The following is a 57671-nucleotide window of genomic DNA, read 5'->3' as shown; positions in this document are numbered from 1 at the left end:
CCTGGCTTTACAGGAGATGCTATGTTTAAAGCGAGTGAGGTGCTATCCAAACAGCATCAGGCGGAGGACCTAAGGTCCTTACAGCAGGCAATCACCGACAACTATATTGTCGATGAAGACGCGTATATGCGTGAACTCTTGCCGCTGGTTCCTGCTGATGACGAAACGATTAGCGCAGTAACCGAACGCGCAGCTAAATTAGTTGAGCAAGTCAGAGAGAACGCAGCCAACGGCGTTGTTGATGCGTTTTTGCAAGAATACAGTCTGGACACCAAGGAAGGCATTATTCTGATGTGTCTAGCGGAAGCGTTACTCCGTATTCCGGACGCTTACACGGCTGACGCCTTGATCCAGGACAAATTATCCGGCGGTGACTGGCAAAAGCACATGGGCCAAAGTGCCTCATGGCTGGTCAATTCCGGTACCTGGGCTTTAGCCCTGACCAACAGTGTGACCAATCCAACGGGTAAAGCCATGGAGACCCCGCGGGGCGCTTTCCGTCGACTGGTACGTAAGTTAGGTAAACCGGTGATTCGCAAAGCCACCTACGCGGCGATGCAGATCATGGGTAAGCAGTTCGTGCTTGGCCGAACCATTGAGGAAGCCCTGAAAGAAAGTCGCGATAACCGCGACAAGGGTTATACCCATGCCTATGACATGCTGGGTGAAGCCGCGCTTACGATGAAGGACGCGGAGTACTATAAGCAACAGTACGTCAACTCCATCAAAACCATCACCAAAGAAGAGTTCAATAACCCGGATGCGCCGCGGCCGACCATTTCGATCAAATTGTCGGCTCTGCACCCTCGCTATGAGGCGGCAAACCACGAGCGGGTTTTGACCGAACTGGCAACCACCTTGACGGAACTGGTTAAATTGGCGAAAGAGGCGGACGTAGGTGTCACCATCGACGCCGAAGAAGCCGACCGCCATGAACTGTCTCTTGAACTGTTCGAAAAAGTCTATCGCAGTGGCGTGTGTAAAGGCTGGCCACGTTTTGGTCTGGTGGTACAGGCCTACTCAAAACGAGCGTTGCCAACGTTATGTTGGATTTCTGCGTTAGCCAAAGAATGCGGTGATGAAATTCCGGTGCGACTGGTTAAAGGTGCTTACTGGGATAACGAGATCAAATGGAGCCAGGAAAATGGCTTAACCGGCTACCCGGTGTTTACGCGCAAATCCCACAGTGACATCTCGTATTTGGCCTGCGCCCGGTACTTGTTAAGTGATGATACCGACGGTGCCATCTACCCGCAGTTTGCCACACATAACGCGCAAACCATCGTCTCGATTCAGCACATGAACGAGGCGGCACAACGACGCATCGAGTTCCAGCGCCTGCATGGTATGGGCGATAACCTTTACGACACCTTGATGGAGCAGGACAGTAAACTGGTCGTGCGCATTTATGCGCCTGTCGGTCCGCACCGCGATCTACTGCCCTACCTGGTTCGCCGCCTGCTGGAAAATGGCGCAAACTCGTCGTTTGTGCACAAATTACTGGATGCAGACACGCCGGTGATGGAGCTGGTTAAACACCCTATGGCTACCGCCTCGGGTTACGAAAAGTTCGCCAACAGCAAAATTCCTCTTCCCACTGAGATTTATGGGGATCGCACAAATTCGTTAGGATTGAATATGAATATTCACTCACAAGCAGATGATTTTATTGCTGCAGTGCAGCAGTACCGTGACAAGCAATGGCAGGGTGGCCCGATCGTTGATGGTAAAACCATTGAAACGGATCACCATGTTAGTATCACCAGCCCACAGGAAACCTCGAAACAAATCGGCAGCATTTACTGGGGTGATAAACAGTTGGCAGACAAGGCGCTGACCAGTGCGAATAAGGCCTACCGCGCCTGGCGTGAGGTTGCGGTCGAAGATCGTGCCAAATGCCTGGAAAAATTTGCCGATCTGATGGAAGCAAACCGCAACGAGCTGATCGCGATTTGCTCGCTAGAGGCCGGTAAAGGTCTGCAGGACGGTATCGACGAAGTGCGTGAAGCCGTTGATTTTTGTCGCTATTACGCCAATCAGGCGCGCAAGCTGATGGGCAATCCGATCAAACTGCCGGGGCCAACGGGTGAAGACAACGAACTGTTTGTTGAAGGCCGCGGAACCTTTATTTGTATCAGTCCGTGGAACTTCCCGCTGGCGATTTTTGTCGGTCAGGTTGCCGCGGCACTGGTTACCGGTAACTCCGTTATCGCTAAGCCCGCCGAGCAAACCGGCCTGATCGCCTACCGCGCGGTACAACTGGCACTGGAAGCTGGCATTCCGGGTAACGTCCTGCACTTTATGCCCGGCAGTGGTGCTGAAGTCGGTAGCTTCCTGACCTCACAGGAAGACATCGGTGGTGTTTGTTTTACCGGTTCAACCTATACCGCGCAAGCCATCAACCGCGCGTTGGCTGCCCGCACCGGTCCTATCGTCCCATTAGTGGCCGAAACCGGTGGTCAAAATGCCATGATGGTGGATTCCACCGCGTTACCTGAGCAAGTTGTCACTGACGTTGTTGCCAGTGCCTTCCAGAGCGCCGGTCAACGTTGTTCGGCATTGCGTGTGTTGTTCGTGCAAGAAGACATCGCCGACCGCGTCATCGATCTGCTGCGCGGCGCCATGGAAGAATTAACCGTTGGTGACCCGCTGTTGCACGAAACCGATGTCGGCCCGGTGATCGATGGTATTGCCAAAACCAACCTGGAACAGCACATTTCCGATATCCAGCAAGCTGGCCGTCTGATTGCTCGTGCACCGATGCCGGACTACACCATGGGTGGAACCTTTGTTGCGCCAACGGCCATCGAAATTGACAGCATCAGCCAACTGGTGAAAGAAAACTTCGGCCCTATCCTGCACGTCATTCGCTACAGCACGGATAACATCGACGAAGTGATCGACAGCATCAACGGCACCGGTTTCGGCTTAACCTTTGGTATTCATAGCCGTAACGAAACCTTTGCGCATGATGTTGCCAGTAAAATCGATGTCGGTAACGTTTACATCAACCGTAACCAGATTGGCGCTGTGGTTGGTGTACAACCGTTCGGTGGCCGTGGCATGTCCGGTACCGGTCCTAAAGCCGGTGGTCCACACTACCTTACGCGCTTTATTACCGAAAAAACACGCACCGACAACATTACTGCCGTTGGTGGTAATGCAACCTTGTTGTCACTGGACGATTAATCGCAATAAAGCCAAAAGCCGGGGCCCCTGCCACGGCTTTTTTGTGCCTAACGGTCACGCCTATCAATCACCGGGATGTCGCTGCCCTGTAATTGCTGTTCGAGCTCCTGATCGTGTATTACAGCGATCTCATAAAGTCGTCCCTGATCGGTAAATTGCAAAGCCGACAAGTCCTCCTCGTAACGCACCAGCTTCGGCGGTTGCGGTAACGAATGGTGCTTAGGCGGCAGAATAAACCGTTTTTCCAGCAATTGATTATCCGCCCAACGTGCTGCCAGCTGTTTCGGTCTGAAGCGAATGATAATGGCCGCAACCAGCGCCATTGTGGTCAGCGCGCCGATGGCAATAATCCACAATGGCACCACCCCACCAATATAGATTGCCATCCAAATGGCCAAAAAAAAGCCGCCCCAACCCTGGGGACGGCGACTGTCTCGATAAAACTCAACGTGGTCAGAATTCGTTGTCGTCATGCAGATATAAACTCTCACTTCCGTCTTTAATGGATGCGACCAGCGCATGTACGCGTGGTAAAATCCGGGCAAAATAAAACTTGGCGGTCTTTATCTTGGCGGCCAGATACGGCTTTTCGGCTTGTCGTTGCTCGGCAACGACTGCCATCCGTAGCCACAGATACGCGTAAGAAACATACCCGACTAAATGCAAATACTCAACGGCAACACTGCTGATGATGTTTTCATCGGTTCCGGCTTTTTGCAGTACCTCGGCGCTGACACCCTGCAATGCATCCATCGCTTGCTGCAATTGTGCGCGTTCCGTATTCCAACGATTATGCTGCGCAATTTCTGCAACAAACCCACTCAGTTCTTCCATGAACGGCTGTAACAGTTGCCCCTGCGACCCACAGACTTTACGTCCAAGCAGATCCAACGCTTGAATGCCGTTGGTGCCTTCGTAAATCTGCGCAATACGGGTATCACGAACTAACTGCTCCTGTCCCCACTCTCGCACATAGCCATGACCGCCAAACACTTGTTGCCCGTGAATGGTCGATTCCAGCCCGGTATCGGTCAGAAACGCTTTTGCAACCGGGGTCAATAGCGCCACCATCGCATCCGCCTTCTCACGAACCTTCGCATCAGAGGCGTATTTGGCTCGATCCAGTTGTTGTCCCACCCAGGTCGAAAATGCCCGGCCACCCTCGGTCAACGCCTTCATGGTCAGTAACATACGACGGACGTCGCCGTGGACTAAGATCGAGTCAGCCTCGGCTGCATCATTACGGGTGGCTTTTGCCCCGCGTCCCTGAATACGGTCTTTGGCGTATTCCAGCGCATTTTGATAAGAGCGTTCGGCAGCACCTAACCCCTGAATGCCAACCCCTAAACGTTCATAGTTCATCATCGTGAACATCGCCGGTAAGCCACGGTGAGGCTCTCCCACCAGCCAACCTTTAGCACCGTCGAAGTTCATTACGCAGGTGGCGGAGGCGTGAATCCCCATTTTGTGCTCGACCGAACCGCAGCTCAGGGCATTACGTTCGCCCAGCGAACCGTCTTCATTGGGAAGAATTTTAGGCACTACAAACAGCGAGATGCCTTTAGTTCCGGCCGGTGCATCCGGTAGCTTCGCCAGCACCAAATGAACGATGTTATCCGCCAGGTCATGCTCGCCACCAGTAATAAAAATCTTGGTGCCGCTGATGGCGTAGCTACCATCATCATTCGGCACGGCTTTTGATTTGATGATGCCCAGATCGGTACCGGCGTGTGGCTCGGTCAGGCACATTGTGCCCGTCCATTCGCCGGCTGCCATTTTCGGCAGGTACTGCTGTTTTAGTTCTTCGCTGGCATGCAAATCCAGTGTCATGATGGCACCGGAGGTAAGCCCCGGATACAGCGAAAACGCGATGTCCGCACTGCAGAGCATTTCCTCATACTGAGCTGACAATGCCTTGGGTAAACCCATACCGCCAAACTCCGGATTGGCAGTGACACCGACCCAGCCACCTTCAGCGAGTTGTTTAAAGTTTTCTTTAAAACCATCAGGCGTCGTTACGTCACCATTATCAAAACGGATGCCCTGCTCGTCGGCCTGACGTGATAACGGAGCGACCAGGTTTTCAGCCACTTTTGCCGCTTCATCAAGGATTGCGGTTGCGGTATCCACGTCCATCATTTCTGCTAACTCGGCTGCTTGCTGCCAGTCAGCGGCTACATTAAAGACATCGTGCAAGACGAAGTCCATATCATCACGTGGAGCTCGGTAATCTGCCATGGGGAAACCTCTTAACTAAACGGTTATTTCAAACAGTTGTTTGATTTATCCGGTTAGATTAAGAAGTTCCCGAGCTAATGTCAATCAGCTATTCTTTAAGCCCGTTCCAGTCACTGAGCGCGTCAATACTGAAAGCCTGTCCATCGCGCGACAGCACCAGCCGTTGCGGTTCAATCTGTTCAATACGCAGCCCGTTAAAACGTTCGCCAACGTAATAGCGTTGTTGATTTAACTCCACCCATCGCTGCTCGGGATCGGATAGGTACATGTGCCCGTCATAGCTGAACGGTGCCACTTGCTGTTTAAAGCTGTCGCTCAGTTCCGCCAACGGCGGCACCACGGAAGAACGGTTATCGTCCTGGTTAGCATTGCCGGCACTACTCTGCTGTACGGCCTGCTCAAACTTCGCTAATAATTCCGGCGATACCTGATTAAGATCCAGAGGCTCGCGTTGGTTGTTTCGTGATTCCGGTTCCGGCCTTACCACAATCGGCTCGGCGTCAACTCGGGGGCTTTCTTCAGGTTGCTGTGCCGGCCAGCTCACTGAGCTCACCTCGTAGCTTTCTCCCAGTTGGTAATCGGATAAGGCGCTATTGGATTGCGACGGCTGCTTGTTATCCTTGTCATCAGCGGCCAGCAGTTGCCAGCCAATAAACGCCAACAGCATAATGATCACGAGGCCTAAGGCGACCAACCACACTGTCGCCCTGCCACCCCGCTCGGGCGCATCAACAAGTGATGGATCCAAATCGCTACCACGGTTTACCAACGGCGATTGTTGTTGTTTCAGCGCTTTTAATAAGGATGACATGAGTTACTCCTGCGCCTCGCTCAATCGCGGCACGTTGGCATAATAACGGGCGCTCAACCACGCCAGTGTGGGGGCATCTAACTGACCGGTTACCGGCAGCCCCTGCTGTCGTTGTAACCGAGTAAACTGTTCGCTTGCGGATAGGTTGGCATCAGCGGCCGGCAAGTGCCGCTTAAGCTCCTGTTGCAGCCACTGCTGTTGCTGTTCTTCATCCATCGCCGCGGCCATAAAAGGATGTCGATACAACAACAAGATGTCGCCGTTCCAGCCCTGTGTGTCAACGGCTTGTTGCTGGCTCACCAAGGTTGCCTCACGCTGTTGTCGAAACAGAACTACCGGATAATCAATCGCACGCAACTCACGCATACTGAGCGGTTGCCGTAAACAAGCAAGCTGATACTGCTTAACCCAGTCACAAAACCTTTGTTGTTGCGGTGGTTGTGGTAACTCCCAGGCGCGGGCAAGTGCTGTTGCTGCCTGATAGTCCGTGTTGCGCGACTCACTCTGTGACTCGGCCGCGGCAGATCCTGCCGATGCCGGCAATTCCTTTTGCCATTGCCAACCGGCTACAGCCAGCAACGCCATGACCACAATGATCAGTAACCACAGCAAAAATGAACGTCCCGATGCGCGCTCTGGCCGAGCCGGCCCTTCCAGCTCTGCCACGGCAGTTTTAATGTGTTTCGGTTGTACCGCGGCAGCGCTATCGGTGTAGGCGGCCAGTAAAGCGCGATCACACACCAGGTTGAGTAGCCTGGGGACGCCCTGAGTCGCCTTATGGGCAGCAATACAAGCGGCATGGCTAAACAATGGCTTTACCGCGCCGGCAATTTGCAAGCGATAAGCGATGTAACGCTCAGTGTCTTTTTCGGTCAGCGGCAGGATGTGATAACGCGCGGTGATGCGTTGCGCAAGCTGTCGTAATTCACGCCGCCTCAGTAAGTCCTGTAACTCCGGCTGCCCGATCAAAATCACCCGCAGTAGTTTTGCCTGGTGCGTTTCCAGATTGGTTAACAGCCGCAACTGCTCGAGCACCTGGGGTTTTAAGTGTTGCGCTTCGTCAATCAGAACAACGCACTGTTCACCCCGTTCATGGGCTGCCAGCAAAAACTGGCTGAGCTTGTCGGTTAAGGTTTTACGCGTGGCACTGCGTTTCTGATAACGGATGCCAAACTCATCGCACAAACTCGCCAGTAATTCGTCTTCGTTGAGCATTGGGTTTAGAATAAACGCGGTATTGGTGGTTTCCGGTAACTGCTCTAACAACGCTCGTGATACAGTGGTTTTGCCGGTTCCCACTTCGCCGGTTAATAAAATAAAGCCGCCGCTGCCATTTAAGCCTTGAGTTAAGTGCGCAAGGGCTTCCTGATGGCGCTCGCTCAGATACAGGTAATGCGGATCCGGTGCGATCGAAAAAGGCGCTTCTTGTAAGCCGAAAAAATTTTGATACATAACCTGGTCGCGTCATTTTTTGTTGTCAGTGTAACGACTCACTTGCAGTTGGGCTAGTGATTCGACAAGATCAGGAAAAAAACACAGGAGTTAGCGTGAAAACCTATTTAGTCGGTGGCGCGGTGCGCGATAAATTACTCGGTATTGAACCGCTCGAACACGACTGGGTCGTTGTCGGCGCCAGCGCCGAAGAAATGGAACGACAAGGTTTCCAACAAGTAGGGAAAGACTTTCCCGTGTTTTTGCACCCACAAACTCAGGAAGAGTATGCCCTAGCCAGAACCGAACGCAAAGCCGGAAAAGGCTATAAAGGTTTTACGGTAAACGCTGACCGCTCCGTCACACTGGAGCAGGATCTCAGTCGCCGCGATCTCACCATTAACGCCATTGCCGAGGATCCTGACGGCAACCTGATTGATCCGTTCGGCGGCCAACGTGATATCCGGCAGCGGTTGCTGCGACACGTTTCCGATGCCTTTGTCGAAGATCCATTAAGGGTGTTGCGCATTGCACGTTTCTGGGCTCGGTTTGCTCACCTGGGTTTTCAGGTTGCCGACGAGACGCTTGCGCTGCTTGCGCAGATGGTTGCCTCCGGAGAGCTCCAACACCTAACTCCGGAACGGGTATGGAAAGAATGGGAGAAAGCACTGGCAACGCAGGCGCCGGACAAATTTCTGCAATTGTTGGTAACGCTCAACGCAGAAAAGCAGGTGTTTCCCGAGTTGCAGATTACTCAGCAGGTACTGCAACATCAACGCCAAGTTTCTGCGCTAACCAAGGATACTATTTTGCGCTTTGCCAGCCTATTTATCAGCCAGCCACAACGCTTCGATGTTGCTGCTTTTTGCCGCCGGCTGGCCGTACCCAACCGCTACAAAGAGGCCGCGCAACTGGCTCAGGCGCAGCAAGTGCTGTTACTGCAAACCGATACCATCAGCAGTGAGCAGTATTTTAATCTGCTCGGTGAGTTGGACTACTGGCGCCGACCAGAGCGACTCAATCAATGGTTGATGTTAAAAACCGCGTTACAGCCGGGCATACCCCAACAACGAGTACGGCAAGCGGCCGCTACTGCGGCAACCGTGACGGCACAGGAATTGTTGCAACAGGGGTTTACGGGCAAAGCGCTCGGTGAAGCGCTGACCCGACGTCGCCGGCAAGTTTTTCTCGAACAGCTAGAACGGTAGCCAGCGCTCGTCGGTCAACGGCGCTAATTGTTGTTGTCCCTGATATTCACGCCATAGCTGAGCATAGGTTTTATGCACCAACGGATGTTTACGATTCGGAGCGATGTCGGCGAGCGGCCAGAGTACGAATGCGTTTTCAAGAATTTCCGCACGCGGTAGCTGCGGATGCTCAGCGTTCAGCTCATCATCATAAAGCAGCATATCAATGTCGAGAGAGCGCGGGCTGTACTTAGGACTGTTCGGTGAACGTCCATTGCGCTCTTCGATGTCTTTGCAGCACTGCCAGACCTGCTGTATGGAACAGTCGGTACGGACTTCAACCACCAAATTATAGAAATCGGAGCCGGCAAAACCCACCGCGCGACTCTCGAACACCCGCGAACGCTGACGCCACTCAAATTGCTCTGCTAATGCGATAACGCCACTGAGAATGTGTTGTTCGCGGTCGATATTGGAACCTACCCCTAAAAATACGGTTGCCATAAACGACTCAGAACCTCAACCAAAGGGGCTGTCAAATTGACGCCGGCTAATGCTCACGGCAACATTGGCCGCGCTTGGGACAGCGCCGGGCTTACTGACTTTGACCTCAACTTCGCGCACGCCAAATTGCTGTAGCACCAGTTGAGCGATCCCTTCAGCTACGGTCTCGATCAGTTGCCGCGGTTTTTGCTGGACCCACGCAGTAACGGCTTCTGTCACTTTGGCATAGTCCAGCGCCTGCTCAATATCGTCTTTTTGCGCTGCAGCCTGGATATCCCATGCCATTGCCAAATCAATCAGCAGACGCTGAGTCTGTTGTTGTTCCCACTCATAGACACCAATAACTGTATCTATTTGCAATCCTTCAATATGAACCCAATCAAGATCGGATGCTGACATGCTAATCCACCATTGGTATTTCAATGTAAAAGCGCTTATTCTAAAAGTCGCTGAATTCATTGCAGTCTACACCAAACATTTAGAGAATCGTACCCTATGACCGCACTGACCCTGCTGATGATCTTGGTTGCCTACTTACTGGGCTCAATCAGTAGCGCCGTTCTCATTTGCAAACTCTGGGGCTTACCAGACCCGCGCAAGCAAGGCTCGGGCAATCCCGGAGCAACCAACGTCTACCGCATTGGTGGCAAGGTGCCCGCCTTTCTGACGCTCTGGTTTGATGTGTTAAAGGGGATGGTACCGGTGTGGGGTTCGTACTTTCTCGGCATTGAACCTTTCTTTCTGGGGATTATTGCGGTGGCCGCCTGCCTAGGCCATATTTTCCCGCTGTATTTCAATTTTCGCGGCGGAAAAGCCGTTGCCACCGCATTAGGAGCGATGTTTCCGGTCGCCTGGGAAATGGCATTGCTGCTGATCGCCACCTGGTTGCTGGTGTTTAAAATTAGCCGGGTATCATCACTCGCGGCGCTGATTACTGTATGCCTGGCGCCATTTTATGCTTATTGGATAAAGCCCCAATACACCATTCCAGTGATAATGATTTCCGTATTGATCGTATGGCGCCATCAGGCCAATATTCTGCGCCTCAGCAGTGGTGCTGAGGCGCCGTTTAAACGGCGCCGGGATTGAGCTAACCAACAGCCTTCATCGGTGACAAATCGGTCATTGGCCAGCGTGGAAAGGTTTTGATCGCCAACGGTTGCCGCTCTCCGGCCTGCAAGCGTAACGCGCCGGCCAGGGCGATCATGGCACCGTTATCAGTACAAAACTCGGTACGCGGATAGAAAACCTCCCCCTTTAGTTTTTTCATTAATGCGGCCAGCTGTTCACGCAAGTGTTTGTTTGCGCTGACACCGCCGGCAATCACCAGTCGTTTATAACCGGTTTGCTCAAGTGCACGGCGACACTTTATCACCAAGGTATCAACAACCGCATCCTCGAAAGCCCGGGCAATATCAGCCAGTGTCTGTTGTTCATGATCACTGGCAGCCAGCGTGTTCGCCGTAAACGTCTTTAAGCCACTAAAAGAAAAGTCCAGCCCCGGGCGATCCGTCATCGGCCGTGGGAAACGATACAGACCACTGCGCCCCTGCTCGGCCAATTTTGCCAATCGTGGTCCGCCCGGATAATCAAGCCCCATCAGTTTGGCCGTTTTGTCAAAAGCTTCACCGGCGGCATCATCAATGGATTCACCCAGCAAGGCATAGTCGCCTATGCCTTTCACCTGCACCAACTGTGTGTGTCCGCCGGACACCAACAAGGCGACAAACGGAAACTGCGGCTGGTTATCTTCCAGCATCGGCGCCAGCAAATGGCCTTCCATATGATGCACACCGACGGCCGGTAATTGCCATCCATAGGCCAGACTGCGACCAATACAGCTCCCCACCAACAACGCGCCCACCAAGCCGGGTCCCATGGTATAGGCAACCCCATCCAGTTGCGCAGGGGTTAATTGTGCTTGTTCCAACGCCGCATTAATCAATGGCAGCGTTTTTCGCACATGATCTCGTGAGGCCAGTTCCGGCACCACGCCGCCATAGTCTGCGTGCAGTTTTACTTGAGAATACAGCTGATGAGCCAGCAGGCCCTGCTCGGTGTCGTAAATCGCAATACCGGTTTCATCGCAGGAAGTTTCAATGCCTAATACTCGCATAGGGTTCGCGCTCTGTTGCAGTTAACGTAATCAGGCGACAGTTTACCGTATTTTTTATCGTCAATCTGCCCAAACTGTGTCAGTTTATGGCAAACAAAAATAACCAGAAGGACATTTCCATGAAGACAACGACGTCAACGCTCAAATCCCTGTTTCTGGCCAGTGCCATTGCACTCTCGCTGAGTGCCTGCCAGACAACCGACTCGACGCAGCCGGAACCCTTTGCCTATCAGCAGGCTTCGGTTGCCGATCTGCAACGCGCGATGCAAGACGGCGAACTCAGTGCCGAGCAGCTCGTACACTACTATTTGGACCGTATTGCACGACATAATACCAAGGGTTTTGAGTTGCGCGCTGTCATCAGCGTCAATGAACAGGCGCTGGCAGATGCCCGTCGTCTTGATGCCGAACGCGAAGCGGGTAAACTGCGTGGGCCTCTGCATGGTATCCCGGTATTACTGAAAGATAACATCGACACAGCTGACGGCATGCCCAATACCGCAGGTTCCGTTCTGTTCGCCAATAACTTTCCGGCCGATGATGCTTTCCTAGTTGAGGAGCTGCGCGCCGAGGGCGCTATTATTCTTGGCAAAGCGAACCTCAGCGAATGGGCCAACTTCCGCTCAACGCGTTCCAGCTCCGGCTGGAGTGGCGCTGGCGGCCAGGCCGTGAACCCCTATGATGCAACTCGCTCTACCTGCGGTTCGAGTGCCGGTTCGGCCAGCGCCGTGGCGGCCGACTTTACCGCATTAGCGGTAGGCACCGAAACGGACGGTTCGTTAGTGTGCCCCGCAGCGGTCAACGGTATCGTTACCATCAAACCGACGCTTGGTCTGATCAGCCGTGACGGCATTATCCCTATTGCCCACAGTCAGGACACGGCAGGGCCGATGGCGCGCACCGTAACCGGAGCTACCCTGATGCTGCAGGCAATGGCTGAGTATGATGCCAATGACACTGCTGGTTATGCGGCCAACAGCGACTTTACCAGCCACTTAAAAGCCGATGGCTTAACCGGCAAACGCATCGGTGTGGTGCGTAACCTGATGGGCTATAACGAGTTGCTCGATCAGCAGTTCGAGCAACAACTGGACGTTTTACGGGCGCAGGGAGCCGAACTGGTGGATGTTCGCATGCCAACCTATGGTCAATATGGTGGCGATGAATTTACGGTTCTGTTACACGAGTTTAAGTACGACCTGGAAAGCTACCTCGCCAGTAGCGACCTGCCCTACAAAACGCTGGATGATCTGATAGCAGCCAATCAACAGGCCGCCGATCAGGAGCTGATTTATTTCGGCCAGGAACTGTTTGAAATGGCAGCGGCCAAGTCGGAAGCGGATCAGGAGGAGTACGAAAAGGCGTTAGCCAACAGCAAACGCCTGGCCGGTAAAGAAGGCATCGATGCGATGTTGACCGAGCACAACCTCGACCTGTTAGTGGCACCGACCACGTCACCGGCCTGGAAGATTGATCGTGTCAATGGCGATAACTACTCCGGCTCGGCAAGTTCTCCCGCGGCGGTAGCCGGTTATCCACACATCACCGTACCGATGGGCTTTGTACAAATTGGTGAAGAACCCGCGTTACCCGTGGGAATGAGCTTTTTCAGCACGGCACGTGCCGAACCGGTGTTGATCGAGGCGGCCTTTGCTTATGAACAAGCCAGTCAACAACGGCGCGCTCCGCAACTGGACTAATTAGGAAGCGTTAGCGTTTGTTCAAGCAGCGCCCGGCCATCGACGTCGCGTAGCGACAAAATGAGTTCGGGCGTTTGCTGCCAACGCACTTCAATTTGACCATAACGGGCGTTTTCCTGCGCCTTCCCCTGTCGTTCGTTGTAAGCATAGGGCGGGTTACTTTCCGCTGACAAGTAACCGGACGTTACCTGCCATAACGGATACTCCAGTATCCCGTCAACTTTTACCAGTTCACCGAAGCCCCTGTCGCCGACCGCCAGCACCAAACCGTTTGGCTGTACCTCTTGTAACAACTGCTGCAGACGCTGCTGTTCCTGTGCGTACATGGCCCAACTGTCGTAGCCATTGAGCGGAGCAAAAAAAGGCGTTGCACTCATCAATACCCGCACTTCCGCGGGTTTTTGCAATTGTTCGCGCAGCCACTGCCATTGCTCATCTCCCAGCAAACGACCGCCGGGGCTGGCCTGATAAGGCCCGAGGTTATCGTCAAAAGAACGCTTAAGCCGTTCAAACCAGCCAACCCTGCTCAGCGCATCCCGGTTCCAGCGACCATCCAATAGAATCACCTGCACCCGTTGTGGCGCGTCGCCAAAAATGACCGCCTTGGCGATACCATGCTGTTGAAACATTCGCGGCGAACTGATGGGTTCGCGCCAAAAGGTCAGAAAGTGGTTGCGTACGGCGTACTTGAGCGGATTATTTGCGCCACTATAACCGTCAATTTGGTAATCCATACGATTCCACACGGCCATCACGGCCGACTGTCGACGCAGTAAACGAGGCCCGCGAAAGCGGTTTAGCACCTCATAGGCTTCCAGCATGTCATCCATGTCACCCGCGTCAACATCGACCGTATCTCCTAAAAAAACAAACACTTCAGGATCAGCCAGATTCAGGGCATCAAAGACCTCTTGGCGCTCGCTATGATCCATACAACAACCAAAGGCCACCCGGGTTGACTGTTGGGCGGCAACATTCGACGCAACCGTTACCGTCAATAGAACGCCCAGCAGTAGTCGCAATACCATCAAAACTCCTCTTTATTGACCGCGCAGCGACGCGCTTCCTGTGCTTCTATATCGCCCCGGGCAAGCAATTTCTTTAATGCTTGATCGAGGGTTTGCATACCACGTTCCCCACCGGTCTGAATGGCCGAGTACATCTGCGCGACTTTGTCTTCCCGGATTAGGTTTTTAATGGCGGAGTTGCTGAGCATGATTTCATGCGCCGCTACCCGGCCGCCCCCAACACGTTTCAGCAGCGTCTGCGAAATGACCGCGCGCAAAGATTCCGACAGCATCGAACGCACCATCGGTTTGTCGTCCCCCGGGAACACATCAATGATACGATCGATGGTCTTTGGGGCTGAAGTGGTATGCAACGTCCCCAAGACCAGATGCCCGGTTTCTGCGGCCGTCATTGCCAACCGGATGGTTTCCAGATCTCGCATCTCGCCGACCAGGATCACATCCGGGTCTTCCCTCAAGGCTGAGCGCAAAGCGGCTTCAAACGAACGCGTGTCCCGATGAACTTCCCGCTGGCTGACCAAGCTTCGTTGATTCTCGTGCACAAATTCAATGGGGTCTTCAATGGTTAGGATGTGATCCGAACGTGTGCGATTAATATAATCTACCATCGCAGCCAGCGTGGTGGACTTACCCGACCCTGTCGGTCCGGTAACCAATACCAGTCCACGGGGAGCATCGACAATATCTTTGAAAATTGCCGGAGCTTCCAATTCATCCAGCGTTGTCACTTGGTTCGGAATCATCCGAAACGCAGCGGCAATGCCTTTTCGCTGCGTAAACACGTTGACCCGGAAGCGGGCGATATCGTCCAGCGTAAACGAAAAATCGCATTCAAAGCGCTGTTCATACTCTTGCTGCTGTGGCTCGGGCATGATCTTATATAACATGCGTTTTAACTCAGCAGCTTCGTGTACCGGTTGATTCAGCGGGCGCATATCACCATCTACCCGTATCATCGGCACACTGCCCGAGGATAAATGTAAATCCGAAGCGGATTGCTTCATACTAAAGGCTAATAAGTCAGTAACATCCATAACGACTCTCATGTGCTAAAGGACAATCAATGTGACTAAGGTAGCAGAGAATAATAGCCAAACCATAGCAAAAAACCTGGCGACAGTACGTGAACAACTGCACGATTTGGCGGCCGAGTCGAGCTATGTCAATGAGGTGCAACTGGTCGCGGTCAGTAAACGCCACCCTATCGAAGCGGTTCAGGCAGCGGCCGCCGCCGGACAGCGTGATTTTGGTGAAAACTACGTGCAGGAAGGCGTCGCCAAAATTAACGCGCTTGCTGAGCTATCACTGACCTGGCATTTCATCGGCCCGTTACAATCCAATAAGACCCGTGACGTGGCTGAGCACTTTGACTGGGTACAAAGTGTTGAGCGTGAAAAAATTGCGCGCCGGCTGAATGACCAACGTCCCGCGCATAAGCCACCGCTGAATGTGTTATTACAGGTTAATATTGACGACGACGATAATAAGTCCGGTCTGGCACCGGCGCAGGTAATGGCATTAGCCAAGTTTGTCGACGCCTGCGAGCGGCTGCAGTTACGCGGTTTAATGACCATCTTAAAAGCCGGTACCGAGCCGACGCAACAACGCGAGAGTTTTGCCCGCATGCGGTCGTTATTTGAACAGCTCCAGCAAACCTTTGGGGCCTCCGTTGACACGCTTTCCATGGGAATGAGCGGCGATATGCGACAAGCGGTGCTTGAGGGTGCTAACATGGTACGTATTGGAACTGCAATTTTTGGACAACGGGAGTGATAATGAACGATATCCGTAACATCGCCTTTATTGGTGCAGGTAACATGACGCAAAGCATTGTTGGCGGTATGTGTAAAAGTGGCTACCCAGCGAACAACGTGTGGGTCAGTAACCCCAGCGCCGGTAAATTGGAAAAAATGAAATCGGAATTGGGCGTTAACACCAGTCACGACAATCTAGAAGTCGTCAACGCCGCCGATGTCGTGGTGTTGTCGGTAAAACCCCAGTTGATGGCTGACGTTTGTGCTCACCTGAAAGAAAATATTTCAAATCTGGCTGATAAACTGATCATCACCATTGCCGCCGGTATCCGTATGCCCAAGTACCGTCAATACCTCGGCGATGACATTACTATTATTAGAGTGATGCCCAATACCCCATCGTTGGTCGGCCAAGGCATGTCCGGATTGGTCGCAGAAGATAGCGTCAGCGATACCGACAAAAGCTACGTCACTGAGGTGTTTAACGGCGTGGGCGATACGCTTTGGGTAGCTGATGAAGATCAGCTGGATATACTTGGCGCCGTTGCCGGTAGCGGTCCGGCTTACTTTTTCGAATTTATGGACAGCCTCGCCAAAGGCGCGGTCGAACTGGGCTTTGATCCGGAGAAAGCGCGCGCCATGGTGCAACAAACCTGCTTAGGGGCTGCGCAAATGGCAAAAGAAAGCGACTTATCGCTGGAAGACCTGCGTAAACAAGTCACCAGTAAAGGCGGCTCAACCGCGAAAGGGGTTGAAGTTTATCAACAACGTCACTTGCACGAGATTTCTGCTGACGCTGTCAAAGCGGCGGTTAAGCGTAATCAAGAAATGGCTAAGTTGTTTTAGGAGCGGACATGAACGACGCGTTAACGTTTTTAGTTGCCACCCTTATCGATCTGTATTTGATCGTCATTTTACTGCGGGTGTGGATGCAACTGGTCAAGGCGGACTACTACAACCCCGTCAGCCAGTTTGTCGTTAAAGCGACCCAGCCGGTGGTCGGTATTCTGCGCAAGGCGATTCCCTCAGCGGGTCGCCTTGACACAGCGAGCTTGGTGTTTGCGATCATTATCGGTGTGCTAAAAGCGGCGGCATTATTCTCATTGAATGGCTACGGTGTACCGCTGTTACCGGTGATCATTCAGGGGATTCTGTTTACCGTCAGCAGCTTACTGTCGATGTTATTCTGGATCCTCATTATTCGTGCGATCCTAAGCTGGTTCTCGCAGGGCTATAATCCGATGGAAGCCATGCTGCATCAGTTGACAGAGCCCTTGTTAGCACCGGTTAGACGGATTATCCCACCGCTTGGCGGGCTTGACCTGTCGGTGCTGGTGGTGATTATCGTGTTGCAGTTTTTACGAATCTTGATTGGCGTATAAGGAGCAATAGCGATGTCTGGCGTTATCTTAAGAGTGCTTAGTGGTTTGTTATTAGCGGCCGTTTCTGTCGTGGCTGTAGCAGAGCAGAAACAGCAAATCGGTCAATGGGACGTGCATTACAGTGCCTTTAACTCAACCTTTCTGACGCCAGAAATCGCCGCGCAGTACGGTATTACCCGCAGCGATAAACGTGGCTTGGTGAATATTTCGGTGCTGCACAGCGACACTCAAAGCGCGGTTCGTGCCAAGCCCGAAGGCTACGTCAGTAATCCACGCGGCGGTGTGCAGAACCTGGAGTTTCAGGAAATAACCGAAGGTGACGCCATTTATTATCTGGCCAGTTTTCAGTTTGGCGATGAAGAAGTTATGCGCTTTACCCTTCGTTTTCCTGACAGTAAAAACGCCGGTGAAACGCTCACGTTCGAGCAGCAATTTTATCAAGAGTGAGCCGCGGCTCACTCTTTTGCTTTAATCCCCAGCGATTTAACCTCACCCAGTTCATCAATTTCACGCACAGTAAGCACCACATCCCCAACCGTTATCATGTCCCCGATAACCACGCGCCGGTGAAATTTTTCGGTGAAGTAGTCTTTGAGCATTTTTCCCATCAGCGTATCGTCAACATTACCCAGCGGATAAACCGATGACAGCTCGGTAAAGGTTAGATCGCCGCGTAACGAGAAATCGCCGAAGAAGCCTTTGTCATTCACTTTCAGACCGCGCCCGCCAGATGCCAAAATTCGACTGACCTCATCGATATCACGAGCCGTTGCCGCAACCAACAGATCATCCCCTTCCTCTACCACCGGTTTGGTTTCCGGTTGAATCCATTCACCATCCCGCACCAGACCAACAAAGGTCGCCGGAGCGGTTAGCTTCAACTCACTCCAACTGTGATCACAGGCCGGCGAGTCCTTATCAATACGGTACAACCAGACTTCCAGCGCTTCTTTTGACGGTACCGAAGACAATGGCATGCGTTGTTGCGGTTGTGGCCGCTTGGGCACTTCGAGGTTCAACCAGCGAGCCAGCGGCGCAATGGTCCAGCCTTGGATCAGCAACGAAACCATCACCACCACAAAGGCAATGTCGAAATAAAGCTCCTGTTGTTCAACACCGCTTAGCCAGGGGAACAATGCCAGAATAATTGGCACCGCACCGCGCAGCCCAACCCAGCTCATAAATACCTGTTCGCGCCAGGGGAACGAAAACGGTAACAAGCTGATGAGCACCGCTATCGGACGCGCGACAAAGATCAGTGCAAACGCAATACCTAAGGCGACCGGCAAGTACTCCAGCAAATGTGAGGGGGTGACCAGCAGGCCCAGGATCAGGAACATGGTAATTTGCGCCAGCCAGGCCAGCCCGTCTTGCACATGCAGAATGTGCACCAGTTGCGGCAGCCGTGCATTACCGATCACAAAGCCCATCAAATAGACCGCCAGAAATCCACTGCCCTGCAGGGTCGCGGTGGTGGCAAACACCAATACCGCGCTTGCCACCGCCAATAACGGAAAAAAAGTAAAACTTAACGGCAGCTTACGCGCCGCAATAATAAACAGCCGGCCACCCAACCAGCCGAATAATAAGCCACCAACAAGTTGCCATATCACTTCGGCCAACATCAGGTACCAGACGTCAAAGCGACCACTGGCAACCGCTGCGGTCATCGTCAGCGTCAGGATGACCGCCATCGGATCGTTGGTACCGGACTCGATCTCCAGTGTAGCCCCGACCCGTTCCTTAATTTGCAGTCCCTGCGACTGAAAAATACCAAACACCGCGGCAGCATCCGTCGAGCTGAGAATGGCTCCGATCAATAACGCCGCCGGCCACGGCAGACCAAACCAAAATACGGCGGCGCAGGCAACCAAGGTGCAGGTTAGTGCAACCCCTACCGTTGCCAGGCTTATCGCTGGCCACAGTGCCACCCGGAAGCGTTGCGGATTGGTGCGCATCCCCCCATCAAAGAGGATAATCACCAACGCGGTCGAACCGATGAAAAACGCCATATCAGGATCGTCGAAGTCAAGGCCGATAATGCCGTCCGTGCCGGCGAGCATTCCAATGATAAGGAAGGTCAGTAAAATCGGCGCGCCGAGGCGGTTTGACAGAACGCTCGCAAGAATACTGATCACCAACAGCAAGCCACAAATCAATAACAGTGTATTGGCAGTATCCAAACCAGTATCTCCTTGCTCGTTCCGACGAATCCTCGGTCATGTTATCATGCAATTCAAATTGAGTGATGAATTTAACACTATGCAAAATACCCGCAAAGAAATCGTTCTGGCTACCGGAAACCAAGGGAAAGTCAAAGAGTTACAGGCCATGTTGGCGGACCATCCGACCACCAGCAACTGGCGTATCAGAGCGCAGTCCGAATGGCACTTTGAAGAAGCTGAGGAAACCGGCCTGGCGTTTGTCGAAAATGCCATCATAAAAGCGCGCCATGCGTGTGAACATACCGGTCTACCCGCGATTGCTGATGACTCAGGTCTGGCGGTCGCGGCGCTCAACGGCGCTCCCGGGGTATTCTCGGCACGTTTCGCGGGGGCCGGCTGCAGTGACGCCGATAACATCGACAAGCTATTAACCGAATTACGGGATGTTGCCCCCGAACAACGACAGGCGACCTTCCATTGTGTCTTGGTATACCTGCAACACGCCGCCGACCCAACCCCGTTGATTTGTCATGGCCAATGGCATGGTTCAATCCTGGAAAGCCCGCGGGGAGAAGGCGGCTTTGGCTACGATCCCATTTTTTGGGTAGCACAGGAGCAAGCCTCTGCGGCCGAATTGCCGCGCGAGCGCAAACAGCAGTTGAGCCACCGTGGTAAAGCCTTAGCCCAATTATTGGAACAGTTGACCCAACATGCCTAAAGCGTCTCTTGAACTGCCAGAATTATCGCTTTACGTACACATCCCCTGGTGTATACAGAAGTGTCCGTATTGCGATTTTAATTCGCATAAATTAACCGGGAACATTCCGGAACAGGCTTATATTGGCCGCTTACTGGATGACTTGAAAGCGGACAGTGAATGGGTTCAGGGGCGTGACATCCACTCCATTTTTATCGGCGGAGGCACCCCGAGTGTGATGACCGCCAGCGCTATTCAGCGCCTGTTGGACGGCATCCGCGCGCAATTAACCTTGGCCGAAGGCTGTGAAATCACGCTGGAAGCAAACCCGGGCACCTTTGAAACAGAAAAGTTTGATGACTTTGTCCGCGCTGGTGTCACCCGCTTGTCGATTGGCATTCAGAGCCTCCAGCACCACCAGTTGCAGGCTTTAGGTCGCATTCATGACCCGCAGCAGGCGAGAGCCGCCGCCGCACACGCTGGCGTCTTGCCGTTAACCAGTTTTAACCTGGATTTAATGCATGGCCTGCCGGACCAATCGCTGGCGATGGCGCTCGATGACCTTAAACAAGTCATCGAGCTTAACCCGCCGCATATTTCCTGGTACCAACTGACCATTGAGCCAAACACGCTGTTCGCCAGCAAGCCTCCGCAATTGCCGGACGATGACACACTATGGGATATTTATCTGCAGGGTCATCAATTATTGCAAGCCGCCGGCTATCAGCAATACGAAGTCAGTGCCTATGCAAAACCTGGCCATCAGAGCCGCCATAATCGTAATTATTGGCGCTACGGGGACTACTTAGGGATCGGCTGCGGGGCGCACAGTAAGGTGACTCTAGCCGATCGAAATACCATTTTACGCTGCGAGAAAGTCAAACACCCGCAGGGTTACCTCGACTTAACCCGTAACCCACGCTATCAGCTTACAGAAATTACACCGGAAGAACGGTATTTTGAGTTTTTCATGAATCAATTACGACTACTTGAGCCGGTATCCAAGCATCGCTTTGAACAAACCACGGGGCTTAGCGCCGACGCAGCCTCCGCTAAACTCCAACCTGCGATCAGCAATCAATGGCTGGTTGAATCAGACAGTCACTGGCAACTTACTGCCAGCGGTCACCGCTACCTCAACAGCGTGCTGGAGACCCTGCTATAGCCTTATACCTAAAGGTTGGCCGCCACGTGAATACGCGAGGTAGAATTCGAGGGGGCTAAGCCAGGAATGTTGGAGGCCATGGATGGCCGGAAACAAGCCCTCACGGATGTGCTCATGGCGGCTCCTGGCTTAGCCCCCTCGAGTTCTGCCAACAGCGTATTCACTTGGCTGCTATCTCGCGGCGTTAGCTGACGCCCCGGACAATTTTCCTCGCCATAATCAGCGCTGAAACATCAAATCCCAAACGCCGTGACCTTTGCGTTCGCCTCGTTGCTCAAATTTGGTCTTCGGCCGTGTTGTCGGACGGGGCACATAGTCGTTGGTTGCTGACAGGTTCGTCAATTCAGCATTGGCATTCAGTACGTCCAGCATATGTTCGGCATAATTTTGCCAGTCGGTGGCCAGGTGCAGAATTCCGCCAGGCACGAGCTTTTGTACCAACAGTTCGACAAACTCAGGTTGAATGATACGGCGTTTATGATGGCGTTTTTTATGCCAAGGGTCCGGGAAGAAGATCTGTACCCGATCCAATGAGTGGTCTGCGATGCACTGTTTCAGCACCTCGACGGCGTCTTCATTGTAGATACGCAGGTTATTAACACCTTCCTGCTCAGCGGCCATTAAGCAGGCACCAACGCCCGGCTCATGCACTTCTACCCCGATAAAATTGCGATCGGGCTCATTGTGTGCCATTTCGACCAACGAGTGACCCATGCCAAATCCAATTTCCAGAGTCACCGGGTGGTCATTGCCAAACACCGCCTTAAGATCCAGCTGGCCACCGGCAATACTGAGCCCCATGACCGGCCATTGACGCTCAATCGCTGCAGCCTGGCCCTTGGTCAGACGCCCCTCGCGTTTCACAAAACTACGTACGGTACGTACATATTTACCCGCAGCAGCGGCTTCTTCGGCACTTTTGAATTGAGTCATGAATGGCTGTTATCCGATATTCTGAATGATGAGAAATAAAAAAAACGGGCCTACCCATTGGTAGACCCGTTCTATTTTAGCGGTTTATGGTGCTAAATCGCAACGCTTAGCGTTTAACCGGCACGCGGTTTACCACTTTCAATTCCGCTTCGATGCGACGGTTTTCCTGACGGTCAGTTGCACTGTTCTCAACCACTTTAGGCTGTGACTCACCGTGTCCTTTGTAATCAACACGGTTGGCGGCGATACCAAAGCGCTTAATTAACACATCGCCCACTGACTTCGCGCGGCGTTCCGATAGCCACTGGTTATAGTCTGCCTCACCGGTAGAGTCAGTATGACCGTGGATGGTAATGCTTAGCTGCGGGTGTTCCTTCATAAAGTTTGCCATTTCTTCGATGGCACCCATCGCTGACTCACGAACTTTTGATGAATTCAGGTCAAATTCGACCAGTAATTCTTCGCGAATCACTTCATTTTCATACATCACACAACCGGTTTCATCCACTGAATAATTTTTAGGTGTGTTGACACATTTGTCGTTACTATCGACCACACCGTCACCGTCTGAATCGACCGGTTGCTGTGGCTCCGGCTGTGGTTCCGGCTGAGCCTGTTGAGGTTCAACCTGCGGGCGAGTCTTTGGCGCAACTGTTGCAGGCTCGCCAAACCATAATTGCAAACCGAAGTTCACAAAGGACTCCGTGTGATCCAGTTCCCAACCTTGCTGAACACCACCTTCAACTCGCCAAGAAAGTTGATCATTAATAAACTGTCTATGGCCTACGGTTGCGCGCACCATAGCATCAGATAAGTCACCGACCTCGGTGCCATTAATACCTAAACCAGCGTAAACTAGGTCGTTAAAATGGTACAGAAAATCAGAACCAAATGACTGTCCATAAAGATCGCCGGGACTACCCTCAATTGATGCCTCAACATAGTCATAATAAATTCGAGTTTCCCAGTATTGGGTTAACATAAAACCAATTTCAACGCCGGTGTCTAGTGTGTCAAAGCCGGTATCAACGTTATAAAGTTCACCATTCTTATAACCAACGCGATCCGAATCTAGGTTCAATGCGCCAAAACGCGCCCCGACATAAAATTCTCCGGGTTGTTTTTGGGTCTGTTGAGCCATCGCTGCTGAGGTCATTCCAACGCTGACCAACGCAAGTAAAACAGCATTTAATTTCTTCATTGCAAGCTCCTTGTTACTGCAATAAGCATATTACTTCTTGCACCCTTATACGACATTTTACGTATAACGATCACAATATGAATTACGTTAACCGTTATTATAGTACTAACTGGAAAAATGTCAGATGAGTTTGCAAATATTTACAGATACTTCATGGTAGGCTCATCCTACACTAAAGCCATACAAGTTAAGGAGTAGTTAATAAATGGCAAGCCGTCAACTGCAGGCTGATTTCAGCGGTTTGGTACTCGCCTGGTTTGACCAACACGGGCGTAAAAATTTGCCTTGGCAACACAATAAATCCGCTTACCGCGTTTGGGTATCCGAGATCATGTTGCAGCAAACTCAAGTGACTACTGTTATCCCCTATTTCGAACGTTTCATGGCGAGGTTTCCAACCGTCAATGATCTGGCTACCGCCGATATTGATACGGTACTAAGCCTCTGGAGCGGCTTGGGCTATTACGCGCGAGCTCGAAACCTCCACAAAGCCGCACAATATGTTGTCGAGCACTACGACGGTGTATTTCCATGCTCTCAGCAACAATTGGAGTCTTTGCCTGGTGTCGGCCGCTCCACCGCGGGCGCGATTGCATCACTCGGCTGTGGTGAGTATGCGGCCATTCTGGACGGTAATGTCAAACGAGTACTCGCACGTTATTTTTTAGTCGCGGGCTGGCCGGGCCGCACTGCCGTTTTAAAACAACTATGGTTGCTGTCAGAACAAGTCACGCCGAGTCAACGACATGCCGACTTTAACCAGGCAATGATGGATTTAGGCGCATTGGTTTGTACGCGTAGCTCACCACGCTGTAATGATTGCCCTCTTAGCAAAGGCTGTGGTGCTTTTCAGCAAGGTACGCAAACAGACTACCCGGCTAAAAAGCCAAAGCAAGACAAACCGGTGAAAACCGTCGTCTTTGCGATTTATCAACGCGGCAACCAAGTACTCCTGCAACAACGCCCGGCACAGGGCATCTGGGGTGGTCTCTGGAGTTTTCCTGAATTTGAATCTACGGCACAACTTAGCGATACATTATCAGTGAGCGTAAGCAACCTGCATGCCCTGCCCTCGTTTCGACACACGTTCTCCCACTTCCATTTGGACTGTCATCCTGTCTTAATAGATAATTATGACGAAACATCACCGGCTGTGGCAGAGCCGTCGGGCAGTGACAAACAGCGTTGGCTGAGTCTGGATACCTCCCCCGACGTGGGTGTTTCCGCAGCAACTCAAAAAATTCTTCAACAATTAAAGGAATCATTATGAGCCGTACGGTTTTTTGCGAATATTTACAACGAGACGCAGAAGGTCTGGATTTTCAATTATACCCAGGCGAGCTCGGCGAGCGTATTTTTAACCACATCTCCAAACAGGCGTGGGCAGAGTGGCAGAAAAAACAAACCATGCTCATTAACGAGAAGCATCTGAACATGATGTCTGAAGACGATCGCAAATTTTTGGAAGAGCAGATGGTAGCGTTTCTGTTCGAACGGAAAACTATTGAAATTGAAGGCTACACACCGCCGGAAAACTAAACACGCGAAAAAAGATTGCAAAATCTCTGATTAGGCTAAATTATTGACTAAAATATTGACAATAGTTTCAGGTTATGAGCGTTACTGGAGCTTAAGCATCGATTCTGTTAGACTACTAACGAATTCAACAAAAGGGAGTCTTTATGAAAGCGCCATCCTGGCGAAGAGCCGTGCTTAAAGTTGGTAGTGCGCTCATCGCGCCAGATGAAACCGGAGTTAGTACCAAATACTTACTGCCCATTGCTCGTTTTATCAACGAGTGCCGTGAACGAGGCCAGGAAGTTGTATTAGTATCTTCAGGCAGTGTTGCCGCAGGTCGTAAGCATATTCACTTCGAACACAAGAAAGTTCCGGTCGCTGTTCGCAAAGCGATGTCAGCGGTAGGCCAGAACGAAATGATGGGGTATTGGTCGCGCTTTTTCGATTTTCCTTGCGCCCAGCTATTAATGACTCACAGCGACTTACGTGATCGTGCACGTTATGTGAGTATCAAGAACACCCTAAACAGATTGTTAGAGCACAACGTTTTGCCGGTCGTTAATGAAAACGACGCCTTGGCAACGGACGAAATGAAGGTCGGCGACAACGATAACTTGTCCGCGATGATCGCGACTCTGGTCGATGCCGATGCGCTCTTCATCTGTTCGGATATCGACGGGTTATATGACGCTGATCCGAATTTGAACCCGGAAGCTAAGAAAATACCGGTTGTCGAACAAATCGATGAAAGCATTTTCTCGCTGGCCGGCGGCTCGGTCAGTGCAGTAGGAACAGGTGGTATGCGCACCAAAGTAGAGGCGGCAGAAAAAGCAACCTCACACGGTATCGATACTTACATTGTTAATGGCCGCAAAGGTGAAACCTTTGAATCGCTACTACAAGGCGAAATTCCCGGAACACTGTTCCGTCGCCAGTCTGATCCTATCAGCAACAAGAAACATTGGCTCCGGCATACGCTGGTAGCCCAAGGTGAAATTCTCATCGACGAAGGCGCTGAGAAAGCGCTAATGGAAAATGGCGCGTCTTTATTAAGCTCAGGCATTGTTGATGTACAAGGCGACTTTGACCGCGGTGACGCCGTAGTGGTTCGTAGCGCGAACAACACAGACGCACTGGCAAAAGGCATTTGCCAGTACAGCTCGCACGAATTACTGCACATTAAAGGGCAACAAACAGAAGATATCGCCGAGCAATTTGGCTATAGCCCGATTACCGAAGTAATTCACCGCGACGATTTAATGATTTTGGAGGATTCATGAGCCAGCAGTTAGCAGAACAAATTGCCCAACGCGCAGCCAAAGCCGCTCGCGCCGTTGCTACTTTATCAGAGCAGGACAAAAACAACGTTCTGCAAAAAATGGCGGACGCCATTCGCAACCATAAAGACAACATCCTGGAAGTGAATAAAAAAGACATGGTTGCCGGCAAAGAAAAAGGCCTCAGCGACGCCATGATGGATCGCTTGCAGTTAAACGATGAACGTATCGAGGGCATGGCGACAGCCATTGAAGAAATCATCGCATTGAAAGACCCGGTAGGCGACAGCTATGTCCTGGAAGAGCGTCCCAATGGCCTGACCATCGAAAAAATGCGCATTCCGTTGGGTGTCATTGCGATGATTTACGAAGCACGCCCTAACGTTACCGCCGATGCGGGTGCGTTGTGCTTTAAATCCGGTAACGCCGTTATCCTGCGTTGTGGCCGCGAAGCCATCGAGAGCAGTAAAGCGATTGCAGAAGCTTTGCATGAAGCGTTGGAACAAAGTGGTTTGCCAAAAGACGTGATCACAGTGGTACCCACTCCGGATCGCGAACTGATGACCGAATTACTGCAACAGAAAGATTACATTGACCTGGTGATTCCACGCGGTGGTGAAGGTCTGATTCATTACGTCAGTGACACCAGTAAGATCCCGGTAATTCAGCACTATAAAGGCGTCTGCCACTTATATGTCGACAAAGACGCAGACCTTGATAAGGCGCTGGCTATTCTGCTGAACGGCAAGACGCAGCGTACTGGTGTTTGTAACGCCCTTGAAGGCCTGTTAGTGCATCAGGACGTAGCGGATAGCTTCCTGCCGATGGCAGCGAAAGCACTGGCGGAAAAAAACGTGGTTATCCACGCCGACAAGCGTTCAGTGAGCTATTTTGACGGCGCTGATGAAATTGCTGATGATGCGTTTGGTGAAGAGTATCTGGCGCTGGAGATTGCGGTACGTACCGTTGATGACTACGAAGCGGCGCTGGAACATATTCAGCAATTCGGCAGTGGTCACACCGAGGTTATCGTAACCGAGAATCAAGACACGGCGAAACGCTTCATCCGCGAAGTCGATTCTGCGGTCACCATGGCGAATGCCTCGTCACGTTTCTCAGACGGTGGTCAGCTTGGTTTAGGCGCCGAAATCGGTATTTCGACCAGCAAGCTGCACGCTTATGGCCCAATGGGCTTACAAGCATTAACAACAGAGAAGTTTGTGGTCACCGGCAACGGCCAAATCCGCGAATAACCGAAGCCACCGCTAATGCATTTAAAAAGCCTGCTCAACATCTGTTTGAGCAGGCTTTTTTATTCAGAGTATGGAGAGCGTTTAAGACTTTTCATAACCTGTTAAAAATTCAGGCCAGTCACGATTTTCTTTCCAGAAAAACGACTCGTTCTTACCCTTTTCTTTCACTAATGATCGTTTCAGTCTTGCCAGATTGTCCTGCTTCCATTGATCAGGCTCTTTAAAACCACATTTATCAAAGTCAACAATCCATGCTTTGTCCTGGTCATCCAGCATCAAGTTATGACAGTTTAAGTCTGAGTGATAAACGTTGTGGTTATGCATCTGCTTCACCGCAGCACCAAGAGTTTGCCATTGTTCTGCAGTTAAAGGCTTGTCACGCAGCAACCGGAAAACATCAATAGCCCCCGGGATCACCTCAACTAAAATATCTGCCCGATAACTGAACAGCCCGGTTTTAATCATTCTTGCAGCGATCGGTTTGGGTACCGGTAATCCCAGTTCTACCAATTTACCCAGTAAATCAAATTCATGAATCGCACGGCTTTGCTGTTCAGGTTCGCGCCAAAACCGGTCTTTATTCACCTTGCCCACTAATCCACCACGATAATAATGGCGCAATAACATGCCATGATCACCCTGCTGAATAAACCAGACCGTAGCCCGTCCGGTCGAATTACCGGCAATCGCTTTTTGTTGCTGCCAGTATTTGGGAGAAAAATGTTTCGCTTCACACTCCGGCAAAACCGCTGAATCAAATTTTATAAACTCTTTGCCGTTGGTCTGAGTTTTTACCATGAAGTTTCCTGTAAAAGTTGCTTGCAAGGCCCTTTCCCGGACACGTTGTGTCGCACCTTTGTGTTGTAATAGTACCTTCTGCGCCGCTGCAATCTGTTGCTGACGAGTGTTGCTGTCAGACAGTAACTCAGCGACTTGATCGACAAGGGTATCGCAATCGTCGACCCAACGTACACCTTTGGCACGGTTTAACTGTTGATAGATTTCCGCAAAGTTATACACCGAGCGACCCGACAGCACCGCACTGCCGCCCGCGATCAGTTCCAGTGGGTTATGCCCACCCCGCTCAATCAAGCTGCCACCAACGAAGCTGATGTCAGCGGCGCAGCTCCAAACCAACATTTCGCCCATGGAGTCGGCGATAAGCACCGAGTCGTCGTTGGGCATTTCGGTAATTTCACTGCGCCGTGTAAAATCAACACCGGCTGCATTCAACAGTTCAGCGACGCGCTCAAACTGCTCCGGGTGGCGGGGTGCAATCACCAGTTGAACATCGTATGCCCGCTTAATTTTCGCATAAGCGTCCAGGATGATCTCATGCTCGCCGGGATGCGTGCTGGCACAAAGCCATACCGGCTTGTCCGCCACTGCAGTAAAAAATGTCCGCGCCTGACAGCGCTGCTCATCGGTGACCGTAACATCAAATTTCAAGTTACCATCAACCGTCACAGCAGGTGCACCGAGCGCTCGGAATCTTCGGGCTGACGCCTGTGTTTGTGCGCTCACCAGCGCCAGTTGTTGCCAAACTGGGCGCAACAGTGCCTGTAATCGCCGATAACCCGCGGCCGACGGTTGTGATAGGCGGGCATTGAGCAAGGCCACAGGAATACGACGGCGTTTCAATTCGTCTAAAAACCGTGGCCACAGTTCTGTTTCCATCAACCACACCGCTTGAGGGGCTAGTCGCTCAATGAAACGCTTTACCGCACCGGGATAATCCAGCGGAAAATAGACACAGTTAACGCGGTCGCCAAAGCGTGCTTCGATAAGTCGCCGCGCCGTCGGCGTCATGCAGGTAACGGTTATGGGCAACATCGGGTACTCAGCTAACAACTGTGCTATCAGTCCCTTCGCCGCCAGTGTTTCGCCCACAGATACGCTGTGAATCAACAGGCCGCCCTGGTACTCAGCTTTAGTGGCAGTAAAGCCCAAGCGTTCACCCAGATGTTGACGATAACCTGGGTCCTTGCGACCACGCAGCCAAAAATAAAGCACCAACAGCGGCACTAATGCTGTCATCAATGCCGCGTACAGCCGTCGTAGCATAATTAACGCCAGTACTCGGCAATCCAACGCGTCGGTAATACCTTGCGGTACCATTTACCGCTACGGCCACGCAAGGCATCGTCAGGATGCGGTTTACCGTGGAAAATAATCACCTTAGCTCCCTCAGGGATCCGCGGCTGCTGGAAGAAGCTGAGCGGGAATGGACGCAGGCAGTGGCGTTTGAAGCTGCGGCACCACTGTGCCGGCCAGTATTTCAATTTACCCTGGCGGTCGACGAACTGAGTGATAAATTCCTGTTCGTTGCGCACCGGCTCGGTTGCCTTCTTCGGATCAGCCTTAAGATAATCCAGTGCATCTTCGTGCGCGCCGGCCTCAAAGCGGAACACCGAGGTATTACCGGTTGCATCGGACTTATCCCATTCTTTGATCACCAGGAATTCGCCTTCCGGCTCAAAGAACTCATCCAGGCTGCCGACAATAACGATATCAAGATCCAGGAACAGCGTTGGACCGCTTAAATCATGCAGCGGATTGGCAAAACAGGTCAGTTTTAACCAGCCGTGTGCTTTGGTCCATGGCACTTGCTTGTCAAAGTCCTCAAAACCAATTTTAGGTATCGGTTTAACCTCGACTTCGTTGCGAATGCCTTCATTATCGTCAGTAAGACAAACAAAGCGGAACGGCCGGCTCAAATTGCGGCTTACCATAGAATACAGCGTGTTGACGTAGTCAGAGCCGTATTTATTGCCCCACTTAATGCATAAAACGTTTACGGGATCGGCTTGGTTATTCATAATTGCTCCCACCAAATAAAGTAGCCGCATAATGCCATATTTTTCACTTTTTAGGTATTAGATCTGCTTGCACAGTCTGCTCGTATTAGCTTTTTACACCAGTGAAACGCAAGGAACGTTATGAAGCACTTTAATCAAAAAGAACTGGCAGACATGGAAAACGAGGCAAGAGTAAAATTTATTAACTCCTTGTCGGGTTTCAAAAGCGCAAATTTAATTGGCACCAGTAGCCGCCGCAACGAAGACAACCTGGCCATCATCAGCTCTGTTGTTCATCTTGGTGCTAACCCACCGTTGATTGGATTCATCATGCGCCCTCATTCCGTCAGCCGCCATACTCTGGAAAATATTGAAGAGACCGGAGTCTATACCATTAACCACGTTCATACCGGTATCGTTAAACAAGCGCATCAAACATCAGCGCGGTATCAACGCGAACAATCGGAGTTTGAACAAACCGGTCTCACGCCGGCCCGCTATGATGGCTTTCATGCACCTTACGTTGAAGAAAGTCGCTTATCAATGGGCGTCAAACTGGTGGAAGTTGCCAGCATCACGCACAACGGTACCGAATTTGTCATTGGCGAAATTCAATGGGTAAGAACCGAAGAGTCGGCGATTCTCGATGACGGTTTTATCGATATTGAAGCACTGGAAACCGTCACCGTGTCCGGCCTCGATCGCTACCACACAACATCGGGCTTATGTCGTTTAAGTTACGCCAAGCCCGATCGCGAACCCACTGAAATTCCATTGAGTGGACCTAAGCAGGATGACTAACAAGCGCTATCAAACCCTACGATTGATCTTAGGTGACCAGCTCAACGCCAGTCATAGCTGGTTTCAGCACCAGCAAAAGGACGTACTTTATGTGATGATGGAAGTCGCGCAGGAAACCGATTACGTTCGCCATCATCGGCAAAAAGTGCTGGCCTTTTTTGCGGCGATGCGCAACTTTGCCAAGGCGCTCACCAGCAAAGGTTTTGACGTTCACTATCTGAGACTCGATGATGAACAAAACACCGGCTCCATCACTGACAACCTTGCCGCCTTGTTAGCCCGTTATCCGGATGCCCAATTGCAGTGTCAGCTGCCCGATGAATATCGGCTCGATCACCAGTTACGCTCCTGGGCCGGCGCTGGAAACATAACCATTGAATGGTTTGACAGTGAGCACTTCCTTACTCAGCGAAATTGCCTGGATAAGATCTTCAAAAGTGACGATAGCCTGCTAATGGAAACCTTTTATCGCCATATGCGGCGCCGACTCGGGATCCTCATGGACGGCGATAAACCGCTTGGCGGCAAGTGGAATTTTGACGCCGATAACCGCAAAAAGCTGCCAAAAAATGTAACCGTACCGGAACCTCTTTGCTTCGCCAATGACGTTTCCGACATCGACACCATGCTCTCCAAGTGTGGCATAGCAACGCTTGGCAATGCCCGGCCCCAACGGCTGCTTTGGCCAACCTCCCGCGCACAGGCAAGGCAATTGCTCAGTTATTTTTGTCAGCACTTACTTCCTTATTTCGGCACCTATCAAGACGCCATGGCTTTGCCAGAGCAACATCAGCATGCCTGGAGTCTTTTCCATTCTCGTTTATCATTTGCGCTGAACAGTAAAATGCTCAGTCCTCTTGAGGTGGTCAGCAACGTGGTCGAGCACTGGCAACAACGCTCGGATGAGATTGAACTCAACCAGGTCGAGGGTTTCGTTCGCCAGATTATCGGCTGGCGAGAATATGTTCGTGGTATTTACTGGCGCTTTATGCCGAATTACAAAAACCAGAACCAGTTGCAGCACCAACGCGATTTGCCGGCTTTCTATTGGGATGCCGACACTCATATGAATTGCGTCCGACAGGCGGTTCAGCAGTCGCTCGATTATGCCTACGCACATCACATTCAACGGCTGATGATTACCGGCAATTTTGCGCTGCTGGCGGGCGTGCACCCCGATCACGTTGATGCCTGGTATCTTGGTATCTATATCGATGCCATTGAGTGGGTCGAGCTACCCAATACCCGCGGCATGAGTCAGTATGCCGACGGCGGAATACTGGCGACCAAACCCTACGTTGCCAGCGCCAACTACGTGCATAAAATGAGCCACTACTGCAGCGACTGTTACTACCAACACACCCAAAAAACCGGTGATAAAGCCTGCCCGTTTAACAGCCTTTACTGGCACTTTATCGACCGCCATCAACAAGCATTTGCGCAAAATCAGCGCATGAGTATGATGTATTCAGTTTGGCACAAAAAAACGCCGTCTGAGCGAGAGCAGATACTGCAGCAGGCTCAGCATTATTTGGACAACATGAATACCCTCTAAAGAGTAAGGAATTCGCTATGAAACATGGGCTGCTGGCAGCACTTACCGCGCTCCTCCTGTTAGGCTGCAAATCGAATCCGACGCCTGTTGCAGAGCCGGTTCAGTCATTTCAGGCCGAGCGTTATTTGGGCAAGTGGTATGAAATACTGCGGATGCCGCATGGCTTTGAGGAAAACCTCATTGCGGTAACCGCCGAGTATCGTCTAAACGGCGATAATACGCTGGAAGTCACCAACCGCGGTTGGCATATTAATGACAAAGAGTGGCAAACAGCCATTGGCCGTGCCGAGCCGGTTGACGGTATGACGGCGGCCTATCAGGTGACGTTTTTCTGGCCATTTTATGGTGGCTATTATGTTAGCTGGCTGGACAAAGATTATCAGCTGGCCATCGTAACCAGTGACTCTAAAGACTACTTTTGGCTGTTATCGCGAACCCCCGATGTGGATCAGAGTGATATTGATTACGCGCTGGCGAAAGCCAATGAGTGGGGATTTGATATTGACCGGATGATCGAGGTTGAACATCCGGCCAATTTGCCTTAGCGAGCTACTTAGTTAAAGCGACGCGCTGCGCCCTGGCCACGACGACCATCGCGACGGCGCTCACCGCGCGCACTGTCACGCCCACCTCCGTCACGACCACCAGTACGTGGTGGACGTGGCGCACGACGCACCTGCTCAGAGGTCAGTTCGAGTGACATTGGTTGCTGACGAACACGAGCTTTCTTCAATACTTTTACTACCTCACCCGGCAAACCTTTCGGTAACTGCACTAACGAGTGCTGATCAAATAACTGGATTTGACCAATAAAGCGACTGTCCATTGACGCTTCGTTAGCAATCGCGCCAACAATGTCGCCCGGGCGAGCGCCATGCTCGCGACCGACCTGAATTTTATAGGTATCAAAGTCAGCATCAGTTGGGCGTGGCCCACGTGCCTTCTTACGATCACCGCGATCGGCACGGTCAGTCCGTTCACCACGTTCTGGGCGTTCACGCACGATACGATCTTCTTTCAGGAACAACGGACGCTGCTTGTGTTGTTGCTTTAACAGAGCTAATGCGATTTGTTCCGCGCTCAGATCCGATTCCTGCAACCATTTTTGCAGCAATTGCTCGACCGGTTGATGGTTTTCCTGCTCCAGTGTTGCGCGAATGGTCGTCAGTAATTGTTGCTGGCGATGTTCACTCAACTGCTGTGCGTTAGGCACCTCAAAGTACTCGATCGACGAGTTGGTCAGGCGCTCATAATGACGCAACAAGTGACGCTCTTTCGGACGGAAGAATAAAATCGCTTCCCCTTCACGACCCGCGCGGCCAGTACGACCGATACGGTGAACGTACGACTCAGTATCACCCGGTAAGTCATAGTTAATGACGTGAGTAATTTCAGGAACGTCAAGACCACGGGCAACAACATCCGTTGCCACCAGAATCTCAATGTGACCGCTACGCAATTGACTCACTGTCTGCTCACGTTGCGCCTGATTCAAGTCACCACTTAACGGCGATGCTTTAAAGCCAGACCGTTGCAACAGCTCCGCCACATCCATCGTATCCTGACGGGTACGCACGAAAATCAGTGCACGTTGGTACGGGGTGACTTCCAACAAACGGGTTAATGCCGTCATTTTGGTCAAGCCCGCCACTTTCCACGCTTTTTGCTTAATCGTCGCTTTTTCACGGGCAATCGCTTCGATCTGAATGTTAAGCGGATCGGTCAGGAAGGTTTTCGCCAACTTACGAATAGCGCCAGGCATGGTTGCCGAGAACAACGCACGTTGAGCACTTTCAGGAACCGCGCTAAGAATCTTTTCGATGTCTTCGATAAAGCCCATGTTCAACATTTCGTCAGCTTCGTCGAGTACCGCAACGCGCAAGGCGTCCAGTTTTAGCACGTTCTTATTAAGCAGATCGATCAACCGACCCGGCGTGCCGACGATGACCGGAGTACCCTTCTTAAGGGCCTGGATTTGTGGTCCAAATGCCGAGCCACCGTAAACGGTAGCAACATCAACACCTTTTAGCTGTTGCGCAAAGCTTTCAATAGCTTCCGCAACCTGAATCGCCAACTCGCGAGTCGGAGTAACAACCAGTACCTGCGTTTGACGCACTGATGGATCAATTGCGGCCAGCGCCGGCAAGCCAAATGCTGCCGTTTTACCGGTTCCTGTCTGCGCTTCACCCAGTACATCTTTACCGTCCAGTAACGCCGGAATTGACTGTTGCTGAATAGGAGTCGGTTGGGTAAAACCCAGCTTTTCCAGTTGGTTAAAGATAGCAGCAGGTAGTGCCATGTCGGCAAACGACATCGCTGAAATAGAATTTGACATGAATTTCTCACTCATTCCTGTTTGCCCAAGGCAAACGTACAACAAAAATAAGGGGTCCGGCCCGGCGACAGGAATCAATGACAAGCGCAATCGTAGCTTACGCTGTGCGTATGCCTACGGTTGAATAGAATATCTGGAATCAGGCGCTCAACCCCACGAATCAAGGGTTACCGCAGCCTCTAGATGCCAGCAGTCAGTGCTGGTATAAGCGGATTTCCTTGAAGAACGCGCATTATACGCAGTTTACCGACAAATACAAGTGAGAACGTTAATTATGGTTAATCATTGAGCGACAATGCAGTTTTTACGAAAAAGTTGAACCATTACGTCAATTATTGCCTACATTGTAATAGATACTTTTTTGGAAGGAGGCACTATGTCAGCGCATTCTATGTCGTCGCTAACAAAAACGGATTGTTTTATTGAGGGTCATTGGGTTCCTACCGATAAACGTTTCAGCGTAACTAACCCGGCCACCGGTGAGTCGATCACAGAAGTCGCGGATGCCGGTGAAGATCTCACCCACCGCGCCATCAACGTGGCTGAAGCTGCACTCCCAAAATGGGCTAAAAAGACCGCTAAAGAACGTGCCGACCTGCTGCGTAAATGGTATCAGGCCATGATGGATAACAAACAGGCACTGGCCGAGCTGATGAGTGCCGAGCAAGGTAAACCGGTCGCCGAAGCGGCTGGCGAAGTCGAGTACGGCGCCAGCTTTGTGGATTGGTTCGCCAGTGAAGCCGAGCGTATTGATGGTGACATTCTGCCGGTTGCCGATAACAGCAAACGGGTGTTCGTGATGAAACAACCGATTGGCGTATGCGCTGCCATCACGCCGTGGAACTTCCCCAACGCCATGATTACACGCAAAATCGCACCAGCATTGGCGGCCGGCTGTACCATCGTGGTCAAGCCACCCCAACTAACCCCGTTATCCAGTTTGGCGCTTGCACAGTTAGCCAGTGAGGTCGGTATTCCTGATGGCGTTATCAATCTTATCCCGACAAGCGACGCCAAAACCGTTGGAAAAATCCTGGCGACGTCGCCCAAGGTGCGTAAATTATCATTCACCGGCTCTACCGGCGTTGGTAAAATTCTGATGCAGCAATGTGCCGAGAATGTGAAGAAAATTTCCCTCGAATTGGGCGGCAATGCACCATTCATTGTGTTCGATGACGCGGATATTAATGCAGCCGCCGAACAATTAATGGCCTGCAAATTCCGTAATGGTGGCCAAACTTGTATTGCCGCCAACCGCGTACTGGTTGATGAAAAGGTAAAAGACGACTTCATTAAAGCCATTACCAACAAGGTCAAAGCATTAAAAGTCGGACCGGGCGATGAAGAAGGCGTCGAACTCGGCCCATTGATTGATCAAGATGCCGTCGATAAAGTTCAACGACTGGTGGTGTCAGCCACATCCGACGGTGCGACTCTGGAAACCGGCGGTGAAGTACTGACCCGGCTAGGCGATCTGTTCTATGCGCCAACGGTGATCAGCGGCGTAACCGAGGAGATGGAAATTAACAGCGAAGAGATTTTTGGCCCGGTGATTGCCATCAGCACCTTTGCGACGGAAGAAGAAGCCATCGAGAAAGCCAACAATACGCCCTTTGGGCTGGCCTCGTATTTTGCCAGCAAAGACACCGCACGCATTTTCCGGGTGAGTGAAGCACTGGAATACGGCATGGTCGGCGTTAACACCGGCGGCATTTCTCACGCCTATAATCCTTTTGGCGGCATAAAAGAATCTGGTGTTGGACGAGAGGGGTCAAAATACGGTATAGATGAGTACCTGGAAATTAAGACAGTAACTCTCGGCGGACTCGGATGAACACATGGCAATCGCTACTGGATGACCTCAATCACACCTTTCGCACCGGGCTGACACGCCCGGTGTCCTGGCGTAAAGAGCAACTGAAACAATTGTTGCAGTTCCTCAACGACCATGAACAAGACCTGCTTGATGCCTTAAAAAAGGACTTAGGTAAGCACCCCAGCGAAGCCCGCCTGACCGAACTGCAGTTTTTACGCTCTGACATTAAACATACCCTTGCCAGTATCGCATCATGGGTCAGACCGCAGCGCGTTAAAACACCGATGTTAGCCTGGCCCGCTAAAAGTGAACTGGTGCCGGAGCCGCTCGGTACAGTATTGATACTCGGTGCCTGGAATTATCCGGTGCAACTGTTACTGGCACCGCTGATTGCGGCGATAGCGGCCGGCAACTGTGCGGTTATCAAGCCGTCGGAACACGCAAAGCATGTGGCCCAGGTGATGGGCAAAAATTTACCGAATTATTTGGATGCATCAGCCATCCGGGTCGTCAATGGCGAGGTTGACGTGTCATCGGAGCTGACTCAGTTACCCTTTGATCATATCTTTTACACCGGCGGTGAACAGGCGGCGCGTGCGATTCTTGCCGCTGCCGCACCGAATTTAACGCCGGTGACACTGGAGCTTGGCGGTAAAAGTCCGGCGGTCGTTCTCGCCGACAGTGACATCAAGGTCAGTGCCCGCCGTATCGTCTGGGGTAAGTTTTTAAATGCCGGACAGACCTGTATTGCGCCGGACTATGTGTTGGTTGAGGAAGCGGTCAAAGCTGAACTGATCGAACAATTAACCTCCTCCATTAACGAGTTTTATGGTGACGATCCGCAAACCAGCGATGACTATGGGCGGATCATCCATCAAGCCCATTATCAACGCTTAGTCGATAGCCTAAAAGACCAACACATTCTGCACGGCGGCGACTTTTCCAAACGCGAGCGCTATATTGCACCGACGCTAGTGGATAACGTCGAGGCCAGCCACTCGCTGATGAAAGAGGAAATTTTCGGTCCCATCCTGCCGATTGTCAGCATCGACTCTGCGAATGAGGCGATTGAATACATCAGCGCGCGCCCCAAACCTTTGGCGTTGTATGTATTCAGTAAAAATAAACGAACCTTAAAGCAATTTACTCAACGCGTTGCGGCCGGTAACGTCTGTTACAACGACACGCTGATGTTTATGCTCAACGATGAAATGCCGTTTGGCGGTGTCGGCCGCAGCGGCATGGGTCGTTACCACGGGCGTTTCGGGTTTGATACCTTCAGCCATCTAAAACCCGTAATGACGCGTCGCTTTATGCTCGATGTTGCGCTGCGCTATCCTCCCTACAGCCGACTAAAAGACAAAGTTTTATCGTGGTTTAGTTAAAAAAGTTTCGTTAGCGCACCATTGAAATTTATCACCGGCGTCTGCATATCCTTTATTATCATTCAGAACAAAGGAGCGGACGCCCGTTATGGCTGCCGATAACATCGTTGATGTCACGATTCAGAACTTTCAGCAAGTGCTGCTGGAAGGTTCAAAAGAAAAACTCGTCATAATAGATTTTTGGGCGGATTGGTGTGAGCCCTGCAAACAGTTGATGCCAACACTGGAACGCATTGCCAGCCAATATCCAGAACAAGTAACGCTGGCTAAAATAAACTGTGACGACCAGCAGGAGCTGGCCATGCAGTTTGGTATTCGTAGCCTACCCACCGTCGCTTTCTTTAAAGATGGACAGCCGGTCGATAGCTTTGGCGGGGTGAAGTCAGAATCCGAAATTAAAGAAATGCTGAGCAAGCATTTACCCAGCCCTGCCGATGAGTATATCCAGCAGGCGCAACAGGCGATGGCGGAAGGCAACGCCGCCGATGCTTACACCTTTGCCAAGCAAGCGTTCGATATTGATAACCGCAATATGCTGGCATTAAAGCTGTTGGCAGAAGCCGCTGTCGACAATGGCCGGCTGGCACAGGCGAAAGAGCTGGCTGAAACCATTCCGATGGTGGAGCAGGACAATGACTATCAACGGTTAATGAGCAAAATCGAGTTAGCCGAACAAGCCGCTGACTCGCCCGAGATTCGTAATTTACAGCAACACGTCGAGCAGCAACCGGACGACTTTGCGACGCGCCTGCAATTGGCATTGGCACTGCAACAGGCTCACCGCGACGAGGAGGCACTGGATCATGCCTTTTATGTGATGCGCAAAGATCCGGCCAACGCCGATGCAAAACGTTTTGCACTGGACATTATTAATGCCCTGCCAGATGGTGATCCGCTCGCCTCACGCGCGCGTAGAACCCTTTACAGCATGATGTATTAAATGGCTGTTCACTAGCAACGAGTTTAGCCGGCATCCTCTGCCGGCCTTTTTTTACGATGCTCACTCGTTACCAGCAACTCATCGACCAACAACAACTGACCGCCGATCCGGCGCAGAAAAATGCCTGTGCGGCGCTTGATCACCTGGCACAGCGACTCAACCAGGGCCTCACAACCGAGAGTCTTTACCTTTACGGGCCGGTTGGCAGGGGTAAGTCGATGCTCATGGACCTGTTTTATGACAGCCTGTTCATTAATGCCAAGGTACGCCTCCATTATCACCACTTCATGCGCCGCGTACATCAGCAATTGCAACTCAATGAGGGGGAAACCAATCCATTGCAACATATTGCTGCCGCCTGGGCACAGCAATGCCGGGTCATTTGTCTCGATGAATTTATGGTCGAGGATATTGGTGATGCCATGCTGCTGGCAAACCTTTGGTCCGCGCTCTTCGATGCCGGCGTGGTATTGGTAACCACCTCCAATACGCCTCCTTCAGAGTTGTATCGCGGTGGTCTTGCCCGTCATCGATTTGAGCCTTTTATTGACTTGCTGAACCGGCAATGCCGTATTGTTGCTATTGATTCCGGTACCGATTATCGGCGTCTGACAGCAGCGGAAACTCCCTATTACCTCATCGGCCAGTCTCCCACTAAACTAAAATCATTGTGTGAACACTTGTCGGGGCCAGTGAGCCCAACTCACCAAATCACGGTAATGAACCGTCCCATCAATACGCTTTGGTGCAACAGCGCAATCGTTGGCTTTGATTTCCAGCAACTCTGTTCAGGTCCTCGCAGTCATCGCGATTACATGGAGCTAGCAGACCGTTACCGGGGTATTGCCGTTAACGCCGTGCCGCAATTTAGCCTGCAGCCGTGTGCCGAGGCCACGCAAGGTATCGAAGAGGGTTACCAGCGCGACCAAGCTTCGGTGCATCTCAGCCACCTGGATAATGAAGCTCGCCGATTTATTGCTCTGGTTGATGAATGCTATGACCGAAAATGCCTGCTGGTACTAACGGCAGCGGTTGATATCGACCAACTGTACCGCGCTGAACTGCTTAAATTTCCCTTCCAGCGGTGTGCCTCTAGGCTGTTCGAAATGCAAAATTGGAAGTTTGTTGCATAAATGTTGTACACTGAATGAGTCATAAGATAATAAGAATAATTGATATGGATATTGTCTACCATTTTGCCGGCAAAACTTTTATTCCGGCGCGTAACCTGTTAATCGAAGGGAATACCGAACAGGTACTGGAACAACGTGTTAGTGATTTATTACTGGCGTTTTGTCAACAACCCAACCAAGAGCTGAGCAAAAACGAGCTAATAACGCTGGTTTGGCCTGACCGCGTGGTTAATGAAGACAGTTTATCGGTTGCTATCAGTAAGCTACGAAAAGCGCTTGGGGATAATCGTCACAACCCAGTCTACATTAAAACGCTGTCCGGTCGCGGTTACCTTTGGCTGGCAACGGTTGACAGTGAAGAGAACAGCCCACAGCCTACCACATCAGCTCCGCCGACGACGCCAGAGCGCGATTCCCCGCCCACCCCGCGACGCGTGCGCAAACCGCTATGGGCGGGGCTAAGCCTGGTGTTGGCTGTTGGGTTAATCGGCGCATTGCTGTTGCACCAACCGTCATCAACAGACACCACCGAAGCCGTTGTCTCTGCTGAGGTTATCGCGCAGCATGACCAATTAACCAAACAACTGCGCCAGGTAGACCCGGATAATCAACGTGACGTGATCAAAAAAGCGCGGCTGATTACCGAAGATTATCCAGAGTTCCTCCCCGCCTATCTGACCATCGCACAGGCAAAACTTAACCTCAGTATGTTGAACAGTTACCGGGACATTGCCATTTACCAGCCAGAAATCGAGTCCATCGTCGACTTTGTTCTTGCGCGAGATCCTGAAAATGGCCGCGCCTGGCTCTACCGTGGCTGGCTTGCACAAATTGCGGACTGGGAGTATGAAACCGCGGGGTCAGCGTATATGAATGCGCTAAAATACAGTCCTGATGATCCGCTCGTGTACTTGGGCTATTCGGAATACTTAATGGCGCTCGGCGATTTCGAACGAGCTCACGCTTTTTTTGATCAACTGCGCCGCGAGAACCCGGACTATTACAAATACTTGAATATGTCCTTTGTTTATATGCTTCAAGGTGACTATGACAAAGCCCGCGCAGAGGTTCATCGCATCGCCAACTCTGAAGCCGAATCACGGCTTGCACAGCGTGTTTTGAATCGCATTGCTATCCTCTCGGGAAACGATGACGAAGCCTTCGCCACGCTGCAACGGTTAATGCGTAAAGTCGATCTGCCCAAAACCTTTATTGAGCAAATGGAAACGTTGTTCCTGCGCGACGGTTTAGCCGCGGTTTACCAAAAACTGCTGGATGAACGCATCGATAAGAATTTGGGGCATCATCTGCCACCCTTAGCATGGGCTCGTTATGCCGTTATTGCGGGAGACTTTGAGCAGGCTATCCGTTGGCTGAACGAAGCGGTGAATACAAAACAACCGGCCGCGGTCTTTATTCCATTAGATCCGCTCTACCAGCCGCTGGCGTCACTGCCGAAATTTCAGCAAGTGACGCAGCGCATCGAACAGCAAATATCCCGTTAACTGGCTAACGGAAACTCGTTTGCGGTAAGCACTCGCACCGTGGTGCCATCTCGAAGCGTCTCGGCACCGCGGACAATCACCCGCTGCCCCGCCTCAAGAGCTCCCTCGACAGCCAGCCGCTCACCAGCTCCGTGCTTTACCTTAACGCGGATTTTTTTGGCCACGTTATCTTCTCCCAAGGTGAATACAAAACGGCCTTCCTGATTAATCACCAGGGCATCCCGAGGCACTGTAAACTGCGCCGTATCAGCAGCGCTGGGCACGCCCACGCTCACCACCTGGCCGATATCAAATTGAGCGCGCGCTGACTCTGGAATTTGCAGGTACGCAGAGAAGGTTTGCGAGCGCTCATCGCTAACCGCAACCAGTGCCCGGACCGGCAACAGCGTCCGCCCCCCATTGAAGTACACTTCCGCAGACCCTTTTTGCTCAAGGTAGCGACCATAACTCAACGGCCCGTACAGTTTGACCTCCAGTTGATCAAGGTTAACCAGCTGTAACACCGACTGTGTCGCTGATACAGCTTGTCCCACCCGCACAAAACGTTCGGTAACGACACCATCAAACGGCGCTTTGATGTGTGCTTTCGTCAAGTTATCCTCGGCCTGTTGTACTTCTATTTCCAACAACTCAACATCGGATTGCGCCAGCGCCATATCAACCCGGGCATTATTTAGTGCCTGTTCCGACACCGACTGGCTGTGCTCCAGGCGCTGCAAACGCTGATAGTCTTCCGTCAGGCGTTCCAGTTCAACGTTCTTGCGCTGCAGCTGCACTTGCAAGCGACGGTGTGCCAGGCTCAGTTGAGTGGTATCCAGTCTTGCCACCACATCACCTTGTTTTACTTTCGTCCCTGCTTCCGCTGTCCAGGCAACAACGCCACTGACGCCAGAAGAAAGCTCACTGCGATAACGGGACTGCACATGTCCGGTCACTCGAATTGATGGGCTTAATTGTTCCGTTTTTACTTCACCGACGGACACCACAGGTTCGTTCGCTGCAGCCGCACCGCGACTGAATAACAGAGTGACAACAAGCAAAATTAGGTAAAGATAATATTTCATGTGTGCCTCGCAAATTATACGTTGGGTTGAATCGATGCGTTTTCGGTGTTCAGCTTAGGTATGCGTGCGCGTACCAGTTCGGCCAGATACAACAGACTGCTCATACACATAATCATGAACAGCGTACTTACCGTCATACCACTTAAAATAACCGTTGCCAGCCCGCGGTAGAGCTCACTACCCGCGCCCGGAATTACCGCCAGCGGCAACATACCGACCACCGACGTCAGTGAACTCATGTAAATAGGACGCACCCGCAAAGCGACGGCTTCGGCAATCGCCTCACGAATCGACAACCCGCGAGCTTGTGCCTGACGCGTCTTTTCAATCAATAGAATGGCGTTATTAACCACCAGTCCCAGCAAGATAACAAAGCCGATCATGGTCAGCAGATCCAGCGCCTGAAACTGAAATAAGTTCAGGCACCACAGTCCAATCACGCCTCCGGCAATCGCCATCGGTGTGGTTAACATCACCAACAGACTGTCGATCAATGAACGGAAAATGGCGGCCATGATTAAGAACAGAATTAACACCGCAAAGATAAAGTTGCTGATCATGGTATCGATGGTCTCAGCCAAGTCGTCAGCGCCGCCGCTAAGTGCAATAAACGTACTTTCCCCCAGTTGCTCCTGCGCCTCCACTTTGAGCTCTTCCAGCACCGCTATGGCTTCCTCCAGTGACACGTCATCCGGTGGTGTAACACCGATACTCAGCACTCTTTGTCCGTTCAGACGGCGGATTTCATTAGCGGCAACGGTGCGTGTCTGAGAGGTCAGCTGATCAATGGTCTGAATGCCACTATTCGGGGTGTAAACCGGCATCGCCGCCAAGGCTTCCGGTGTCTGCCATGGCTTGGTTTTTAAAATCACGTCACTGCGCAAGGTGCCGTCAAAATACTCGCCCAGATACTGGCCATCGGTCATACTGCGTATCATTTGCCCAACCTGATTACGGGTTAAGCCGGAATTCGCAATGGCGTAGTTATTGGGACGAATGTTCAATTCGGTCTGAACCGATTGGGCATTCGGCACACGACGCACATAGGAGCCGGGAATGCGATCACGGATCTGCGCCATAGTCCGCTCGATAACCAGTTCGGTGGTACCATCCAGTTGTCCGGTAAAATCCAGATAAACGCTTCGCCCCGAGCCAACTTTTACGGTGTTCAACAACGACATTTTGAAAGCGACACCCCGCGTATCCGGTAGGTCTGCAAACAGCTCAGTACGCACGATGTTCAACAGTTCTTCCGCTTTCGACGGATCTTCGGGGTAAATAAATATGGCGCGTCCTCCGGAACTCATCGTTAGGTTAAAGTCTTTTATAGCCGGTGTTTTCTCACCCGTTCTATAGCGGTTCAGACGTGCAATCAGTTCTTTCGCCAGCTCGTTTTCCAGCGTCGTATAGTTGGTGCCAGGTGGCGTCTGCAACACCGCAATGATGCCCTCAAACTTGGCTTCCGGCAGAAAGTCGGTTTTCGGAGCCAGTGCGACAATACTGAATACTGAACCCAAACCAAGCACCAAAAACCAAACCCACGCTTGCCGACGAGTACTGCATAGGCGCTGATAGATAGACGCTATCTTTGTCCAAATTGGCAACGGCTCACTAAAGTGTGTATTACCCCGCAAAACCAAGCCGGCAACCACGGGCAACAATAACAACGCCGTTAGCATCGAGGTAAATACGGCAATGGTCATTGTCAACGCCAGATCAAAGAACATTTGCCCTTCGACACCGCCCATAAAAGCAACTGGCGCAAAAATGGCAACGGTGGTGAGCGTAGCGGCAAAGAGCGCTCGCGATACTTCCTGAGCGCCCTGTACCAGGGCTTTGGCGAGCGGAACACCTTGCTGGCGTAAACGCACAATGTTCTCCTGCACGACAATAGCAGCGTCCAGAACAAGCCCGGTTGAAAACGCCAGTCCTGCCAGTGAAATGATGTTTAACGTACGATCGAGGAGGCCCAGGCCCAGTATCGCAGCACTCAAAGACACGGGAATTGTGATACTAATCAACAGCGTTGAGCGAACGCCCCGAATCATTGCGTACAGCATCAACAGGGCCAGGGCAATACCGATACCTAAATTGCCTTTCACCAAGTTAACAGCACGTTTAATGTGCAGCGAAGAATCAAAGCTTAACGTCATGTCTAAGCCACGCGGATTAAGCTCTTTCTCATTTAAATCCGCAATAATGACCTTCAACTGCTCGAAGATTTCGACGGTATTGGCATTTTTGGCCGCGTCGAGCGTGATATAAAACGCGGGGTTATCATTTCGATAAATAAAGTTTTGTTGTTTTTCGTAACCTCGTACGACGGTCGCAACTTCCCCCAGGTAAACCGGGCGGCCATCGTTGTGGGCGACCACCATCTGGTTCATTTCTTCAGGCTTAAACTGGCCTTCATACCGCACCGAGTATTCACGGCGGCCAACCTCGGCAAAACCACCTGAAAAATCTTTGGATTCCATCACCTGATTCATTAATTGCGGTACCGTGATACCCAGTGCCGCCAACTTATAAGGGTCAAATATGATTTGCAGTTGGTTATTCAGATAGCTGGCCAAGCTCACATTACTTACCCCGGGAATCGCCCGCAGACGCGGACCAACGGTGTGCTTGATCAGCTCTTGGTACGCCGTGAAATCCTTGCTCTTATCCTGACCAACTTTCTGAATCATCATGGTCGCCGTACCTGCTTCGAACTCACCGAGCATGGCTTGTGGCTCATACGCTTCACGCGGCATTCCCTGTACCTGGTTCAGCGCATTAATGACGTTAATGTAGGCTTGCTGCATATTTTCATCGAGAGCAAACTCAATCGTCGTTAACGCCAGGCCATTACGAACGGAGGTCGAAATTCGTTCCACTCCCACGATGTTTTTAAGAATTTCTTCTTGCGGCTCGACGATTTCAGACTCCATTTCCTCCGGAGCCGCTGAGCGCCAGCTATTGATCACCGATATGGTAGGCCGTTCAATATTCGGCATTAACTGAATGGGCATATTGATTAACGTGGTTGCCCCAAGTATCACCACGATTAAAAACGCAACGATGGTTGCGAATGCATTCTGTTGAGTTAATTTTATCCAGCTCATTGTTCTGTCCTATCAGGAATCGACAGGTTGAGCATCGCCTAACCCGTCTTAAGACTCCTGAAAAAGTCCTTAAAGGTTCTTAAATCTTCTAATTAAGCTTATGGTTTACACCTTTAATCGCAGAAACACGTTAGCCGTGCTTGCCGAGCGTCATGCCCCTTGCTAGGATTGCTGGAATTTTCTGCGCACGACAACATATGGGCGCCTGATAATAATAACGATTAAAAGAAGGAAGACCATGAGCGAACAACGCGATCAATTCAGCTCGAAAATCGGCTTTATATTAGCCGCAGCCGGTTCCGCCGTGGGCATCGGCAACCTCGTCGGGTTTCCGGTAGCAGCAACGAAAAATGGTGGCGGCGCGTTTTTACTGATCTACGCGATTTTTGTCGCCTTTATCTGTGTGCCAATTATGCTGGCCGAAATGGGCGTTGGCCGTCATGCGCAAAAGAACCCACTCGGTGCTTACTTAAGTTTGGGGAACGGTAAGAAATTCTGGAGTTTTGCCGGTTTTCTTGCGGTATTAACCCCCTTCATGATTGCCATTTTTTATATGGTCATCACGGTTTGGATTTTTGGCTATCTGTTTTACGCGGTGACCGGTGACCTGGCGCAACTCGCTCAGCCCGGTTACTTTGGTGAATTCGTTAACGACTATAAGTTTATCGGCTTCTTGGTTGCAGTAACCCTGGTCATCAACTTGATCTTGCTGGGTGGTGTCCGACAAGGTATTGAAAAAGCCGCCAAGTTTCTCATGCCAGCGTTATTTGTGATGCTCATTCTGCTGGTGATCTTTGTGCTGTCGTTGGACAACGCAGAATTGGGTGTACAGTTCTATCTGGTACCGGATTTTAGCAAGATTGATGGATCTGTTGTCAGTGGCGCGCTTTCACAAGCGTTCTTCTCGCTATCGCTGGGTATGGGCATTTTGATCACCTATGGTTCTTATTTCAGCCGTTCGGATGACATTGTCACTTCCGGCAAGTTGGTTGCAATAACGGATACCGCGGTGGCATTTACCGCCGGCTTAATGACCTTGCCGGCCATTTTCGCCATCAATCCAAATACCAATCCTGCGGATCTGAGCGAATCTTCGGTCGGCATGATCTTCTCGTTCTTCCCGCAGATCTTTATGGAGTTGGAAGCATCCATCGGTTACGTCGCTGCCAGCGTCGCCGCTTCGGTGTTCTTCTTGCTGGCATTCGTCGCCGCCATCACCTCATTGGTGTCGATTTTGGAAGTGCCGACGGCCGCCATCATGGAACAGCGCAATACCAGCCGTAAGAAAGCGCTGCTGTTCATGGTGATTGCCAATACCATACTGACCATAATCGCCGCGACGTCGTTTGGCTTTATTCCAGCCTTCACCGAGTTTGTAGAGTACGCAGGGCAATCGAAGTCGGTATTCGATGTCATTTATGATGTCTTTTATGACACCATTTTGCCGCTGAACGGCTTACTGATTTGTCTGTTTGTCTGGTTGCAATGGCGCAATAATAATCTCGAGTCAGAACTGACCCACGGTAATCATGCTTATCCCACCACTTTACTGGCCAAGTATGTGCGTGTTTCGATTTCGACCTTTATTCCGTTAATTCTTGCCGTCGTGTTCATCAACACCTTACTCGCTAAATTCTTCGGGGCGCAGTACGCCTTCTTCTGATGCACACGAACGGTTACCGCAGACTGGTAATACGCTCGGTTACCGACAGCTGGCAGCTTCCACTGCCAGCTGCTCAGTCAGGACACTTGCTGCTTTCCGATAGTTTTCCACAAGCCGATGCGCAATTATCCCGTTACCGTGATTATCTGGGACATGAATTCGACCAGGTTACCATTGACTGCCGCGAACAGTTGCATGTTGATGCAATAGCCGCGCTGTCGGGAACGGTGGTTGCCGGCGGCCAACTGCTGTTGCTAACCGGTAGCACAGAGTCGCCTATGCTAAGGCGTTTGCGATCAAACTGGGCGGAACCGACAACACCACCGCCACCACTACCACGATTACCTACGCCCGAGCAGCAGCAACTGTCGCAACACCTGCGCGATACCGAGACCACCCATCTGTTGCTGGCCGACCGTGGGCGCGGTAAGAGTCATACCCTCGGCCAGGCAGTTGCCCGGCAACTGCAGCAGTATCCACAGCAACGACTATTGGTGACAGCGCCCCGCAAAGCCAATGCTAAGGTCTTATTGCAGTCGGCACCGGCAGCACAGTTTGTTGCCTGGGATAAACTGTTGGCAGAGCAAAAAGGCGATGCGCTGCTGGTCATTGATGAGGCCGCCGGTATTCCGTTGTGGGCAACACAGCGTTTATGTCAGTTATACCGCCCCTGGCTACTGGCGACCACCATTAATGGTTATGAGGGCTGTGGTAAAGGCTTCGCGGTACATTTTACCGATTGGGCGCAACAGCAGTTTGCGGCGGTTCGATTTCACCGTCTGGACACCCCGATCCGCTGGCCTGCCGGGGACCCGCTCGAACACTGGCTTGAGCAGGCACTCCTGCTTACGCCCGCACCGCCGACGCTGACGCACATCACCAGTCGGCAAACGGTACACGCCAGCTCGTTGCCCGATGATGTTCTGCATCAGGCGTTCGAGCTGCTGTTACAGGCACACTATCAGAGCAGTCCCAATGACCTGGCCTTATTGCTCAACGACCCCCATCAATTTTTAACCCTGGAATACCAGGATAACCGCGTCGTTGGGGTAACCTGGTCGGCACTCGAGGGGCCACTGCCGGAGCCGATACGCGATGCCATTGTCACTGGTAAACGGCGTCCTAAAGGCAACTTGTTACCACAAGCCATCGGTTATTTTTTACAGCAACGCTGGGCTCTGTCGCACAAGTGGTGCCGCGTGGTTCGCATCGCCGTCGCTGACGCATACCGCCGCCAGGGAATTGCCAGTCAGCTGCTGCAGCGGGTAAAACAATGGGCAACTCAACAACAGTGTCAGTTTATCGGTACCAGTTTTGGTTTCAGTCAGGCGCTGGGGGCGTTTTGGCAACACAACGACTTCCACGCCATTCGTACCAGTACCGCACTGGATCGTGTAAGTGCACGCCATCAGCACATTATGGCGTGCTGCCTGCACGAGCCTGTTGAACAGTGGTCGGCTTTACTGGAGTACGGTGCTGCCGAACGCGACTGGGTACTGCACAAACGTCTACAACCCCTGACTGACAACACAGTCGTTGCGGCCATCGAACAGGGTTTCAGGCAAGGCTACCTGCCAAGAGCATCGGCGGAATTTGCGCTTAATGTTCGTTAACAAACGGTAAAGAACGTTAAGAGCAAAAACACCCCGTGCTAAAGTAACTAAAAAGATAACTGAGACTTTGGTATGCCCTCGCAACGAAAAACATCATTACTGTTATTGGCCGGCTCACTGCTGTCGCTGTTAATTGGCGCTTGTAGCTCCGCCCCAAAAGACTCAGAGCAGGCGCTTCAAAAAGGCCTCGATTATCCGGCAACCCAACGTGGCACAGCCACGGCCGATTACCATGGGCACACCATCAGCGGGCCTTATCAGTGGCTTGAACAACTGCACACGGCTGAAACCCTCGATTGGGTTACTCGCCAGCAGCAGTTTACTCAACAGCAGCTACAACAACTAACGGCTTCCCGGTTCGTCAAAGAGCGCTTAACCGAACTTTGGAATGTCGAGCGTGTTAGTGCACCCATCGAAGTGGCAGGAAAAATCTTTTATTGGCGCAATGACGGTTTGCAGGCACAGGCTGACCTCTACATGCAACAGAGCGTTGACAGCGCGCCGCTTAAAGTGGTCGATGTCAATCAAGTCGACCCAACCGGACTCACCGCAATAACTGACTTTAGTGTCTCACCTGATGGCCGTTACCTTGCCTATGCGCTGTCAGAAACCGGCAGTGACTGGCGGGTTTGGCAGATCAAACATTTAAACAGCGGCGAAATTCTTAATGAGCGTATCCAAGGTACTAAGTTTACCAATATCAGTTGGTACCCGGACAGCAAAGGATTTTATTACAGCCGCTACCCTCGCACAGCGCGCGGATTTGATGATAACGCTTCGGTCGACGTGTTCTATCACTCCCTCGGTACCGACGCCCGGGATGATGTTCGCGTGACAGAACTGGGCTACGAGCCAGGTGTTAACCCCTATCCACAAGTCAGTAGTGACGGGCAGTTTTTGCTGTTACGTGTCCAACAGGGTCCCAATGAGAACCGCTGGTATCGCCGTCCTTTAAGGCAAACCGCCGCGGACTTTGAGCCCTTATTAGAGCAGCCGCAAAGCGAACATCAATACTTAGGGACTGTCGACGATGAGCTGTACTTTTACAGCCATCACCAAGATGGGCTGGGTAAAGTTGTCAGCATTCAGACAACATCAGCCTCCATCGAAACCGTCATTGAAGAGCAAGACCATCCGCTGACTTCAGTCAGTTTGATGGGTAACCAGCTCGTTGCTCATTACCTGGACAACGCACGTTCACGCGTCATGACCTTTGATCTTCAAGGACGTTTTGTGCGCGAGCTTGCGCTTCCCGGCATGGGCAGCATTAGTGGTTTCGAAGGTCACCCTGATTCCACTCAGGCATTTTTTAAGTATTCCAGCTTTACCGAAGCCGGAAAAATTTACCGCTATCAAGTCGAACAGCAACGCACCAGTTTATGGCAACAGTCATCGTTACCCATCGATACCAGCCGCTATCAAACTCACCAGGTGTTCTTTAGCGCGGCCGACGGTACCCAGGTTCCGATGTTTATTGTCCATGCCGATGAGGTTCAGCTGGATGGTAACAACCCATTGTTACTGCACGGTTACGGCGGTTTTGGCAGAACCCTGAGACCAGAATACCAGGCCGATTTTATGGCCTGGCTTGAACTCGGCGGTGTGCTTGCGGTTGCTAATGTTCGCGGCGGTGGTGCCTATGGTAACCCCTGGCACAAAGCCGGTATCCAGAATAACAAAGCGACGGCGATTAATGATTTTATTGGCGCGGCCCAATGGTTGATTAGCCAGGGTTATACACGTCCTGACAAGCTCGCCGTTCACGGCCGCGGACATGGCGCTATGATGGCGGCGGCCGCAATGGTGCAGCAACCGCAGTTATTTTCTGTCGTGCTCGCCGAAGTTGGTGTTTACGATTTGTTGCGCTATCAAACCGCCAATGCGAATGCCCGAGCCTGGCAAACCGAGTTTGGTATCAGCTCCTCCGCGGATGACTTTAACGCGTTAATTCAGTATTCACCGCTGCATAACACCCGTTACGGTCAGTGTTATCCCGCCATGTTACTGAGCACAGGTCAGCATGATCAGCGGGTTGCCCCTTGGCATAGCTATAAATTTGCCGCACAAATGCAATACGTGCAGGGTTGTCCGAACCCAGTCCTGCTTGATGTCGACGAAAATGCCGGGCATGGTGATAAAACTCCCATTTGGATGGAAATTGACCGCACGCAACGGCAATGGGCGTTTGCACTCAATCAACTACAGGTTGGTTGGCTGAAAAATGAAAAGCCGAAATGATGCTTTAGCAAAAATGTGCTATCTTTCGCGACAATTATTGTCCTCAAAACTGCGATTAAAGGATTACTGACATGTCGAAAGTTTTAGTCATTGGCGCCGGCGGTGTTGCCAGCGTTGTTGTTCAAAAGTGCGCTAAATTAGCAGACGTTTTTTCTGAAATTCACTTGGCCAGCCGCACGCTCTCAAAATGTGAAGCTTTACAAGAGAAAGCCGGCAAAGATCGCGTCGTCGGTGTTTACCAGGTGGATGCCGATGATTCAGCCAAAGTGGCTGACTTGATTCGTCAGATTCAACCTTCGCTGGTCATCAATGTTGCGTTGCCTTACCAGGACTTGCCGATCATGGATGCTTGTCTGGAAACTGGCGTGCATTACCTTGACACCGCAAACTACGAGCCTAAAGACGAAGCGAAATTTGAATACTCATGGCAGTGGGCTTATCAGGAGCGCTTTAAAGAAAAAGGCTTAATGGCCTTGTTGGGTGCGGGTTTTGACCCGGGCGTAACCAACGTATTCACCGCCTATGCGGCAAAACACTACTTTGACGAAGTGCAATATCTGGATATCGTTGACTGTAACGGTGGCGATCACGGACAAGCTTTTGCCACCAACTTTAATCCAGAAATTAACATTCGTGAAATTACCCAACGCGGTAAGTATTGGGAAAATGGCGAGTGGCACGAAACCGACCCGATCGGTGTGCGTAAAGATCTGGATTATCCTAATGTTGGTGTACGTGCATCTTACTTGTTGTTCCACGAAGAGCTGGAGTCGCTGGTAAAACACTTCCCGACGCTAAAACGTGCGCGTTTCTGGATGACGTTTGGTGACCAGTACCTGACGCATCTGCGCGTACTGGAGAACGTCGGCATGACGTCGATACAGCCGGTTAAGTTCCAGGGACAAGACATTGTGCCACTGGAATTCCTAAAAGCGGTACTACCAAACCCAGGCTCACTGGCCGAAGGCTATACCGGTAAAACCTGTATTGGTACTTATGTGACCGGGATTAAAGATGGCGAACAAAAAACCATCTTTATCTACAATAACTGTGACCATGCTGAAACCAACAAAGAGTTGGGCGCACAAGCCGTGTCTTACACCACTGGCGTACCGGCGATGATTGCTGCGGCGATGATGTTAGAAGGTCAGTGGATGAAACCGGGTGTCTGGAACATGGAACAATTTGATCCAGACGAGTTTATGAATCGTTTGAACCAACACGGCCTGCCTTGGCAAGTTGTTGAGTGCGATCAACCTTTTGGCGAATAGCATGAGTAAGTATACATCACCGAACATTCCCTCACCGTGTTATGTACTCGATGAGGCTCTGTTGCGTAAAAACCTGCAATTGATGCAGCGCGTGCAAGAGCAAAGCGGCGCTGACATTATTCTTGCGTTGAAAGGTTTTTCTATGTGGTCGGCCTTTCCGATTGTACGGGAGTATCTGAAAGGGTGTACCGCAAGTTCGGTATGGGAAGCAAAACTTGCGGCCGAAGAATTCGGCCGTGAAGTGCACGCTTATGCACCGGCCTATAAGCAAGATGACATTGATCAACTGCTACCGTTGGTTAATCACATTTCGTTCAACAGCTTAGGCCAATGGCAACGCTACCGCGAACAGGTTAAAGCCGCTGGTGTTTCGATGGGTTTGCGCATTAACCCCGAACATCAGGAGGCGGAAACCGAGCTTTATGACCCAAGTGCGCCGGGCTCTCGCCTGGGGGTAAAGGCAGAAAGCCTTGAAGGTATAGAGTTAGAAGGTATCGAGGGCTTCCACGTTCATAACCTGTGCGAATGTGACTCCTTTGCACTGGAGCGTACCCTGGAAGCGGTCGAGAAACGTTTCGGGCACTATCTGAAGCAGATGAAGTGGTTAAACTTGGGTGGCGGGCACTTAATGACGCGCGCCGGCTACGATGTTGATCACCTCATCGAACAGTTGCGCGGCCTTGCGGAACGTTACGATTTACAGGTTATCCTCGAACCTGGCTCAGCCGTTGCCTGGCAGACCGGACCACTCATTTGTGAGGTGGTCGATATCGTCGAAAACGACGGTAAGATCGCGTTATTGGATATTTCTGCAACCGCTCACATGCCGGATGTATTGGAAATGCCTTACCGCCCTGCCATTACCGGAGGCGGTTTACCGCACGAAAAGGCGTTCTCTTACCGTCTGGGCGGCAACAGCTGCCTGGCCGGGGACGTTATCGGAACATACAGTTTTGATCATCCGCTCAGTGTTGGTGATCGCTTGGTGTTTGAAGACATGATGCATTACACCATGGTCAAAACCACCTTTTTTAACGGCGTACAACATCCTGCCATTGGGATTCTGCGTGAGGACGGTTCCTTCGATTGCGTCCGTCAGTTCCGTTATGAGGACTTCCGCGACCGACTGTCTTAACCCATTGAAAGGTTAACCAATCGCTTACCAAGCCCGCCTTAAAGTAATTTTTGGCGGGCTTTTTCGACGGCGGAGGGTGGCATCAATTTAGCCAGTTGCTCGAGCTTTTGTTGAATACGTTGATGTTCCTCACGATCGCCGGTTTCCGCATGATGCAGCCAGTGATAGGCGTGGGTAAAGTCATAAGGACTGCCGTTGCCTGCCAGCATGATATCGGCAAAACGTTTTTGCGCGGCTAAGTTACCTAAAGACGCCGCTTCACGCAAATAGCGAATAGCCCGCTCAGTGTCTTGCTGGACTATAGTGCCCGTATGGTAATAGCGACCAAGCTGCTCAAGCGCCTGAATCAACCCTTGATCCGCAGCCACACGCATATAATGCAGCCCAAGCTCGACATCGCGCTCATAACAAACGCCCCAAGCTAACATATCACCATAGAGAAACTGATACGTCGGACGTTGCTCAAGTTCAGCCTGAGCTTCGATGTCCATGACCAATTGGCAGCGATCGATCTGCTCAACCTGTTGCAAGTGACGATTATCCTCGAACATACTGACCAGCGCTTCATCGGTATAAAGCTGAACCGCCTCTAACTCATCAGCGGGCTCGGACTGTTGAGCAAGTGCAGATGCTGACAGCAGCGCTGCAGACAGGACTAGCGCCGGCGACTGGAGCCATATTTTCGCCATGAAGAAACCTCTTATTCAACCGATATCACTGTTATCGGCAGCGATTGCTAATCCCTTAAATACCAAATCGTCAATGCGTTGGTAACTGACGTTTTCCACCTTTTGCAATGACTTTAACAGTCGTTCGCCATCACCACCGGTCACCACCACCGAGAAGGGTTGTTGCGCAAATACGTCTGCAGACGCTGTTAATGCCTGCGCTATTGCTCCCACCAGAGCATAATGGACGCCATAGCTCATGCCCTGCTGTGTATTCACGGCCGGCACCCTATGGCAGGATTCTGATAACAAATCGGAAAGGTTTGCGGTACCTTTATGCAGGGATTCCTGCATCAGACGCCGCCCTGGCACAATCCATCCACCAAGGTGATGGCCGTCCTGTTTCAGCCAGTCGATGGTAAGCGCCGTACCGGCATCAATAATAAGCGCGTTGTCCTGGCGTAGACTTCGATAGCCAACCAACGCGAACCAGCGATCCGCACCGAGTTTCGACCAGTCCGAACCGTAACCGTTAGTCACACCACCAAATTCCCGTTGGGTATGTAACCAGTTCACCGGACCAACAACGGACGCGAGCTTCGCCTCAATCAACCTCGCTGCCTCAAGAGCACCGACACGGCACCCCCACGCACGAGGCTGCTTACCAAGCGCGCTGCTTAGCTTCGTACACCAGTGCTGATCGAGCTTCTGTGCGATTTCGGTGTTCACGAGTTTTTCTTCGAAGACCACCTTGCCATCATCATATACGACAAACTTGGTCCGGGTATTACCGTTATCAATCAATAACATGTGCCGCCCTCAGCGATACCTCGCCGCCAAAATAACGAATAATACTGCCCTGCTGGTCGAGCAAAATGGCACCATTCTCGTCGATCCCACGGCAAATCCCTGAAACCGTCCGCTGTCCCATCATTAATGTCACCGGTTGATTAAGATAAATGTCATAACTGACCCACTTATTCCGGGTTGGTTCTAATCCATACTGGCTAAAGCGTTCCAGCGCATCCAGAACATTCCGGTAAATACTTCCTGCAATCGCATTACGCGACCAATCCGCGGAAATATGTGCCGCAATATCGGTCCAACGTTGGTCGATGGCTTTAGCGCCTTGTTCAGGCATGCGCAAGTTTACACCAATACCAATTACGCTAGTGCTTTGCCCATCAGAGCGTGAGTCCAGTTCAACCAGAATTCCGGCGAGTTTTTTATGTTCAACGTAAACGTCGTTCGGCCATTTGACACCAACATCTTTTATACCCAGCGCCGTTAACGCGTCCGCAACAGCAACGCCGACAACCAGACTCAGACCCATCGCACTATTAATGCCGTCCGTTAACGGCCAGTAAATGCTGATATAAAGATTACTGCCAAAAGGCGAGAACCAGGGCTTACCCCGACGTCCGCGTCCGGCGGTTTGTGCTTCTGCAAATACCGCGTAACCCGCCGGTAACGCTTTAGCGTGACTGAGGGTACGAATCTCATCGTTGCTTGAGCCAACCACTGACTGTACTTCAAGCTGTTGTTGATTAACTGCGGCAGCCGCAGCGATCGTTTCAGCGTCCAGCAGTTCCAGTCGATGTCCCAGCCGATAGCCCTTGCCATGCACCGAAAAGACCTCTACGCCCAGTTCAATCAGCTTTTGGATATGCTGGTTAATGGCGGCTCGGGTTACGCCCAATTGCTCACCGAGTGCCTGACCAGAATGAAAACGTCCGTCGGCAAGCAACTGCAACACATCATTGATGCGATCATTGATGCGATTATTCATACAACAGGCTCTCCAGCTCAGGTGGACTTAATAACCCGGCTCGACCAATTAATCGGACTTCCGGCTCTAAGCGCACAGCAAATGCGTGGAAAACCTCATGCACAATCTTTCGGCATAAACGAATAACGGCATCTGCAGTTGCAGTGCCCTTGTTGACCAACACCAATGCCTGTTGCTGATGTACCGCGGCACCATTAATCTCGAGTCCTTTAAGTCCGACTCGATCAATCATCCAACCCGCTGCGAGCTTCACATCATTACCTTGTTGGAAATACACAACATCAGGATGATTTTCGAGAATCTGTTGCAGATGTTGCTTTGATACCACCGGATTCTTAAAAAAGCTGCCGGCATTTGGTGTGATCTCAGGATCAGGTAGCTTGCTTTGTCGCACTTCAATCACTTTGTCGTAAACGGCTCGGGCATTAACTTCCTTACCGATCAAGCTCTGTAAAGGTCCGTAGCTCAGAACCGGTTGCCATTGCTTGGGGATGTTAAAGTTGACGTGGGTTATCAGGTATCTGCCTGGGTTTTGTTTGAATAAACTGTCACGATAGGCGAACTGACAATCCTTGGCTGAAAAGCGCTGTTGCTTTGCCGCGTTGATGTCGACAACTTCCACACTATCAATAAAAGTGCCTACTTCAATGCCGTAGGCGCCAATATTCTGCACAGGTGCTGCGCCAACGGTACCCGGAATCAGGGCGAGGTTTTCCAACCCGTTGATGTTTTTAGTGAGGCAATAGTTCACCAGTTGATGCCAGTTTTCGGCGGCGCCAACCCGAAGTTTGTAGTCGGTTGCTGTTTCGCTTTCTTCAATACCGGTAAAGTCCGGGACAACAACGGTGCCCTGATAATCATCTATAAATAAGGTATTACTGCCACCGGCGAGGATGATAACGTTATCCAGTTTCGCCAAGTCCGGCAATTGTGCCAGCGAGGACAACCTAAATAATGCAGAAGCTTTAGCAGGTAATTGAAAGGTATGAAGTTGTTGCAGATCGACCGACATGCGTTACCCAATTAATTTGATTGCCAAAATTGTAGCATAGCCAGCGAAAGAACCGGAACTCTATAAGACAGCAAAGCGACAAGGGTGCGGGTTCAGATCGTCGGTCACCATCGGCTGAAGGTAACGCTGCGGGCCGAGCGGGCATAAAAAAAAGCCCCAAGCGTGAGCTTGGGGCTTTCCTTAATTTGAAGTCTGGCGGTGTCCTACTCTCACATGGGGAGACCCCACACTACCATCGGCGCTGGTATGTTTCACTTCTGGGTTCGGAATGGAGCCAGGTGGTGCCATACCGCTATG

The 57671-nt window shown here is 51.5% G+C and carries 48 protein-coding genes and 1 rRNA gene; 27 read left to right on the top strand and 22 right to left on the bottom strand.

All coding sequences use genetic code 11. The annotated features are described in order from the left end of the window. Positions 1-21: 21 nt before the first annotated feature. Positions 22-3189, top strand: coding sequence for a bifunctional proline dehydrogenase/L-glutamate gamma-semialdehyde dehydrogenase PutA (putA, locus tag CWE23_RS13385; RefSeq protein WP_126820510.1), 3168 nt, complete (start codon positions 22-24; stop codon positions 3187-3189). A gap of 47 nt (positions 3190-3236) precedes the next feature. On the opposite strand, the gene CWE23_RS13380 is transcribed toward putA, so the two are convergent. The 4 genes from CWE23_RS13380 to CWE23_RS13365 form a co-directional block, all read right to left on the bottom strand. Then, the gene (locus CWE23_RS13380) at positions 3237-3662 is read right to left on the bottom strand and encodes a hypothetical protein (protein ID WP_105307002.1); all 426 of its coding nucleotides are present in this window, start codon (positions 3660-3662) and stop codon (positions 3237-3239) included. Next, the gene (locus CWE23_RS13375) at positions 3643-5427 is read right to left on the bottom strand and encodes an acyl-CoA dehydrogenase C-terminal domain-containing protein (protein ID WP_126820509.1); all 1785 of its coding nucleotides are present in this window, start codon (positions 5425-5427) and stop codon (positions 3643-3645) included. Before CWE23_RS13375 ends, CWE23_RS13380 begins: the two co-directional genes overlap by 20 nt. 88 nt (positions 5428-5515) lie before the next feature. Beyond that, positions 5516-6238: a general secretion pathway protein GspB gene (locus CWE23_RS13370; RefSeq protein WP_126820508.1), complete on the bottom strand. Its 723-nt coding sequence runs from the start codon at positions 6236-6238 to the stop codon at positions 5516-5518. 3 nt (positions 6239-6241) lie between these two features. Further along, on the bottom strand, positions 6242-7690 hold the full coding sequence (locus CWE23_RS13365) for an ExeA family protein (protein WP_126820507.1): 1449 nt from the start codon (positions 7688-7690) through the stop codon (positions 6242-6244). A gap of 95 nt (positions 7691-7785) precedes the next feature. Between CWE23_RS13365 and CWE23_RS13360 the strand changes: the two genes are divergently transcribed. Beyond that, entirely contained in the window at positions 7786-8877 is a 1092-nt protein-coding gene (locus tag CWE23_RS13360) for a tRNA nucleotidyltransferase/poly(A) polymerase-related protein (RefSeq protein ID WP_126820506.1), read from the top strand. Here the strand turns inward: CWE23_RS13360 and folK are convergent. Both folK and folB read right to left on the bottom strand, forming a co-directional pair. Further along, on the bottom strand, positions 8866-9360 hold the full coding sequence (folK, locus tag CWE23_RS13355) for a 2-amino-4-hydroxy-6-hydroxymethyldihydropteridine diphosphokinase (RefSeq protein ID WP_126820505.1): 495 nt from the start codon (positions 9358-9360) through the stop codon (positions 8866-8868). The two genes, CWE23_RS13360 and folK, sit on opposite strands and share 12 nt — an antisense overlap. Before the next feature lie 15 nt (positions 9361-9375). Beyond that, complete coding sequence (folB, locus tag CWE23_RS13350; protein WP_126820504.1) at positions 9376-9759, bottom strand: dihydroneopterin aldolase; 384 nt, start codon at positions 9757-9759, stop codon at positions 9376-9378. Positions 9760-9855: 96 nt separating this feature from the next. On the opposite strand from folB, the gene plsY reads away from it, so the two are divergent. Continuing rightward, positions 9856-10449, top strand: coding sequence for a glycerol-3-phosphate 1-O-acyltransferase PlsY (plsY, locus tag CWE23_RS13345; protein ID WP_105307008.1), 594 nt, complete (start codon positions 9856-9858; stop codon positions 10447-10449). A gap of 1 nt (position 10450) precedes the next feature. On the opposite strand, the gene tsaD is transcribed toward plsY, so the two are convergent. Further along, entirely contained in the window at positions 10451-11476 is a 1026-nt protein-coding gene (gene tsaD, locus CWE23_RS13340) for a tRNA (adenosine(37)-N6)-threonylcarbamoyltransferase complex transferase subunit TsaD (RefSeq protein WP_126820503.1), read from the bottom strand. 119 nt (positions 11477-11595) lie between these two features. Between tsaD and CWE23_RS13335 the strand changes: the two genes are divergently transcribed. Further along, positions 11596-13176: an amidase gene (locus CWE23_RS13335; protein WP_105307010.1), complete on the top strand. Its 1581-nt coding sequence runs from the start codon at positions 11596-11598 to the stop codon at positions 13174-13176. Here CWE23_RS13335 and CWE23_RS13330 read toward each other — a convergent pair. Both CWE23_RS13330 and CWE23_RS13325 read right to left on the bottom strand, forming a co-directional pair. Further along, positions 13173-14204: a metallophosphoesterase family protein gene (locus CWE23_RS13330; protein ID WP_126820502.1), complete on the bottom strand. Its 1032-nt coding sequence runs from the start codon at positions 14202-14204 to the stop codon at positions 13173-13175. The genes CWE23_RS13335 and CWE23_RS13330 overlap by 4 nt on opposite strands. Beyond that, complete coding sequence (locus tag CWE23_RS13325; RefSeq protein ID WP_126820501.1) at positions 14204-15238, bottom strand: type IV pilus twitching motility protein PilT; 1035 nt, start codon at positions 15236-15238, stop codon at positions 14204-14206. Before CWE23_RS13325 ends, CWE23_RS13330 begins: the two co-directional genes overlap by 1 nt. A gap of 31 nt (positions 15239-15269) precedes the next feature. Here CWE23_RS13325 and CWE23_RS13320 point away from each other — a divergent pair, with 31 nt between their 5' ends. From CWE23_RS13320 to CWE23_RS13305, 4 genes are read left to right on the top strand one after another with little or no spacing between them, the layout of a single operon-like run. Then, a complete protein-coding gene (locus tag CWE23_RS13320; protein ID WP_126820500.1) occupies positions 15270-15977 on the top strand; it encodes a YggS family pyridoxal phosphate-dependent enzyme in 708 nt (235 codons plus the stop codon). A 2-nt stretch (positions 15978-15979) separates the two neighbouring features. Beyond that, a complete protein-coding gene (gene proC / locus CWE23_RS13315; protein WP_105307014.1) occupies positions 15980-16804 on the top strand; it encodes a pyrroline-5-carboxylate reductase in 825 nt (274 codons plus the stop codon). A gap of 8 nt (positions 16805-16812) precedes the next feature. Then, complete coding sequence (locus CWE23_RS13310) at positions 16813-17340, top strand: YggT family protein (RefSeq protein WP_105307015.1); 528 nt, start codon at positions 16813-16815, stop codon at positions 17338-17340. Between the two features lie 12 nt (positions 17341-17352). Continuing rightward, entirely contained in the window at positions 17353-17787 is a 435-nt protein-coding gene (locus CWE23_RS13305) for a DUF4426 domain-containing protein (protein WP_241970654.1), read from the top strand. Positions 17788-17795: 8 nt separating this feature from the next. Here the strand turns inward: CWE23_RS13305 and CWE23_RS13300 are convergent, their stop codons facing one another. Then, positions 17796-19523: a potassium/proton antiporter gene (locus CWE23_RS13300; RefSeq protein ID WP_126820499.1), complete on the bottom strand. Its 1728-nt coding sequence runs from the start codon at positions 19521-19523 to the stop codon at positions 17796-17798. 79 nt (positions 19524-19602) lie between these two features. Between CWE23_RS13300 and rdgB the strand changes: the two genes are divergently transcribed. Continuing rightward, positions 19603-20223 (top strand): RdgB/HAM1 family non-canonical purine NTP pyrophosphatase, encoded by a 621-nt coding sequence (gene rdgB / locus CWE23_RS13295; protein WP_126820532.1) that lies wholly within the window; start codon positions 19603-19605, stop codon positions 20221-20223. Then, a complete protein-coding gene (gene hemW, locus CWE23_RS13290) occupies positions 20216-21367 on the top strand; it encodes a radical SAM family heme chaperone HemW (RefSeq protein WP_126820498.1) in 1152 nt (383 codons plus the stop codon). Before rdgB ends, hemW begins: the two co-directional genes overlap by 8 nt. Positions 21368-21586: 219 nt before the next feature. Here hemW and trmB read toward each other — a convergent pair whose 3' ends face one another. After that, positions 21587-22300: a tRNA (guanosine(46)-N7)-methyltransferase TrmB gene (gene trmB, locus CWE23_RS13285; protein ID WP_105307018.1), complete on the bottom strand. Its 714-nt coding sequence runs from the start codon at positions 22298-22300 to the stop codon at positions 21587-21589. A 106-nt stretch (positions 22301-22406) separates the two neighbouring features. Then, complete coding sequence (locus CWE23_RS13280; RefSeq protein ID WP_126820497.1) at positions 22407-23501, bottom strand: OmpA family protein; 1095 nt, start codon at positions 23499-23501, stop codon at positions 22407-22409. 205 nt (positions 23502-23706) lie between these two features. Here CWE23_RS13280 and mutY point away from each other — a divergent pair, with 205 nt between their 5' ends. The 4 genes from mutY (at position 23707) to CWE23_RS13260 (ending at position 27549) form a co-directional block, all read left to right on the top strand. Beyond that, positions 23707-24771 carry an A/G-specific adenine glycosylase gene (mutY, locus tag CWE23_RS13275; protein ID WP_198678850.1) on the top strand — a complete coding sequence of 355 codons (1065 nt, stop codon included), beginning with the start codon at positions 23707-23709 and terminating at the stop codon, positions 24769-24771. Beyond that, complete coding sequence (locus tag CWE23_RS13270) at positions 24768-25040, top strand: oxidative damage protection protein (protein WP_105307020.1); 273 nt, start codon at positions 24768-24770, stop codon at positions 25038-25040. The genes mutY and CWE23_RS13270 overlap by 4 nt, the downstream gene beginning before the upstream one ends. 143 nt (positions 25041-25183) lie before the next feature. After that, positions 25184-26299 carry a glutamate 5-kinase gene (gene proB, locus CWE23_RS13265; protein ID WP_105307021.1) on the top strand — a complete coding sequence of 372 codons (1116 nt, stop codon included), beginning with the start codon at positions 25184-25186 and terminating at the stop codon, positions 26297-26299. Further along, positions 26296-27549 (top strand): glutamate-5-semialdehyde dehydrogenase, encoded by a 1254-nt coding sequence (locus CWE23_RS13260; RefSeq protein ID WP_105307022.1) that lies wholly within the window; start codon positions 26296-26298, stop codon positions 27547-27549. Before proB ends, CWE23_RS13260 begins: the two co-directional genes overlap by 4 nt. Before the next feature lie 81 nt (positions 27550-27630). On the opposite strand, the gene waaA is transcribed toward CWE23_RS13260, so the two are convergent. After that, positions 27631-29667, bottom strand: a complete 2037-nt coding sequence (waaA, locus tag CWE23_RS13255) for a lipid IV(A) 3-deoxy-D-manno-octulosonic acid transferase (RefSeq protein ID WP_241970653.1) — start codon at positions 29665-29667, stop codon at positions 27631-27633. After that, positions 29616-30368 (bottom strand): glycosyltransferase, encoded by a 753-nt coding sequence (locus CWE23_RS13250; RefSeq protein WP_105307023.1) that lies wholly within the window; start codon positions 30366-30368, stop codon positions 29616-29618. The genes waaA and CWE23_RS13250 overlap by 52 nt, the downstream gene beginning before the upstream one ends. A 120-nt stretch (positions 30369-30488) precedes the next feature. Between CWE23_RS13250 and CWE23_RS13245 the strand changes: the two genes are divergently transcribed. Genes CWE23_RS13245 through CWE23_RS13235 form a run of 3 tightly spaced genes read left to right on the top strand, consistent with a single transcriptional unit; the run spans position 30489 to position 33248 of the window. After that, on the top strand, positions 30489-31148 hold the full coding sequence (locus CWE23_RS13245) for a flavin reductase family protein (protein ID WP_105307024.1): 660 nt from the start codon (positions 30489-30491) through the stop codon (positions 31146-31148). Continuing rightward, positions 31141-32703 (top strand): cryptochrome/photolyase family protein, encoded by a 1563-nt coding sequence (locus CWE23_RS13240; RefSeq protein WP_126820496.1) that lies wholly within the window; start codon positions 31141-31143, stop codon positions 32701-32703. Before CWE23_RS13245 ends, CWE23_RS13240 begins: the two co-directional genes overlap by 8 nt. Before the next feature lie 17 nt (positions 32704-32720). Continuing rightward, the gene (locus CWE23_RS13235; RefSeq protein ID WP_105307026.1) at positions 32721-33248 is read left to right on the top strand and encodes a lipocalin family protein; all 528 of its coding nucleotides are present in this window, start codon (positions 32721-32723) and stop codon (positions 33246-33248) included. An 8-nt stretch (positions 33249-33256) separates the two neighbouring features. Here CWE23_RS13235 and CWE23_RS13230 read toward each other — a convergent pair whose 3' ends face one another. Next, on the bottom strand, positions 33257-35038 hold the full coding sequence (locus tag CWE23_RS13230) for a DEAD/DEAH box helicase (protein ID WP_105307789.1): 1782 nt from the start codon (positions 35036-35038) through the stop codon (positions 33257-33259). A gap of 376 nt (positions 35039-35414) precedes the next feature. Between CWE23_RS13230 and CWE23_RS13225 the strand changes: the two genes are divergently transcribed. The 5 genes from CWE23_RS13225 (at position 35415) to CWE23_RS13205 (ending at position 41817) form a co-directional block, all read left to right on the top strand. Further along, positions 35415-36872: an NAD-dependent succinate-semialdehyde dehydrogenase gene (locus tag CWE23_RS13225; RefSeq protein WP_241970652.1), complete on the top strand. Its 1458-nt coding sequence runs from the start codon at positions 35415-35417 to the stop codon at positions 36870-36872. After that, a complete protein-coding gene (locus tag CWE23_RS13220; protein WP_126820495.1) occupies positions 36869-38239 on the top strand; it encodes an aldehyde dehydrogenase family protein in 1371 nt (456 codons plus the stop codon). Before CWE23_RS13225 ends, CWE23_RS13220 begins: the two co-directional genes overlap by 4 nt. A gap of 88 nt (positions 38240-38327) precedes the next feature. After that, positions 38328-39179 carry a thioredoxin gene (trxA, locus tag CWE23_RS13215; RefSeq protein ID WP_105307029.1) on the top strand — a complete coding sequence of 284 codons (852 nt, stop codon included), beginning with the start codon at positions 38328-38330 and terminating at the stop codon, positions 39177-39179. 56 nt (positions 39180-39235) lie between these two features. Further along, positions 39236-40312 (top strand): cell division protein ZapE, encoded by a 1077-nt coding sequence (gene zapE / locus CWE23_RS13210; protein ID WP_126820494.1) that lies wholly within the window; start codon positions 39236-39238, stop codon positions 40310-40312. A gap of 44 nt (positions 40313-40356) precedes the next feature. Then, complete coding sequence (locus CWE23_RS13205; RefSeq protein ID WP_198678849.1) at positions 40357-41817, top strand: winged helix-turn-helix domain-containing protein; 1461 nt, start codon at positions 40357-40359, stop codon at positions 41815-41817. Here the strand turns inward: CWE23_RS13205 and CWE23_RS13200 are convergent. After that, positions 41814-42881: an efflux RND transporter periplasmic adaptor subunit gene (locus CWE23_RS13200; RefSeq protein WP_126820492.1), complete on the bottom strand. Its 1068-nt coding sequence runs from the start codon at positions 42879-42881 to the stop codon at positions 41814-41816. The two genes, CWE23_RS13205 and CWE23_RS13200, sit on opposite strands and share 4 nt — an antisense overlap. 14 nt (positions 42882-42895) lie before the next feature. Beyond that, positions 42896-45985: an efflux RND transporter permease subunit gene (locus CWE23_RS13195; protein WP_126820491.1), complete on the bottom strand. Its 3090-nt coding sequence runs from the start codon at positions 45983-45985 to the stop codon at positions 42896-42898. A gap of 238 nt (positions 45986-46223) precedes the next feature. On the opposite strand from CWE23_RS13195, the gene CWE23_RS13190 reads away from it, so the two are divergent. The 5 genes from CWE23_RS13190 to nspC all read left to right on the top strand — a co-directional run bounded on the left by CWE23_RS13190 (position 46224) and on the right by nspC (position 53905). Further along, complete coding sequence (locus CWE23_RS13190; RefSeq protein WP_126820490.1) at positions 46224-47648, top strand: sodium-dependent transporter; 1425 nt, start codon at positions 46224-46226, stop codon at positions 47646-47648. Beyond that, positions 47648-49261 carry a GNAT family N-acetyltransferase gene (locus CWE23_RS13185; protein WP_126820489.1) on the top strand — a complete coding sequence of 538 codons (1614 nt, stop codon included), beginning with the start codon at positions 47648-47650 and terminating at the stop codon, positions 49259-49261. The genes CWE23_RS13190 and CWE23_RS13185 overlap by 1 nt, the downstream gene beginning before the upstream one ends. 72 nt (positions 49262-49333) lie before the next feature. Continuing rightward, positions 49334-51499, top strand: coding sequence for a prolyl oligopeptidase family serine peptidase (locus tag CWE23_RS13180; RefSeq protein WP_126820488.1), 2166 nt, complete (start codon positions 49334-49336; stop codon positions 51497-51499). Positions 51500-51570: 71 nt separating this feature from the next. Further along, positions 51571-52770: a saccharopine dehydrogenase family protein gene (locus CWE23_RS13175; protein ID WP_126820487.1), complete on the top strand. Its 1200-nt coding sequence runs from the start codon at positions 51571-51573 to the stop codon at positions 52768-52770. A gap of 1 nt (position 52771) precedes the next feature. Beyond that, a complete protein-coding gene (nspC, locus tag CWE23_RS13170) occupies positions 52772-53905 on the top strand; it encodes a carboxynorspermidine decarboxylase (RefSeq protein WP_126820486.1) in 1134 nt (377 codons plus the stop codon). Positions 53906-53943: 38 nt separating this feature from the next. Here nspC and CWE23_RS13165 read toward each other — a convergent pair whose 3' ends face one another. The 5 genes from CWE23_RS13165 to rrf form a co-directional block, all read right to left on the bottom strand. Beyond that, entirely contained in the window at positions 53944-54594 is a 651-nt protein-coding gene (locus tag CWE23_RS13165) for a tetratricopeptide repeat protein (protein ID WP_126820485.1), read from the bottom strand. Between the two features lie 15 nt (positions 54595-54609). Continuing rightward, positions 54610-55383 (bottom strand): type III pantothenate kinase, encoded by a 774-nt coding sequence (locus CWE23_RS13160; RefSeq protein WP_126820484.1) that lies wholly within the window; start codon positions 55381-55383, stop codon positions 54610-54612. After that, positions 55370-56362, bottom strand: coding sequence for a bifunctional biotin--[acetyl-CoA-carboxylase] ligase/biotin operon repressor BirA (gene birA / locus CWE23_RS13155; protein ID WP_126820483.1), 993 nt, complete (start codon positions 56360-56362; stop codon positions 55370-55372). Before birA ends, CWE23_RS13160 begins: the two co-directional genes overlap by 14 nt. After that, entirely contained in the window at positions 56355-57374 is a 1020-nt protein-coding gene (gene murB / locus CWE23_RS13150) for a UDP-N-acetylmuramate dehydrogenase (RefSeq protein WP_126820482.1), read from the bottom strand. Before murB ends, birA begins: the two co-directional genes overlap by 8 nt. 190 nt (positions 57375-57564) lie before the next feature. After that, positions 57565-57671 (bottom strand): 5S ribosomal RNA (gene rrf, locus CWE23_RS13145); the annotation flags it as partial.

Origin of the sequence: Idiomarina aquatica, from assembly GCF_003987185.1 — a bacterium.
GTDB classification, from domain to species: domain Bacteria; phylum Pseudomonadota; class Gammaproteobacteria; order Enterobacterales; family Alteromonadaceae; genus Idiomarina; species Idiomarina aquatica.
Note: the sequence above shows the minus strand (reverse complement) of the source record. Positions and strands in the feature narration are given on the sequence as shown.

Excerpts from the sequence above, each read along its gene's own strand:
- nspC (WP_126820486.1), top strand. The coding sequence starts at position 52,772 with ATGAGTAAGTATACATCACCGAACATTCCCTCACCGTGTTATGTACTC.
- proB (WP_105307021.1), top strand. The coding sequence starts at position 25,184 with ATGAAAGCGCCATCCTGGCGAAGAGCCGTGCTTAAAGTTGGTAGTGCG.
- CWE23_RS13375 (WP_126820509.1), bottom strand. The coding sequence starts at position 5,427 with ATGGCAGATTACCGAGCTCCACGTGATGATATGGACTTCGTCTTGCAC.
- CWE23_RS13230 (WP_105307789.1), bottom strand. The coding sequence starts at position 35,038 with ATGTCAAATTCTATTTCAGCGATGTCGTTTGCCGACATGGCACTACCT.
- zapE (WP_126820494.1), top strand. The coding sequence starts at position 39,236 with ATGCTCACTCGTTACCAGCAACTCATCGACCAACAACAACTGACCGCC.
- tsaD (WP_126820503.1), bottom strand. The coding sequence starts at position 11,476 with ATGCGAGTATTAGGCATTGAAACTTCCTGCGATGAAACCGGTATTGCG.
- folB (WP_126820504.1), bottom strand. The coding sequence starts at position 9,759 with ATGTCAGCATCCGATCTTGATTGGGTTCATATTGAAGGATTGCAAATA.
- CWE23_RS13235 (WP_105307026.1), top strand. The coding sequence starts at position 32,721 with ATGAAACATGGGCTGCTGGCAGCACTTACCGCGCTCCTCCTGTTAGGC.
- trxA (WP_105307029.1), top strand. The coding sequence starts at position 38,328 with ATGGCTGCCGATAACATCGTTGATGTCACGATTCAGAACTTTCAGCAA.
- CWE23_RS13325 (WP_126820501.1), bottom strand. The coding sequence starts at position 15,238 with ATGGATGTTACTGACTTATTAGCCTTTAGTATGAAGCAATCCGCTTCG.
- plsY (WP_105307008.1), top strand. The coding sequence starts at position 9,856 with ATGACCGCACTGACCCTGCTGATGATCTTGGTTGCCTACTTACTGGGC.
- CWE23_RS13250 (WP_105307023.1), bottom strand. The coding sequence starts at position 30,368 with ATGAATAACCAAGCCGATCCCGTAAACGTTTTATGCATTAAGTGGGGC.
- CWE23_RS13175 (WP_126820487.1), top strand. The coding sequence starts at position 51,571 with ATGTCGAAAGTTTTAGTCATTGGCGCCGGCGGTGTTGCCAGCGTTGTT.
- birA (WP_126820483.1), bottom strand. The coding sequence starts at position 56,362 with ATGAATAATCGCATCAATGATCGCATCAATGATGTGTTGCAGTTGCTT.
- CWE23_RS13165 (WP_126820485.1), bottom strand. The coding sequence starts at position 54,594 with ATGGCGAAAATATGGCTCCAGTCGCCGGCGCTAGTCCTGTCTGCAGCG.
- proC (WP_105307014.1), top strand. The coding sequence starts at position 15,980 with ATGAACGATATCCGTAACATCGCCTTTATTGGTGCAGGTAACATGACG.
- putA (WP_126820510.1), top strand. The coding sequence starts at position 22 with ATGTTTAAAGCGAGTGAGGTGCTATCCAAACAGCATCAGGCGGAGGAC.
- rdgB (WP_126820532.1), top strand. The coding sequence starts at position 19,603 with ATGCAAAATACCCGCAAAGAAATCGTTCTGGCTACCGGAAACCAAGGG.
- CWE23_RS13305 (WP_241970654.1), top strand. The coding sequence starts at position 17,353 with ATGTCTGGCGTTATCTTAAGAGTGCTTAGTGGTTTGTTATTAGCGGCC.
- CWE23_RS13200 (WP_126820492.1), bottom strand. The coding sequence starts at position 42,881 with ATGAAATATTATCTTTACCTAATTTTGCTTGTTGTCACTCTGTTATTC.
- CWE23_RS13365 (WP_126820507.1), bottom strand. The coding sequence starts at position 7,690 with ATGTATCAAAATTTTTTCGGCTTACAAGAAGCGCCTTTTTCGATCGCA.
- CWE23_RS13270 (WP_105307020.1), top strand. The coding sequence starts at position 24,768 with ATGAGCCGTACGGTTTTTTGCGAATATTTACAACGAGACGCAGAAGGT.
- CWE23_RS13185 (WP_126820489.1), top strand. The coding sequence starts at position 47,648 with ATGCACACGAACGGTTACCGCAGACTGGTAATACGCTCGGTTACCGAC.
- CWE23_RS13220 (WP_126820495.1), top strand. The coding sequence starts at position 36,869 with ATGAACACATGGCAATCGCTACTGGATGACCTCAATCACACCTTTCGC.
- CWE23_RS13380 (WP_105307002.1), bottom strand. The coding sequence starts at position 3,662 with ATGACGACAACGAATTCTGACCACGTTGAGTTTTATCGAGACAGTCGC.
- CWE23_RS13260 (WP_105307022.1), top strand. The coding sequence starts at position 26,296 with ATGAGCCAGCAGTTAGCAGAACAAATTGCCCAACGCGCAGCCAAAGCC.
- hemW (WP_126820498.1), top strand. The coding sequence starts at position 20,216 with ATGCCTAAAGCGTCTCTTGAACTGCCAGAATTATCGCTTTACGTACAC.
- CWE23_RS13180 (WP_126820488.1), top strand. The coding sequence starts at position 49,334 with ATGCCCTCGCAACGAAAAACATCATTACTGTTATTGGCCGGCTCACTG.
- folK (WP_126820505.1), bottom strand. The coding sequence starts at position 9,360 with ATGGCAACCGTATTTTTAGGGGTAGGTTCCAATATCGACCGCGAACAA.
- CWE23_RS13330 (WP_126820502.1), bottom strand. The coding sequence starts at position 14,204 with ATGGTATTGCGACTACTGCTGGGCGTTCTATTGACGGTAACGGTTGCG.
- CWE23_RS13370 (WP_126820508.1), bottom strand. The coding sequence starts at position 6,238 with ATGTCATCCTTATTAAAAGCGCTGAAACAACAACAATCGCCGTTGGTA.
- waaA (WP_241970653.1), bottom strand. The coding sequence starts at position 29,667 with ATGGTACCGCAAGGTATTACCGACGCGTTGGATTGCCGAGTACTGGCG.
- CWE23_RS13240 (WP_126820496.1), top strand. The coding sequence starts at position 31,141 with ATGACTAACAAGCGCTATCAAACCCTACGATTGATCTTAGGTGACCAG.
- CWE23_RS13335 (WP_105307010.1), top strand. The coding sequence starts at position 11,596 with ATGAAGACAACGACGTCAACGCTCAAATCCCTGTTTCTGGCCAGTGCC.
- murB (WP_126820482.1), bottom strand. The coding sequence starts at position 57,374 with ATGTCGGTCGATCTGCAACAACTTCATACCTTTCAATTACCTGCTAAA.
- trmB (WP_105307018.1), bottom strand. The coding sequence starts at position 22,300 with ATGACTCAATTCAAAAGTGCCGAAGAAGCCGCTGCTGCGGGTAAATAT.
- CWE23_RS13280 (WP_126820497.1), bottom strand. The coding sequence starts at position 23,501 with ATGAAGAAATTAAATGCTGTTTTACTTGCGTTGGTCAGCGTTGGAATG.
- CWE23_RS13310 (WP_105307015.1), top strand. The coding sequence starts at position 16,813 with ATGAACGACGCGTTAACGTTTTTAGTTGCCACCCTTATCGATCTGTAT.
- CWE23_RS13205 (WP_198678849.1), top strand. The coding sequence starts at position 40,357 with ATGGATATTGTCTACCATTTTGCCGGCAAAACTTTTATTCCGGCGCGT.
- CWE23_RS13190 (WP_126820490.1), top strand. The coding sequence starts at position 46,224 with ATGAGCGAACAACGCGATCAATTCAGCTCGAAAATCGGCTTTATATTA.
- CWE23_RS13195 (WP_126820491.1), bottom strand. The coding sequence starts at position 45,985 with ATGAGCTGGATAAAATTAACTCAACAGAATGCATTCGCAACCATCGTT.
- CWE23_RS13225 (WP_241970652.1), top strand. The coding sequence starts at position 35,415 with ATGTCAGCGCATTCTATGTCGTCGCTAACAAAAACGGATTGTTTTATT.
- CWE23_RS13160 (WP_126820484.1), bottom strand. The coding sequence starts at position 55,383 with ATGTTATTGATTGATAACGGTAATACCCGGACCAAGTTTGTCGTATAT.
- mutY (WP_198678850.1), top strand. The coding sequence starts at position 23,707 with ATGGCAAGCCGTCAACTGCAGGCTGATTTCAGCGGTTTGGTACTCGCC.
- CWE23_RS13245 (WP_105307024.1), top strand. The coding sequence starts at position 30,489 with ATGAAGCACTTTAATCAAAAAGAACTGGCAGACATGGAAAACGAGGCA.